54 protein-coding genes (2 of these 54 only partly in view) are annotated in these 56898 nt (G+C 50.5%); 18 read left to right on the top strand and 36 right to left on the bottom strand.

The window, feature by feature from the left end; translation table 11 throughout:
• From AC5FXQ_RS10585 to AC5FXQ_RS10505, 17 genes are all read right to left on the bottom strand, one after another.
• Positions 1-665, bottom strand: the 5' portion of a protein-coding gene (locus tag AC5FXQ_RS10585; protein ID WP_493602403.1) for a glycosyltransferase family 61 protein. 481 nt of this gene lie to the left of the window's left edge; only the first 665 of its 1146 coding nucleotides appear in the window; the start codon lies at positions 663-665; its stop codon lies beyond the left edge, outside the window.
• A gap of 7 nt (positions 666-672) precedes the next feature.
• Positions 673-1590 (bottom strand): O-fucosyltransferase family protein, encoded by a 918-nt coding sequence (locus AC5FXQ_RS10580; protein WP_493602402.1) that lies wholly within the window; start codon positions 1588-1590, stop codon positions 673-675.
• Between the two features lie 126 nt (positions 1591-1716).
• Entirely contained in the window at positions 1717-4314 is a 2598-nt protein-coding gene (ccsA, locus tag AC5FXQ_RS10575) for a cytochrome c biogenesis protein CcsA (protein WP_493602401.1), read from the bottom strand.
• A gap of 94 nt (positions 4315-4408) precedes the next feature.
• A complete protein-coding gene (locus AC5FXQ_RS10570) occupies positions 4409-4834 on the bottom strand; it encodes a cytochrome c maturation protein CcmE domain-containing protein (protein WP_493602400.1) in 426 nt (141 codons plus the stop codon).
• A 114-nt stretch (positions 4835-4948) separates the two neighbouring features.
• A complete protein-coding gene (locus AC5FXQ_RS10565) occupies positions 4949-5224 on the bottom strand; it encodes a CcmD family protein (protein ID WP_493602399.1) in 276 nt (91 codons plus the stop codon).
• A complete protein-coding gene (gene ccsA / locus AC5FXQ_RS10560; RefSeq protein ID WP_493602398.1) occupies positions 5211-5876 on the bottom strand; it encodes a cytochrome c biogenesis protein CcsA in 666 nt (221 codons plus the stop codon). Before ccsA (AC5FXQ_RS10560) ends, AC5FXQ_RS10565 begins: the two co-directional genes overlap by 14 nt.
• Before the next feature lie 184 nt (positions 5877-6060).
• On the bottom strand, positions 6061-6702 hold the full coding sequence (locus AC5FXQ_RS10555; protein ID WP_493602509.1) for a heme exporter protein CcmB: 642 nt from the start codon (positions 6700-6702) through the stop codon (positions 6061-6063).
• Positions 6703-6996: 294 nt separating this feature from the next.
• Positions 6997-7671, bottom strand: a complete 675-nt coding sequence (gene phoU, locus AC5FXQ_RS10550; protein WP_493602397.1) for a phosphate signaling complex protein PhoU — start codon at positions 7669-7671, stop codon at positions 6997-6999.
• A gap of 58 nt (positions 7672-7729) precedes the next feature.
• Positions 7730-8494 carry a phosphate ABC transporter ATP-binding protein PstB gene (pstB, locus tag AC5FXQ_RS10545; RefSeq protein WP_493602396.1) on the bottom strand — a complete coding sequence of 255 codons (765 nt, stop codon included), beginning with the start codon at positions 8492-8494 and terminating at the stop codon, positions 7730-7732.
• A gap of 10 nt (positions 8495-8504) precedes the next feature.
• Positions 8505-9362, bottom strand: coding sequence for a phosphate ABC transporter permease PstA (gene pstA, locus AC5FXQ_RS10540; protein ID WP_493602395.1), 858 nt, complete (start codon positions 9360-9362; stop codon positions 8505-8507).
• Positions 9355-10230, bottom strand: coding sequence for a phosphate ABC transporter permease subunit PstC (pstC, locus tag AC5FXQ_RS10535; RefSeq protein ID WP_076420999.1), 876 nt, complete (start codon positions 10228-10230; stop codon positions 9355-9357). The genes pstA and pstC overlap by 8 nt, the downstream gene beginning before the upstream one ends.
• A gap of 72 nt (positions 10231-10302) precedes the next feature.
• Complete coding sequence (locus tag AC5FXQ_RS10530) at positions 10303-11301, bottom strand: PstS family phosphate ABC transporter substrate-binding protein (protein WP_493602394.1); 999 nt, start codon at positions 11299-11301, stop codon at positions 10303-10305.
• A gap of 100 nt (positions 11302-11401) precedes the next feature.
• Positions 11402-12589 carry a porin gene (locus AC5FXQ_RS10525; RefSeq protein ID WP_493602393.1) on the bottom strand — a complete coding sequence of 396 codons (1188 nt, stop codon included), beginning with the start codon at positions 12587-12589 and terminating at the stop codon, positions 11402-11404.
• Positions 12590-12934: 345 nt separating this feature from the next.
• Positions 12935-14227 carry a porin gene (locus tag AC5FXQ_RS10520; RefSeq protein ID WP_493602392.1) on the bottom strand — a complete coding sequence of 431 codons (1293 nt, stop codon included), beginning with the start codon at positions 14225-14227 and terminating at the stop codon, positions 12935-12937.
• Between the two features lie 425 nt (positions 14228-14652).
• Entirely contained in the window at positions 14653-15789 is a 1137-nt protein-coding gene (locus AC5FXQ_RS10515; protein WP_493602391.1) for a beta-helix domain-containing protein, read from the bottom strand.
• Positions 15790-15858: 69 nt separating this feature from the next.
• Positions 15859-18588, bottom strand: coding sequence for a TonB-dependent receptor (locus AC5FXQ_RS10510; protein ID WP_493602390.1), 2730 nt, complete (start codon positions 18586-18588; stop codon positions 15859-15861).
• Between the two features lie 453 nt (positions 18589-19041).
• Positions 19042-19224, bottom strand: a complete 183-nt coding sequence (locus AC5FXQ_RS10505; protein WP_493602389.1) for a hypothetical protein — start codon at positions 19222-19224, stop codon at positions 19042-19044.
• A 78-nt stretch (positions 19225-19302) separates the two neighbouring features.
• Between AC5FXQ_RS10505 and AC5FXQ_RS10500 the strand changes: the two genes are divergently transcribed.
• On the top strand, positions 19303-19431 hold the full coding sequence (locus tag AC5FXQ_RS10500) for a hypothetical protein (protein ID WP_493602388.1): 129 nt from the start codon (positions 19303-19305) through the stop codon (positions 19429-19431).
• On the opposite strand, the gene AC5FXQ_RS10495 is transcribed toward AC5FXQ_RS10500, so the two are convergent.
• The 4 genes from AC5FXQ_RS10495 to AC5FXQ_RS10480 all read right to left on the bottom strand — a co-directional run bounded on the left by AC5FXQ_RS10495 (position 19424) and on the right by AC5FXQ_RS10480 (position 23190).
• Complete coding sequence (locus AC5FXQ_RS10495; protein WP_493602387.1) at positions 19424-20416, bottom strand: AAA family ATPase; 993 nt, start codon at positions 20414-20416, stop codon at positions 19424-19426. The two genes, AC5FXQ_RS10500 and AC5FXQ_RS10495, sit on opposite strands and share 8 nt — an antisense overlap.
• Positions 20417-20528: 112 nt before the next feature.
• Positions 20529-20993 carry a hypothetical protein gene (locus tag AC5FXQ_RS10490; RefSeq protein WP_493602386.1) on the bottom strand — a complete coding sequence of 155 codons (465 nt, stop codon included), beginning with the start codon at positions 20991-20993 and terminating at the stop codon, positions 20529-20531.
• Positions 20994-21364: 371 nt separating this feature from the next.
• The gene (locus tag AC5FXQ_RS10485) at positions 21365-21748 is read right to left on the bottom strand and encodes a hypothetical protein (protein WP_493602385.1); all 384 of its coding nucleotides are present in this window, start codon (positions 21746-21748) and stop codon (positions 21365-21367) included.
• Positions 21749-22053: 305 nt separating this feature from the next.
• The gene (locus tag AC5FXQ_RS10480; RefSeq protein ID WP_493602384.1) at positions 22054-23190 is read right to left on the bottom strand and encodes a DUF8457 domain-containing protein; all 1137 of its coding nucleotides are present in this window, start codon (positions 23188-23190) and stop codon (positions 22054-22056) included.
• Positions 23191-23225: 35 nt separating this feature from the next.
• On the opposite strand from AC5FXQ_RS10480, the gene AC5FXQ_RS10475 reads away from it, so the two are divergent.
• The 4 genes from AC5FXQ_RS10475 to recO all read left to right on the top strand — a co-directional run bounded on the left by AC5FXQ_RS10475 (position 23226) and on the right by recO (position 27531).
• A complete protein-coding gene (locus tag AC5FXQ_RS10475; protein WP_493602383.1) occupies positions 23226-23549 on the top strand; it encodes a 2Fe-2S iron-sulfur cluster-binding protein in 324 nt (107 codons plus the stop codon).
• Positions 23550-23827: 278 nt separating this feature from the next.
• The gene (locus AC5FXQ_RS10470; RefSeq protein ID WP_196120143.1) at positions 23828-24421 is read left to right on the top strand and encodes a thymidine kinase; all 594 of its coding nucleotides are present in this window, start codon (positions 23828-23830) and stop codon (positions 24419-24421) included.
• Between the two features lie 92 nt (positions 24422-24513).
• A complete protein-coding gene (gene porZ / locus AC5FXQ_RS10465) occupies positions 24514-26820 on the top strand; it encodes a type IX secretion system anionic LPS delivery protein PorZ (RefSeq protein WP_493602382.1) in 2307 nt (768 codons plus the stop codon).
• The gene (recO, locus tag AC5FXQ_RS10460) at positions 26821-27531 is read left to right on the top strand and encodes a DNA repair protein RecO (protein WP_493602381.1); all 711 of its coding nucleotides are present in this window, start codon (positions 26821-26823) and stop codon (positions 27529-27531) included.
• 55 nt (positions 27532-27586) lie between these two features.
• Here recO and AC5FXQ_RS10455 read toward each other — a convergent pair whose 3' ends face one another.
• Genes AC5FXQ_RS10455 through AC5FXQ_RS10445 form a run of 3 tightly spaced genes read right to left on the bottom strand, consistent with a single transcriptional unit; the run spans position 27587 to position 30166 of the window.
• Complete coding sequence (locus tag AC5FXQ_RS10455; protein WP_493602380.1) at positions 27587-28129, bottom strand: FKBP-type peptidyl-prolyl cis-trans isomerase; 543 nt, start codon at positions 28127-28129, stop codon at positions 27587-27589.
• A 28-nt stretch (positions 28130-28157) separates the two neighbouring features.
• Positions 28158-29120 carry an FKBP-type peptidyl-prolyl cis-trans isomerase gene (locus AC5FXQ_RS10450; protein ID WP_493602379.1) on the bottom strand — a complete coding sequence of 321 codons (963 nt, stop codon included), beginning with the start codon at positions 29118-29120 and terminating at the stop codon, positions 28158-28160.
• Positions 29121-29149: 29 nt separating this feature from the next.
• Positions 29150-30166 carry a DHH family phosphoesterase gene (locus tag AC5FXQ_RS10445; protein WP_493602378.1) on the bottom strand — a complete coding sequence of 339 codons (1017 nt, stop codon included), beginning with the start codon at positions 30164-30166 and terminating at the stop codon, positions 29150-29152.
• Between the two features lie 260 nt (positions 30167-30426).
• On the opposite strand from AC5FXQ_RS10445, the gene AC5FXQ_RS10440 reads away from it, so the two are divergent.
• From AC5FXQ_RS10440 to AC5FXQ_RS10430, 3 genes are all read left to right on the top strand, one after another.
• Positions 30427-30846 carry a nucleoside-diphosphate kinase gene (locus AC5FXQ_RS10440; RefSeq protein ID WP_007654671.1) on the top strand — a complete coding sequence of 140 codons (420 nt, stop codon included), beginning with the start codon at positions 30427-30429 and terminating at the stop codon, positions 30844-30846.
• Positions 30847-30943: 97 nt separating this feature from the next.
• On the top strand, positions 30944-31534 hold the full coding sequence (locus tag AC5FXQ_RS10435) for a toxin-antitoxin system YwqK family antitoxin (RefSeq protein WP_493602377.1): 591 nt from the start codon (positions 30944-30946) through the stop codon (positions 31532-31534).
• Positions 31479-32129 (top strand): hypothetical protein, encoded by a 651-nt coding sequence (locus AC5FXQ_RS10430; protein WP_493602376.1) that lies wholly within the window; start codon positions 31479-31481, stop codon positions 32127-32129. The genes AC5FXQ_RS10435 and AC5FXQ_RS10430 overlap by 56 nt, the downstream gene beginning before the upstream one ends.
• Positions 32130-32184: 55 nt before the next feature.
• Here AC5FXQ_RS10430 and AC5FXQ_RS10425 read toward each other — a convergent pair whose 3' ends face one another.
• Entirely contained in the window at positions 32185-32499 is a 315-nt protein-coding gene (locus tag AC5FXQ_RS10425) for a LysM peptidoglycan-binding domain-containing protein (RefSeq protein ID WP_493602375.1), read from the bottom strand.
• Positions 32500-32705: 206 nt separating this feature from the next.
• On the opposite strand from AC5FXQ_RS10425, the gene AC5FXQ_RS10420 reads away from it, so the two are divergent.
• Positions 32706-33137, top strand: coding sequence for a lipocalin family protein (locus tag AC5FXQ_RS10420; protein ID WP_493602374.1), 432 nt, complete (start codon positions 32706-32708; stop codon positions 33135-33137).
• A gap of 126 nt (positions 33138-33263) precedes the next feature.
• Here AC5FXQ_RS10420 and AC5FXQ_RS10415 read toward each other — a convergent pair whose 3' ends face one another.
• The 3 genes from AC5FXQ_RS10415 to dxs form a co-directional block, all read right to left on the bottom strand.
• Positions 33264-34439, bottom strand: coding sequence for an MFS transporter (locus tag AC5FXQ_RS10415; RefSeq protein WP_493602373.1), 1176 nt, complete (start codon positions 34437-34439; stop codon positions 33264-33266).
• A complete protein-coding gene (locus AC5FXQ_RS10410; protein ID WP_493602372.1) occupies positions 34432-35211 on the bottom strand; it encodes an alpha/beta fold hydrolase in 780 nt (259 codons plus the stop codon). Before AC5FXQ_RS10410 ends, AC5FXQ_RS10415 begins: the two co-directional genes overlap by 8 nt.
• Positions 35212-35623: 412 nt before the next feature.
• The gene (gene dxs, locus AC5FXQ_RS10405; RefSeq protein ID WP_493602371.1) at positions 35624-37540 is read right to left on the bottom strand and encodes a 1-deoxy-D-xylulose-5-phosphate synthase; all 1917 of its coding nucleotides are present in this window, start codon (positions 37538-37540) and stop codon (positions 35624-35626) included.
• A 387-nt stretch (positions 37541-37927) separates the two neighbouring features.
• Between dxs and AC5FXQ_RS10400 the strand changes: the two genes are divergently transcribed.
• The 4 genes from AC5FXQ_RS10400 to chrA all read left to right on the top strand — a co-directional run bounded on the left by AC5FXQ_RS10400 (position 37928) and on the right by chrA (position 42591).
• Positions 37928-38698 carry a segregation and condensation protein A gene (locus AC5FXQ_RS10400; RefSeq protein ID WP_493602370.1) on the top strand — a complete coding sequence of 257 codons (771 nt, stop codon included), beginning with the start codon at positions 37928-37930 and terminating at the stop codon, positions 38696-38698.
• A 118-nt stretch (positions 38699-38816) separates the two neighbouring features.
• The gene (locus tag AC5FXQ_RS10395) at positions 38817-39899 is read left to right on the top strand and encodes a lysylphosphatidylglycerol synthase transmembrane domain-containing protein (protein ID WP_493602369.1); all 1083 of its coding nucleotides are present in this window, start codon (positions 38817-38819) and stop codon (positions 39897-39899) included.
• 68 nt (positions 39900-39967) lie between these two features.
• Complete coding sequence (locus AC5FXQ_RS10390; protein ID WP_493602368.1) at positions 39968-41110, top strand: FAD-dependent monooxygenase; 1143 nt, start codon at positions 39968-39970, stop codon at positions 41108-41110.
• 107 nt (positions 41111-41217) lie between these two features.
• Positions 41218-42591, top strand: a complete 1374-nt coding sequence (gene chrA / locus AC5FXQ_RS10385) for a chromate efflux transporter (protein WP_493602367.1) — start codon at positions 41218-41220, stop codon at positions 42589-42591.
• Here chrA and AC5FXQ_RS10380 read toward each other — a convergent pair.
• Entirely contained in the window at positions 42588-43115 is a 528-nt protein-coding gene (locus AC5FXQ_RS10380) for a GNAT family N-acetyltransferase (RefSeq protein WP_493602366.1), read from the bottom strand. The two genes, chrA and AC5FXQ_RS10380, sit on opposite strands and share 4 nt — an antisense overlap.
• A gap of 227 nt (positions 43116-43342) precedes the next feature.
• The gene (locus AC5FXQ_RS10375) at positions 43343-44332 is read right to left on the bottom strand and encodes an aspartate-semialdehyde dehydrogenase (protein ID WP_493602365.1); all 990 of its coding nucleotides are present in this window, start codon (positions 44330-44332) and stop codon (positions 43343-43345) included.
• A 196-nt stretch (positions 44333-44528) separates the two neighbouring features.
• On the opposite strand from AC5FXQ_RS10375, the gene AC5FXQ_RS10370 reads away from it, so the two are divergent.
• Positions 44529-47321, top strand: a complete 2793-nt coding sequence (locus tag AC5FXQ_RS10370; RefSeq protein WP_493602364.1) for a lamin tail domain-containing protein — start codon at positions 44529-44531, stop codon at positions 47319-47321.
• Positions 47322-47688: 367 nt separating this feature from the next.
• Here the strand turns inward: AC5FXQ_RS10370 and AC5FXQ_RS10365 are convergent, their stop codons facing one another.
• From AC5FXQ_RS10365 to AC5FXQ_RS10350, 4 genes are read right to left on the bottom strand one after another with little or no spacing between them, the layout of a single operon-like run.
• Positions 47689-49125 carry a TolC family protein gene (locus AC5FXQ_RS10365; protein ID WP_493602363.1) on the bottom strand — a complete coding sequence of 479 codons (1437 nt, stop codon included), beginning with the start codon at positions 49123-49125 and terminating at the stop codon, positions 47689-47691.
• A gap of 4 nt (positions 49126-49129) precedes the next feature.
• Positions 49130-50485, bottom strand: a complete 1356-nt coding sequence (locus tag AC5FXQ_RS10360) for an HlyD family secretion protein (RefSeq protein WP_493602362.1) — start codon at positions 50483-50485, stop codon at positions 49130-49132.
• A gap of 2 nt (positions 50486-50487) precedes the next feature.
• Positions 50488-52227, bottom strand: a complete 1740-nt coding sequence (locus tag AC5FXQ_RS10355) for a peptidase domain-containing ABC transporter (protein WP_493602361.1) — start codon at positions 52225-52227, stop codon at positions 50488-50490.
• A gap of 9 nt (positions 52228-52236) precedes the next feature.
• The gene (locus tag AC5FXQ_RS10350) at positions 52237-52923 is read right to left on the bottom strand and encodes a TetR/AcrR family transcriptional regulator (protein ID WP_493602360.1); all 687 of its coding nucleotides are present in this window, start codon (positions 52921-52923) and stop codon (positions 52237-52239) included.
• Between the two features lie 260 nt (positions 52924-53183).
• On the opposite strand from AC5FXQ_RS10350, the gene AC5FXQ_RS10345 reads away from it, so the two are divergent.
• The 3 genes from AC5FXQ_RS10345 to AC5FXQ_RS10335 all read left to right on the top strand — a co-directional run bounded on the left by AC5FXQ_RS10345 (position 53184) and on the right by AC5FXQ_RS10335 (position 55689).
• On the top strand, positions 53184-53942 hold the full coding sequence (locus tag AC5FXQ_RS10345) for an oxygen-binding di-iron domain-containing protein (protein WP_493602359.1): 759 nt from the start codon (positions 53184-53186) through the stop codon (positions 53940-53942).
• 82 nt (positions 53943-54024) lie between these two features.
• On the top strand, positions 54025-55290 hold the full coding sequence (locus AC5FXQ_RS10340) for a DEAD/DEAH box helicase (protein WP_493602358.1): 1266 nt from the start codon (positions 54025-54027) through the stop codon (positions 55288-55290).
• Positions 55291-55467: 177 nt separating this feature from the next.
• On the top strand, positions 55468-55689 hold the full coding sequence (locus AC5FXQ_RS10335) for a hypothetical protein (protein ID WP_493602357.1): 222 nt from the start codon (positions 55468-55470) through the stop codon (positions 55687-55689).
• Positions 55690-55781: 92 nt separating this feature from the next.
• Here the strand turns inward: AC5FXQ_RS10335 and AC5FXQ_RS10330 are convergent, their stop codons facing one another.
• Complete coding sequence (locus AC5FXQ_RS10330; protein ID WP_493602356.1) at positions 55782-56315, bottom strand: dihydrofolate reductase family protein; 534 nt, start codon at positions 56313-56315, stop codon at positions 55782-55784.
• A 53-nt stretch (positions 56316-56368) separates the two neighbouring features.
• Positions 56369-56584, bottom strand: a complete 216-nt coding sequence (locus AC5FXQ_RS10325; RefSeq protein WP_196120093.1) for a YgaP family membrane protein — start codon at positions 56582-56584, stop codon at positions 56369-56371.
• 114 nt (positions 56585-56698) lie between these two features.
• On the opposite strand from AC5FXQ_RS10325, the gene AC5FXQ_RS10320 reads away from it, so the two are divergent.
• On the top strand, positions 56699-56898 hold the 5' portion of the coding sequence (locus tag AC5FXQ_RS10320; protein ID WP_493602355.1) for a DUF2752 domain-containing protein. 130 nt of this gene lie beyond the right edge of the window; the window shows 200 of its 330 coding nt (coding positions 1-200); it begins with the start codon at positions 56699-56701; its stop codon lies off the right edge, out of view.

The following is a 56898-nucleotide window of genomic DNA, read 5'->3' as shown; positions in this document are numbered from 1 at the left end:
GCAGCTACAAAAGATGGTAGGTAAAAGTTAGTTATTTTGATTTTGTGATGCTTATTGATATACCTGATTTTTATATGGGGGTAATCTTGCAACAAATATTTCAGCATTTGCTTCTGATAAGTTGGCGCTCCACTCCACATCAGAAGTGTGACCGGCTCTTTTACTAATTGTGATATTATATAAACACGCGGCAGACAATCTATCAGCCAGTGCGAAATATTATTGTCAGCCCAATGGCTGTGTTGGATAGTAGTATATACTCCGTCGCGATAAGCGTGTGGGTATAGTAAACTGAAGTCTCTGAAAGCTTTGGTTTCTGTGAGTCTGGTTACACTTGAGGCTGATTCCACAATCAGTTTGTTATTAAGTATAACGGTGCCGGTGTGGCTTAAAAAGGTAACATTTTTCAACTTGAAGATAGAAAGCTCTTTTTGCCTATGCCCTAAAGCAAAATCAGACTCAAAATAGTTGTAAGACGCAGCGCAAGCCTTTAAAAATGCCTTCTCGTTTTCGGTAAATTCAAGTTCATACTCCTCAGTCAGATTGATTTTTTCGCCACGGCCATGTAGGTAAGAAAAGAAGGGGTAATAGTTGAAAAGGCGTAATGCCACGTAGAAGGCACTGTTCATTTTACGCTTAAGTGTCTTAAAGAAAAAAGATGCCATATCTCTCCTAGTTGATTGTAACTTCTTCCACACCTGAAATCTCTGCAGCCACCTGTGAGAAAGAGCTGTAATAGGACCCCAATATTTTTCTAGTATTAGAAAGACAATATAAATCAACCAAGGCTTCCTGTATGCCTTGAACTGAATTTCTGTCATAGCTGCTTTTGGGGAAGGCAATTATTCTATTCGGATATCTCCTTAGCAACTCTTGTTCCGCTGCTGTACAATCTGTGGCTAAGAAAAAGTTTACGTTACTTTTTGCAACTTCATGATCCATCGCACTGATGAACTTCTGTAGAGAACTGTATTTGGTGGCTATTGTGTGGTCAGTGCGGCGTATGTGTACTCCTACCGTATTTGAAAAGTGGTTGCTCAGTTTCGCTATTTGTCTATCAAGTTTATCAATAGGGGGAAAGTTCTCTACATAATTTTGGCCCGCAGATAACTTCCAGGCAGAACATACAAAAGCACTTCCTTTTGTCTGTAGAACGTCTAATATAGGGCTAATATGTGTAAATGACTTTTCCTCATATACCCTCATACTTTGTATATTTTCAGGCTGTATAGCTGAATCGAGCTTAGCTAATGCTCCCTCTATGTTCTCATACCAGATTTCTGAATTAATATTAAGTACAATCTTAGTTAGTGCATACAGACTTTTTTTGCCTAAACTTGATGGTCTAGAACCTGGCAAATAAGGAAACAAAGCTTTCTTGCCTAACCACTGTCTTTCTTCTATAACATCGAAGTTTGACGATAACTTAAATAAGTCACTATAGGTGCAGTTCAGCCATCGGTCCCTACTCCAGAGTACGACGAGCCGTTTCCCAAGCCCTCCAGCCAAGGCAACGGCAGAGTCAATGGCCCGCATTCTGTTACAAAGTCCACCAACAGGTTTGAGGTATAGTTTATCTATGCTGGTCATTAGAGTGACTAAAAGGTAAGCATCTGATATAATTTATATCAAGTTTTGCATAGTTTGGCCATGTAAACAAAATAAGGCAGGCCTTTATACAAAGCCTGCCTTACAAATCTAACATAATTCAACAGCTTACGCCACCTGTGCCTTCCGCTCTTCCTTCACTTTCAGCGTTTTCCCCTCACCACCATTACCTTCTTTATTACGACGAACAATCGCCATCACAAAGCCGATAGACATGATGATAGTGCCGATCCAGAGAATGTTCACGAACGGTTTCTCCATTGCTTTCAGAATGATGTAGTCCTTTTGTGTTACGTTTACGCCGATCTTGAAGCGGTGATTCTCAGTGTCGATGTTCAGGAAGGTGATGCGTATACCCAGGTCTTCAATGACTTCCGGTACGCGGCCCATCATCTGGTCCTTGATCATCAGCACAGGGTGGGCATGGTAATTTTTGCGCTCGCCCATGATTTTCATGGCGGCTTGCACGGCTACGTCACCCTCGGCTAACTGTACGCCCGGCACCTGCTCGATCTGCTCAATGCCGTTGAATACTGCGATATAGTCGTTGATTACGATGGTGTCGCCAGCGGAAAGTTCATACTCCTGCAGTTCGCCCCAGTCCTTTTCTTCGTTCGGGTCTGGCACAGTAGATACGTGGGTGTACAAGTCCTTGCCAGCGAAGTGCTTGATGTCAGGCGAAGCGAGCAGACCCATATTTGGGTTTACCTGTGCTCTTGGGTATAGCACAAAGTTCTCTTTGTCGCTTTCGTAGCTCACTTCGTAGTAAGTGTTCTCCGGAGAAACAAGTTCCAATGTATCGCCTGTTTGGAAGTACACCTTGTCCTTCACCTGAATATTACCACGAGCGATAGCCGTATACATGTCGTCTGTCTGATACAGGAGCTCCTTGTTTACATAACCCGGCACTCCTTTTACTTCCTGAAACTGGCCATGGTAGCTCACCTTGAAGCGGTCCATCTGCACAGGAGTGTTGCGCCAAAGGAGCACATTGTCGCGGTTAATCTCATCCGGGAACTCACGCGAGTAGAGCATGCCAGAGTTGTTCTGTGAGATGATGTTTGAGTAGCCTGAAGAGAACAGAATACCAATCAACATCAGCGCTATGCCTATGTGCGCCACGGCACCACCAGAAAGTGTTACTTTCTTCTGCAACAAGCCAAGTATGATGCTAAAGTTGGCAAACACTGCGAAGAGCGAGACTACGAACAGTAGAATGTAAACCGGGTTATCAAGCTTGAAAGTAAAGACGTCAAACTTGTTAGACAGGATGATCACCAGGCTGGCAAATAATAAAGTCAGCATAATCGGCATGGTGATAGCATCTTTAAAGCTCTTCTTATTCGCTTTTTTCCACCACAGCAGCTGGCCTATACCTGTCAGGATTGCGATGGCTACACCGGCCCACAACTGGAACTTGGTGTAGTGTGCAATCTGATCGGCAGGAAGGGCGGCATTAGACTCTATGCCTATAAAGCCAAGGAAGGAATTATAAACAGGTATAGAAGTCGTTACGAGTACCTGGAAGGCGGCCAGACAAAGCACGGCAGCTCCAATGAATACCCAGAACTCCGCACTATAAGTAGAGAGCTCTTTCTCTGTTGTCGGTATTTTTTTCCAGTTGTATACCAGCAGTCCGATGGCCAATACTGTGAAAGCCATCATGTAGGTGAACAGCTGACCTGACAGACCCAAGTCGGTGAAGGAGTGTACGGAGGCATTGCCCAGAATACCGCTTCGTGTCAAGAAAGTTGCGTAGAGAATGAGGACAAAGGAGGTGATTACCAGGATGAACGTAGCGCGCAGACCTTGCTTGCTGCGGCGATAGGCAATCATCGTATGGATACCGCCTACCAGCACGAGCCACGGAATGTATACTGCGTTCTCCACCGGGTCCCAGTTCCAGTAACCGCCGAAGTTCAGTGTTTCGTAGGCCCAGTAAGCACCCATCATGATACCAATACCTAGCGTCACGGCCGCGAAGTGCGACCATGGCAATGCAGGACGAATCCACTCACTGAACTTGCCTTTCCAAAGACCGGCGATGGCAAAAGCAAAAGGTACAAGCGACGCGGCATAGCCTAAGAACAGGGTCGGAGGGTGAATCACCATCCAGTAGTTCTGCAGCAGCGGGTTCAGTCCAGTGCCGTCAGCTGGCTTAAAGTTCGGGTCCATGGCAAACACCGGAGCGTCGGCCATGAAATCGCGCATGAGAATGAAAGGGGAGGAGCCCAGCTTGAAATCACCGATCACCACACCCAGAATCATGGAAGAGATGAAGATCTGCACGAACGAGAAGATGGCCATCACAGGCGCTTCCCATTGTTTGTTTTTCTTGCCGGCGTTCATCAGCACCACGCCCAGGGCCACGTGCCAGAACATCCAGAGCAGGAATGAACCTTCCTGACCTTCCCAGAAACAGGAGATCATGTAGTGCACCGGCAGGTGATTAGACGAGTGGCTCCAAGCGTAATAGTACTCGTAGCGGTGCTCGTAAATGATGTTGAAAAGGCTGAAGATAATGGCCACGACCGCTATCGCGTGCACATAAAAGGCACCACGTGCCAGTTTGCGCCAAGTGGTATCGCCGCTATCTTCGGTTTTCTGGCGCGCGGCCATAAAATAAGCATAGGAGGCTACAATGGCCGCTACAAAAGCCACAATCACACTCGCGTGGCCAAAGTCTCCGATTAGCGTATTAATCATCTTGATGAGTTAGAAAGTTAAAAAGGTAGAAAGTTAGAAAGTTGAAGAGCTAGGTATGAGAAGTTATCACGCTTCGCTCTCAATTTTAACTTACTTATAGTCCTGCGGTGTTGGTTTGAATTTCGTTCTCCGTGTACTTAGATGGGCACTTAAGGAGAATCTTGTCGGCCACGAATACTTCGTTTTGCATGTTGCCCGTAATCACTACTTGCTCAGAACGCTCGAAATCCTGTGGTTTGGGGTTGAAGTAAACCACACGCTGTTCAAAGCGGTTGGTGTCCACAAGGGTAAATGCAAAATAATTCGGGTCGATCATCGGGTCGTACTGCATGCCCACGATGTGGCCTTGGTCATCTTTCTTAAGGCGGCCTACCACGTGCACTTTAGTGGAGTTACCGTCTTTAGCCAGCTCAATGGCATCGCCAAATGAAACATAGGTGCTCGCGTCGCCTGCCGTGGTCATGATAATGCCAATGGCCATGGCGATAACGATAATGCCGATGATGTGTGACTTTTTCATCTTTATCTGATTATAGATATTCTGTTTCTGTTAGCCTAACACACGATAAGATGTTTTAAATCCATCGCAAATAGGGATATTTATCATTTTTTGCTCTAGTCGGGAAAAAAGAAATTAGCGGTTCACGTACTCGTCTTTCAGCTGTTTTTCCAGGCGGCCTACTTTGCGGTCGAGGGCAATCAGGTAGAACAGCACGCCAGCCAACACAGTGAGCAACACGGCTACCACCACGTATATTTTCCCATCCTGACGCAGGGCGTCGGCCATCTCGATGTTTTGCTGTGGAGCCGAAGAGAACTCTACCATCTGGTCCTGAGCCATGGCCGGATCAAAGGCCAGCAGCATGCCCAGCATAAAAAGGCAAGTGGCCAGTATTCTAAACATTTTCATATAATCGTTGTCTCAGTAATTCAAATCTTGATTTCACGTTCACAATCCAGATGCCCAGCAGTGTCCAGCCCAGCACAGCAGGGTAAAACACTACGCGAAGACTGCTGTCCAGGTCGTAGGCATTAAAGCCGGGATTGCCGCCATTGCCCGGGTGAAGGGAGTCCGTAAGGCGGGGCAGGATGAACAGTAATGGGATAAGGGCTGCGAATGCGAAGATGTTGTATACAGCACTGATACGGGCACGTTGCTGCTGCTCGGCAAAAGAGCTGCGCAGCACGAGGTATGCAAAGTAAATGAGCAGTCCGATAGCCGCACCGTTCTGTTTTGGGTCGTTGCTCCAGTACTCACCCCACGTAAACTTCGCCCATTCCATACCTGTCACGATGCCTAGTACACCGAACAGTATACCTACTTTAGCGGCTTCGTGCGCGATGATGTCATTTTTGATGCTCGGCTTGCGCAGGTATTTAATAGAGTACCACACTGAAACCAGCAGGATCAGAATCATGCCGAACCACATCGGCACGTGGAAGTATAGATTGCGGATAGTTTCGTTGAGGATGGCCAGTCGGGGAACATCCGACAGCATACCCACCGCCACGGTAAACACCAGCAGCAGCACAGTCAGTATTTTCCACCAGTTCTTCTTCATGTTCCTTCTTCTCTTATTAATGATGGGCCTTAGCGTTTGCTTTGGTCCATTTTGCATTTTTATACTTAACAGTTCTGCCGCTCAATTTGTCGCAAACCTGCACCTGAACTGTGTTTAATTTTCGTTGTGTCTGTTAGTTACGCTTTTTTTTGTGTCAGCTATACCTGGGTATTCGGGCTATACCTTACGAACGCCAAAGGTACGGGAACAAAATATAAGAAACAGTGACAACGATCATGTTTATGGCAAGCAAAGTAAGTAGTTCGTCGAGGCTGGCAGCCCGCTCCAATCCATCCATAGCATTTTTGGACATTTTAATCAGCATCAGCAGCATGGGCACAATCACAGGGAAGCTTAGCACCGCCATGAGCGTGCTACTGTTGGCAGCCTTGGAGGCTATACCTGAGATCATGGTGAGCGAAGTTGAAAAGCCAATAGCTCCGAGCAGAATGCTGAGCAAAAACATCGGCATGTCCTCTACCGGATTGCCTAGCACAAAGGCGTAGAAAACGAAGCAAATCAGCGCCAGTACCAGCATAAGGCAGGCGTTGTAAAGAATCTTGGCCAGGATTATACCTTGCGGACTCACTATGGAGTAGAAGTAGAGCAGTCGCCCGCGGTTCTCCTGCATAAAGCTTTTGGCAATGGCATTGACTGAGGTGAACAGCAGGATGATCCAGAACAGGGCATTCCAGACGGGCACTTGCAGGGCATTCGAGCGGAGCCCGAAGCTGAGGTAGCAGACGAACACCGTGCTACTGACGTAGAGCAGCATGCCGTTGAAAGCATACTTCTGCCGCCACTCCAGCAGGAAATCCTTCTGCATTAAGTATATGACTTCTTTGAACAGCACCTTCGTAATTTTGCGCAAAGGTACGACACAAATTGTATAATTGCTAAAGTGGGGGTTGGGGGTATAGGTATAGCGGGCTGGAGCGGGGAAAAGCATTTATACTATGTCTTCTCGACCTACGGGAAAAATCTGGAGTATTAAGATTGCCAATCCAGATTTCTCCCGTAGGTCGAAATGACAGAAAGGGATTGAATTCAGGCTGTTCGTTTCAATAGATAATTTTTTCCACAAACCAACAATTAAGCAATCAACAATTTATCAATTCAACTACTCCTTCTTTTTTTTCTTCTTGCGGTGCTTCACCACCTTCGCTTCACGGTAGAAGATGATTTCCTCAGCCATGTTTGTTACCTGGTCGCCTACTCTTTCAAGCTTCTTAATAATGGAGAGGAGGGCTAAGCCTTCGGGAATCCGGTCGGGGTTGTTTTGTAGGTATTTGCCTATCACCACGTCGGATTTGCGGTATATTTTGTTCAGGGCCTTGTCGCGCTTGATGACTTGCTTGGCCAGTTTAGGGTCCTCGCTCTTGAAGGCGGTACGGCACTCGCTGAACATCACTAAGGCTTCGTCATACATCACCATCACATTAGTCAGCTCTACCAACTCAGGGTCAAAGGGGCGGTCGAGTTTGCAGGCGAAGCGGGCCATCCCTTCGGCGGTGTCGCCGATACGCTCCAGGTTAGTGTTAATTTTAAGAATGGCCAGCACAGTGCGCAGGTCCACCGCTACGGGTGTGAACAGGGCGAAAAAGTTCTCGCACATACGGTCTATCTTGAGGTCGAAGCTGTTGACTTTGCGCTCAAGCTTGATAATGCGCTGCGACAGTTCATGGTCGGCGTTCATCACGGCTTCGCGCCCGCTGGTTAGCTGGTGTTCCACCAAGTCCCACATCTCCAGCAATTTTTCCCGCAGGCGTTCGAGTTCTACATCTATATGAGGCATTCGTGTATCGTTTATTTTGAGTGAGACTTTTTTATACGTGAATCAGGTATAGGAATGCTTAACCGAATCGGCCCGTAATGTAGTTCTGCGTGCGGGTATCTTTCGGACTCGTGAACATGGTTTTGGTTTTGGCGTACTCCACCAACTCGCCCATGTAGAAGAAAGCGGTATGATCGCTCACACGGCCAGCCTGTTGCATGTTGTGCGTCACAATCACGATCGTGTAATCTTTCTTCAACTCATAGATCAGGTCTTCGATTTTAGCGGTAGAAATCGGGTCGAGGGCGGAGGCGGGCTCGTCCATCAGAATCACCGAAGGCTGTATGGCCAGGGCGCGGGCAATGCACAAGCGCTGTTGCTGACCACCTGAAAGCGCCAGTGCCGATTTGTCGAGCTTGTCTTTTACTTCGTTCCAAAGGGCGGCTTGCTGCAGGGATTTTTCGCAGGTTTCCTGCAATAAGGCTTTGTCTTTTATGCCTTGAATTCTGAGACCGTAGACCACATTTTCGTAAATGGTTTTTGGGAAAGGGTTAGGCTTCTGAAATACCATGCCGATTTCCTTGCGGAGCTCATCCACCCGAATGTCCTTGTCGTAAATGTCGCGGCCGTCGAGCAGAATCTGCCCTTCTATGCGGAAGCCGTCAATGTAGTCGTTCATGCGGTTGAAGGTGCGCAGGAACGTGGACTTGCCACAGCCTGACGGACCGATGAAGGCAGTCACGGCCTTTTCCTCCATGGCAATGTTGATGCCTTTGAGCGCATGAAAGTCGCCGTAGTAGGCATCTAGGTTAATGGCTTCTAACTTGCTGTATTTTTTGGTCATGGGTGAAAACTTACCATTTTATTTTCTTTTGCTGACGGTGGCGCAGGTATACCGCAATGCCGTTGAGCAAAAAGGTAATCAATAGGAGAATGATAATGGCCGCCGCCGCATTGGTCAGGAAGGCTGCCTGCGGACGGGAAGTCCAGTTAAATATCTGAATCGGCAGCACCGTGAACTCATCCATTGGCGAACTAGGCACGAACGGCACGTAGGCCAGTGCACCGATGACGATAAGCGGTGCCGCTTCGCCCACCGCCCGTGAGAGTGCCAGAATCACCCCGGTGAGGATGCCGCCAAACGAAGCCGGCAGCACCTGATACCAAACCGTCTGCCACTTTGAAGCACCCAGTGCAAACGAACCGTCACGGATCGTTCGCGGCACGGCTTTGATGGCTTCGCGGGTCGTCACGATGATGATAGGGAGAATCAGCAAGGAAAGGGTAAGAGCCCCTGCCAGCAAAATGCCGCCTAAGTTCATGATGCGCACAAAAAGCTCCAGACCCAGCAAACCATAGATGATGGACGGTACGCCTGCGAGGTTGGCAATGTTAATCTCAAGGAAATTCGAAAGCTTCGTCTTTTTGGCGTACTCCTCGAGGTACACGCCAGCGGCTATACCTAGCGGGAAGGCAATCAGAGCGGATAGCACCAGGATCCAGAGGGTACCTGCCCAGGCGGTAAGTATACCTGCGCGGGCAGCACGGCGGGATGGCAGGCTGGTCAGGAAGTCCCAGTCAATGCGGCCTATACCTTCTATCACAATGTCGATCAGGAAGATGGCCAGCACCACCAGCCCGATGAAGGTACAGAAGATGCCGAACACCTGAAAGGCCTTGTCTTTGAGGCGGTTTTTCTCGGAGTTAGTCATACTTTTCCTGATATTTCTTTTTGATCCAGAAGCTGAGGTTGTTCAGCAGAAACGTGAACACAAACAGCGTCATGCCTGCCGCGAAAATGGTGCGGTACTCCAGCGAACCGTGAGGTACGTCGCCCAAACTCACCTGCACAATGTAGGTGGTAATCGTCTCAATGGGCACCAGCGGATTGAGTGTGAGGCGTGGTTGCTGACCTGCCGCAATGGCCACGATCATAGTCTCGCCTACCGCTCTCGAAATGGCCAGAATCACCGACACCAGTATACCTGACGAAGCAGCTGGGACCATCACCCCAAAGGCGGTTTGCAGTCGGGTAGAGCCCATGCCATAGGCGGCTTCACGCAGAGAGCGGGGCACGGCACTGATGGCGTCTTCACTCAGCGAGGAAATCATCGGGATGATCATAATGCCCATGACTATACCTGCCGACAGGGCGTTGAAACCCGCCAGACCGGGTATAAAACTTTGCAGGAAAGGCGTGACTACGGTCAGGGCGAAGAAGCCATACACGACGGTAGGTATAGTAGCCAGTACTTCCAGCAAGGGCTTGATAAAGGTTTTGAAACGGGCATTGGCATACTCGTTCAGGTAAATGGCGATGGTGAGGCCGATGGGCAGCGCCACCGCGATGGCTATGACGGTAGTCAGGAAAGTACCCGCCACAAGGGGCATGATTCCGAACTTTTTCTCGGCAAACAGCGGCGTCCATTCTTTCTCTGTCAGGAAGCGTACAATGGACACTTCGCTGAAGAACAGCACCGACTCCGAGAGCAATACCCAGATAATGCTGACTGTGATCAGGATGGTGATGGCGGCCGACAGCCAGAGCAAGCCTTCGATAATTTTCTCCTGTACTCTCAAGGTGCGTTTGATTGAAGCGCAGGTATAGCTTTTGTTTTCGCGGGCTATACCTGCGCTGGTTGTTTCAGGAAATTATTGCTGGTTGGTGGCGGTGGCAGCACCCTTTACAAATTGCTCGAACTTCTGTTTTTGCTCGTTGTAGATGTCATCCGGCAGGGCGATATAACCCACTTCCTGCGCCAGTTCACCCGCGTTTTCGAGGTAGAAGTTGATGAAATCCACTACTTCCGGTTTGTCGATGGCTTTGGAGCTAACATACAAGAACAGCGGACGGGAAAGCGGGGCGTAAGAACCATCTTTCACAGTCTCCAGCGATGGCAGAATAGCGCCTGCGCCATTGCTGTCGTTTTCGTCGTTTACAGGTATAGCTTTCAGCTTGCTCTTATTCTCTTCGTAGTAAGCATAGCCAAAGAAGCCCAGCGCCAGCGGGTCGGTAGACACGCCCTGCACCAGCACGTTATCGTCTTCGCTGGCAGTATAGTCACCGCGGCTGGAGTGGCTCTTGCCCACAATGGCTTCAGTGAAGTAGTCGTAGGTGCCAGACTCTACGCCTGCTCCATAGAGGTGAATCTCCTGGTCAGGCCACTCCGGACGAATCTGGTTCCAGCGCTTGATTGTGCCCTGTGCTTCCGGCTCCCAAATTTTCTTCAGTTCAGCCACAGTGATGTCCTGTGCCCAATCATTAGTTGGGTGCACAACCACTGTGAGGCCGTCGTAGGCCACCGAAAGCTGCACATACGAAATGCCGTTTTCGCTTGCAGTCTGCGCTTCGGAAGCGTTCATGGCGCGGGAGGCGTTCACGATGTCAATCTCGCCGCGGGTGAATTTCTTCATGCCGCCGCCTGTGCCCGATACGCCCACGGTCACTTTCACGTCAGGAGCCTCGGCGCGGTACTCTTCGGCCACTGCTTCTGTCACAGGATATACTGTTGATGATCCGTCGATCTGGATAGAGCCTGCCAGGTCGCTGCCGCCTTCCTGGCTATTGCCACCGCAAGATGTTATGGCAAGCGAGGCACCCAGTAGCAGGGCTGTACTAAGTTTAAATCGGGAGAAGCTAAGTTGTAGCATACAATTCGAGTTTGGGGTTATGTGATGCGTCTAATTGGTTGGTTTATGTTGAATTGTACTGTGTAATGCAGGTATACTGATTTGGTAATCAGGTAGTTTTTTACAAGGCTAATTCCATTTGCAGCCTGAATTGGGTTCGGTCTTCGCGGCCAGCTTCCTGTATCAGCGTCAGATCACTCTGTACTTTAAGTGAGTGCCCGACAATATATTTAGACACGCCTAAGGTATACTGGTCCTGATTTCGTAATCCTGTTTCGGCTGTCGGTGTGAAGTCGGTGTAGCGGCCTGCCACTTCCCAGTTACTCGGGAATAGGTAGCCTGCCTGCAAATTCAGGGCGCTGCCTGTCACAAAAGTTTCCTGCACACTACCCAGCTCATCGCGAACCACTACAGGACCGCTAGGGGCCTTTCGGTTTGCGTATTCACCCATGGCCGAGAAACCGCGGTACTTGAACATGGCGTCTACAAACCAAGTGTGCAGGTCACGTGTGTCGCTCAGGAAGTCGCCGAGCTGCGCTTGCTCCCGCACGGCGTTGCTGTTGAAGTCATACGAAGCGGCTAGTGATAACTTGGGCGTTTGCTCCCGCTCTATGTCGCTACCCACATAATCGCCGTCACCTTCAAATGCACCGAATGGCAGTATCTCAAGCCTACCTGTATAGTCGTAACCGCCTGTATTATTCACGGTGATGTCCCGGCCTTCACCCATTGAGATCGATCCGATTTCACGGAATACCACCTGCCCCAGCTGGTGCTCATGGTGTAGCTGCAGACCAGCGTCGCGGTCGAGGTTGAAACGGGAGTTGAGCAAGCTTCGGTCCACGAACTGGAGTTTCTGTGATGAGACCACACGCTCACGGTTGCCAGGCAATTTGGTCTGGCCCACCCACAGTTGCAGGTTCGGGGTGAGGTGCCATTTGGCCACAGCGTCCAATATGATGTTGTCGGCATTGTTCGTCACATCGGGCACGTCGCTGCCGATGTCGCTGTTGCTCAGACCGAGCTCAATCTTGTATTCTAATCTTGGAGAATAAGCAAAGCCGTCGAACTTCAGGCGTGCCCTACGGACCAGGAAGCGGTCATCCCACTCGTTGGTGGCAGGGTTTAGTCCGCCCTGGTAAAGCAGCTGAAAGCGGGCGCCGAGCTTCAGGCTAAAGGAAGAATCAGCCGCGATGAAATGCAGGCCTTTGCCAAACTTACTGTTGTTAACGGTCTGGGCTTGAGTGCTGAAGGTATAGAGGCAGCTGAATAAGAGTACCAAAAGGGTCCCTTTGAGGTTGTGGTTCACGTGCTGTATTAGTTAAGGTGAGAATTAAGCTAATGCCATGCAATTGTTTGTAGTTAAGTCGCGGTAGTCTAAGCCGCTTTTTTCTTGTGTACTCCCGGAACTGTAATGGTTAGTCAGGCCATTGGTGCTGTTCCTAAATCACGCTACAAAATAACCGCTCTAGTATTACCTGAAGGTTATGGCCATATTACGAATTTGTTAAGAATTAAGGTATGGGAGAGTCAGGGTGATAGGTAGAGGTGATTCGCGAGAGCATAGTCGGGCAAGGTATAACAGAAAAAAACCGCCGGCTCCTGAGAACCAGCGGCGATATAAGTATAGCATCTAAGGTATAGCGCCCCGAGCTTAGAAGTTGAACTGCGCCTGTAGTCGTAGGCGGCTGCCGTGCTGGCTGTTGTTGAAGTTCTGGGCATTGCGGATGGTGCGGTCGCCGATGCTGTAGTCGGCCGTTAGCTCCACACTCTTGTGCACAAGCCATTCTACGCCGATCTCGGTTTCATACACGCTGTAGCTCGGTGCATCACGCTCGTGCTTTTTGCCACCTTCATAATGCTGCACCTTCACGAAAGGTATGATCACTTGCGAACCTACCTCTTTACGGTACATGGCCTGCGCATAACCACCATGCAGGCCTTTCACTTCAATGGCATTGGTCTCCGGGTTAAACTCAGGTCCACGGCCTACATTGTACTCTGCCTGAAAACCAAACGGCTGTGGGTATACCACCAGTGTTGCAGCGATGCGTTCGTCATCAAATCCATCTTTTAGATAATTCTCAGCCACTGTAACACCTGAGGAGAGCTGGTCTGGTGTGACCACATACTTGCCTTTGTAGGCCTGTAAGCCTGGCTCAATGATCTGTTTGCTGCCTACCAGCAATGGGTAGGAGAAACGGGTAACCACGTGCTGCGTGTTATTGGCCTCCGGTCGATTGGCGGTCTGCCCGTTATAGATACCAATGCCGAACACACCATAATTGCCAGAGCCTTTTAAGCCTGCGCTCGTCAGCATGTCGAAGCGCTCCTGAATAGCCTCAGGCGTCCAATAGAAGAAGATACCCAGATCACGCTCGTTGGCTATGGCACTGTTCAAACCGTCGTTTCGGTCAAGCGCCAGTCGGTTGCTGCTCGACTGCAGGTTCTCAAAACCGTACGGGATCTTACTTTGGCCCACACGGAAGCGGTATACCTTGTTCTTGTCGAGCGACACGTCAAAGTAGGCGTCGCGGAGCTGTAAGAAGTGCAGGGCGTTAGAGGATGGCGACGAAGCAAAGTCAGGCTGGATGTAAATCGAGAGACGGTCGCTCACGTCACCGCTGAAGATCAGACGGCCACGGCGCAGGAACAAGCCGCCACCTTCGCCGAGGGACTTGTCGCACTGGTCGCACTTGAGGTTAGGGTTGGTTTCGAGGAGGCGGTTGTAGCGTACCTGCGCGTAGCCACGCAGCGAGATTCTTTCATACCAGGCCTTCTTTTTTGGAGCATCCTGCGTCGCCGCAGGGGCTGGTTGCTGCACAACCACCGGCGTGTTTTGTACAGTGGTAGAATCTGTCGACTGGGCCTTTGTTTCTTTTGGGAACAATAAGCCTGTAGCTAGCCCTGCTGCGAGGATAGCACGCGTTACGGTTGTTACCTTCATTTTTGGGTGAGTATAATTTACTGAAGCCTTAGTCAGGCCCCGCCGCGGAGTCTACTCGCTTTGGGAAGGCTTTTGTTGAATCTAAGAGCGCTCTAATCGCTTGATTTAGAATGTTGTTTATTTTCAACGGCACAAAGGTCGGGTGCCAATGTTACTCGTCTGTTATGACTGTGTTAAGTTAATGTTAAGAAATGACGCTATGTGGCAGTCCTGAAGGTATACCAGGTACAAAAAAAGCCTATCCGGAAAGGGCAGGCGTCTTAACTAAGTTTAACTATAAGGCTGTGGTGCGCTTCTACTGGTGCTTTAATCACATTCCATACGCTTGTCTGGTTGCTCACTGAACCACTCAAACAGATAAGCCAGTAAAAGAAAAGGCTGTCACAAATCCAGATTTGCGACAGCCCTTAATTGTGTTTTAAAACTTATTTAAAATTATAGCCAGTCCAGCTGAAAACTGATGTATTAGCACCTGTAATAGCACCGTTGGTTCTGATGTTAGCATTGTCAGGGTTTTTAACTTCCTGACCTTTAACTGTCATACCTTCATTTTTATACTCAATGGAAGTAGCCGCATTTCCATTGCCTTTACCATCGGTCATATCGATAAGGTCTGTGCAAGTACCGCCTTTAACAAGGAGGTTGGTAATAGTAGCTTTAGCACCTCTGCGCACTTTTACGGCATCTTGCATCTCGAAAGTAGATTCGTTTACAATCGTGATGTTCTTTAAGATAAAATCAGATTGGTTAACATCAGCAGGAGTATTACCATCCAGGTTGCCGTCAAGCTCTGCACCACGCGGGTCAGCTTCCGTACTTGTATAACCACTCTTCCAAACACCATAAGCGTTATCTAATGTGCCAGTCCAACCCTGTGTCACGTCAAACATATCGTCATCAGAATCTACCACCAACAGGTTCTTAACGCTTACTGAACCACCAAACCACTCTACAGCGTCATCAGCTCCGTAAGGGATGTAAATGTTCTCGATTCTGGTGCCACTTCCTACGGCATTCAGCGTCAGGCCATTATGCTCAATGTCGGCTGAAGATTTTGCGCCGGTGTATTCTAAGATAAGATATTCCAGAACACCCGAGTTGTCATTGTTGTTGTCGCCGCCATAGGTGATAGCAGGGTTTACTTCCGTAGTGCTGGTAGAAACTACACCAGATGGGCCAGATATTCTCGCTCTACCGTTGATAATCAAACCACCCCAGTCGCCTTGATTAGGAGTAGCCGCTGCAGATGTAATTCTTACCGGTTTTTCGGCCGTTCCGTTCACGAAGATTTGGCCACCTTGCTTAACAAGGATGTACTTGTCGAAGCCCTTGTCAGCTTTGATAACTGTGCCAGCAGGTATCCGGAGTTTTCCACCTTCAGCTACAATCAAAGACCCTTTTAGCTTGTATTCGATTTTAGGGTCTAGCGTTAGATCTGTAGTAATATCACCGCTCAGCTCACTGTTTGCAACAGGGCCTGGTTCAGTGTTGTCATCATCTTTACATGATAACAACACCATCGGAATTAATAACATGTACAGGTAAAGGAGTGTCTTTTTCATTTTTTTTATTGTTTAATCAAAATTAGAAATGGAGTATCAACTGAATGTGAACGAGAGGTTAACTAATTGTTAAAACTGATAGGATATGCCCAGGTCGAATGAGGCGCCTCTTTTGTAACTGCGAATCACCACGCTTTCAGCATCTCTATCTGAGCCAGCACCTTCTCTGGTGAGCCTATATTCTGGGTTCAAGAGGTTTCTGGCTTTTAAAGAGAGTTTCAGGTGATCATTAAGCCCGACTGCGGTAATAAAGTCTAAAGTGGTTAGGCGTTCCTCAATCAGGTTGTTAAAACCTCTTGTACCAATGGTATGCACTTTGTCGCTCAAGTAGTTCAGTACCAGTGCAGACGTTACATTAACATTTTTCTCAGTTATCAGATTATAAGTCAAATCCGCATTAAGTATATAGGGCGCGGCGCCTTCGAGGGTAGATGTGGTGTTCTGCACAAAGAATGTCGGGTCCAGGTTTACGCTTGTATGGATGTAAGAGGCATTTAACCCGGCATTAAGACGGTGTTTCTCGGCAAGGTTCAGAAGTGACTTCCTTACTTCCACCTCAAGACCGGCAGCAGTTGCATGGTCCGATACGTTGTCATAGGTTCTCAAACCTGCTGAGTTACCCTGATCTACCCTTGCGATTGGATCCACAATGTGCTTGTAAAATGCGTTAACTGATAGTTGATCGCCTGATGCCAGATAATGATCCCACTTCAGGTCGAAGTTGTAATTGGTGGAGACTTCCAGGTTTGGGTTGCCATTTTCGTTTCCATCAATTCCAAGGTAAATGAATGGCGATATCTCTTTATCCTGCGGCAGGGTATAGGTGCGGCTGATACCTGTTCTGATATGGTTCTTCTCGTTAAGCTCGTATTTGGTGTTTAGGCTGGGAGATAAAAAGAATTCATCTATAGTGTTAGAGCCAACGTCAGCGCCACGGTTAACTCGATAGTTTATCTTAGTATAAACATCATCAGCTCTTAAACCTGCATTTAAAGTAAGTTTGTTGCCAATCTTGTGTACCATGTCAACGTATGCGCCATGGTTCATTCTTTGTACATCGTAAGTATCCGAGAATTGCTCAATACGGAAGGCGCCGTTAGCTAAATTCTGCTGATTGAAAACAGGATCAAGGCGTATGTCATTTAGTGGGAAAGTAGGGGCCGTACCTTGGCCTCCAGCCCAGATAAGGTTATAGATAGGGGCCGAGAAGTCCTTGGAGCTTATTCTGCTGTCGTAGCCGACTTCAATGTAAGACAGTCTTTCCGGATCTGTTGAAAGTGCGTATTGCAGGTTGGCTTTAGGGAGGAGAGCAGTTTCTGTTATGTTACTGTTGAACCGTTGGGCTCTTCCTTCTCCCACACCCAGTTGTACCATGCCGTTTCCGATCGAAGGAAACATCACTATTCTGCGGTCTGGTTCCTGGCCAATCACATGGTTTACCGCAGCTCCTACATTATATGTTATTCTGTCGGTTAAATTTCCGTTCCAAATAAGCTGATTTATGAAAACCGAATTGTCATTGATTTGCAAGCGTCTGATATGGCCTTCAGAATTATGATCCTCTGCTACCTGAAACAGTTCTGTTTCCTTGCCATAGAAATTCATGGAGGCAGCTGTGGCCGTGTGCAGGTATAGGGAGTTGAAATGCAGTTGGCTTTTGTTCAGGTTAAACTCCAGATTAGCCGCCAGCATATGTGAAGCGCTCCGGAAAGATTGTTGATAATCGAAATCGCGGAATGGATTCTTGGGGTTGGTTGCCGTAATCAAGCGGGTAACACCTTCCTGGTAATGATATTTGTTGTCCATGGCGCCGACAACAAAGAAGCGGTGCTTATTTAAGAATGTAGTACCACCAGAAACAGAGATGCCGGTGTTGAGTAAAGGGGTTTTCTGAATCGGGTCAAGCGAAGTGTTAAATCCATAATTGTTCACAAATTGCTCACCGCTTTGACTTCCGGGACCGTTCGATGCAAAGGCGTAACCGAATTTGTTCATTCCGTCAGGCAGTGAGAAGTCACTGCCTATAACCTGGCTGTTTATACCTGTTGTAATCCCTATTTGAAGTGCGTTGTCATTAACAAGTTCTTTCGAGTTAATATTGATTAACGCTCCCCCAACATCACCATTCATTGAGGCTGTAAACACTTTGTTCACGTTAACCGACTGAATCATATCGCTCGTGAAAAAATCGAGTGACATATTCTTGAATTCAGGGTCTTCAGAAGGGATGGCAAAGCCGTTCAGTGTGGTGGTGTTGTAGCGATCGCCCAATCCGCGGACGAACACGTTCTTTACGCCGTCGCGTTTGGACACGCCTGAAATCTTTGTGACCGCACCCTCGGCATTGCTAACACCTTTTCTGGAAATTTCCTGTGCTCCAATAGCCTGCGTTGCTATGACAGCTTTTTTCTGATCTAAAAATAGAATTTGCTCGGTTTCTCTGTTCCCTTTTGCTGTTATAGTTACCTCCGACAGTTGCGACATGCTCTGTTCCATGGCCACATCAACCGTAGTTGTTTTACCCGCCGTTACGGTAACATTGGCAATTGTCTTTGGCGTGTATGAAAGGCTGTTTATCTCTAAGGTATAAGTACCTTCTTTTACATTGTCAATGCGAAAGTTGCCGAATGCATCAGAAGGTGCACCTAGCCCCGTGCCCTGCACTTTCACGATTGCGCCGATAAGCTCTTCGCTGTTTTTAGCGTCTTTGATAGCCCCCTGTATACTGCCAGTCTGCGCATGCATTGCAGTGAAGCCGGATAACAGAAAAAATAGAACTGTGGTGAGAAACTGTCGCATAATTTTTATAGTCTTTTTGATGCGACAAAGGTAGACTGACTGTATTACCTCAATATTAATGAGAGGTTAAGTTTGCGTTAACGAGCAATCTTGTTGGTGTAAGTGCTTAGTTTGTAGGTGATTGTGCTAGTGCTGAGCGTGGAGGGACCTGTGCTGGGTGTCAAGAGGGTTGGCTTTGCTTTTGTAGAAGCAGAGAGAATATAGCGATTTTAACAAATTAGTAACTTTTCAGTAACCTGCAGCTAATATTACAGCTTTAGTTTTGTTCCATCAATCCTGCCTTCATAAAAAGAATGATTGCGCATAATGGGTGAGAACATTGCTGCAATCGCTAGTAGCGTGGATTAGTCTCCCACGCTGCGACAAGACCCGTCTCGTAAGAGCGGGTCTTTTTTTATGCCTATACACAGGTATTGGCTATACCTGTGACGTTTGCTTTCAGCAAGCTATACCTTAAAAGTCAGTCGTAGTGCCGCCATCACCACCCAGGTACTGAAACAGGAAATAAGCCAATACCGCCAGCACGATAATGCCCAGACAACCAATGCCACCGCAGCCGCCACGGCCCCTGCCTCCGCCTCCCCGGCCGCCAAACAGTTTACTTAACATCCAGAATTTGAATAAGCCTCTTAGCATAGTTTATACCTTAGGTGGAACACAAAAAACCCAACAGATTCATGTATGTCAGGAGTTTAGGCTTACGCGAAGGTAGGGTTGGGAGTTCGGGAGACAAGTATAGCCAAAGCAGCTATACCTGGTGCCAATGTGGCGCTGGCAAGCCTGAAGTTCCAGGGTATAACCCGCTCAGGTATAACTACCGCAGGTATAGACCGGTCTAGCTGATCGGCACTTTGCGCAGAATGGATTCAATGAAGTCCTTTGTACGTATACCGTCGGCCTCTGCTTCGTAGTTGAGGATGATGCGGTGATTCATCACGTCGTGAGCCACTTCTTTGATGTCCTCGGGAAGCACATAGTCGCGGTCGTCGAAGTAGGCAATGGCTTTGGCGGCACGGTTGAGAGCGATGCTGGCACGCGGCGATACACCAAACTGGATGTAATCGGCAAATTCGTTCAGGTCGTACTCGGCCGGGCGGCGTGTCGCAAACACCAGCTCGATAATATACTTCTCCAGCGTCTCGGATATCTGCACCTGGTTGATTTCGCTGCGGATGGCAAAGATGTCCTCTTTCGAAAGCACCTTGTTCACATTGTCATTAAAAGCCATGTTGGCCATGCGGCGCATAATCTCCAGTTCGTCCGCTTTCTTCGGGTAGTCGATGTATACTTTCATCATGAAGCGGTCGACCTGCGCTTCTGGCAGCGGGTAAGTGCCTTCGTGCTCCACCGGGTTCTGTGTGGCCAGTACCAGGAAAGGAAGATCCAGCTTGTAGGTTGTCTCGCCAATGGTCACCTGTTTCTCCTGCATGGCCTCCAGCAGCGCCGACTGCACCTTGGCAGGGGATCGGTTTACTTCATCGGCCAGAATCAGGTTGGCGAAGATCGGACCTTTCTTTACCTCAAACTGGGAGGCATTCTGGTTATAGATCATGGTACCGATCAGGTCGGCAGGCAGGAGGTCCGGGGTGAACTGAATACGCTGAAAGTCGAGGCGTAGGGCGCGGGCCAGTGAGTTAATGGTAAGGGTTTTGGCCAGGCCAGGTACGCCTTCCAGCAAGATATGGCCTCCAGTAAAAAGACCGATCAGCAGGCGGTTCACCATATAGGACTGTCCCACTACTACTTTCCCCACTTCCTGAAAAACCTGCTTTATCTTCTGCTGGTGGTCTTTCACCTGATCCGGATATACTAATTCGTCTGCTGGCATAGCTCAATGGCATTTAAAGGCCCTAAATATAGTGATTCTAAGGGAGGGGCGCAATTAATTGCGTCTGGCTATGCCGCCATGGTATAAGGAGGGCTAAAAAGAAAAGAGCGCCCTAAGCGCTCCTTTTATGTTCTGTCTCAAATATAATGGGGTTATTGGCCTGTTGCTTCAACGCTTCCATGCGCTCTCGCTTGGCTTGTCGTACCAGCTCTATCATGCTATTGAGCCTGTTTTCCTCTACATCTTCGATCGGCAAAATCATAGTGGTATGAGGTGACTCGATGTGAATGCGGTGCTGTCGCGTCATCAGGTACAGCATCAGGAAAAAGCCGCTCAGCAGGGCAAAGGAATCGTTGAAATAAACAAAAAAGGCCGATACGACGCTAAAAGCGAGATACAGAGGCTTGCCTGTGGCTTTGATCTGCCAGGAAGTAATATCTTCCAGCATAACGGACTGGTAGCTTCTGAAAAGCCAGTTGTTTTGCCGCAGAATAACGCGGTGTGTGGTAAGCGTCAGCTTCTTATCCACCGTTTGGATAAGGTGCCTTTCTCCACCAAGAAGTCGTGTTACTGCCATTCCCGATGGAGCATTAAGTTTGTTTATCTTCGTATTGAGTCGTAGCGAGTGTATCACAGCTAAAAATTGGTGTTGTCTATACCCAGGATTCCCGGAAGCACCAAAGGGTTGCATGCAAGTCCGGCACAAAGTTAAATAAATAATAATTCTTATACGAAGCCAATTAGCCCTGTATCGGTTTTATTACAATTTAGGGCAATTGGTACTATACCTACGGTAATAAGATTCACAGGATTGTAAATTAGTCAGCAAAAAGTTTGCCCATTTTAGATTACAGCAATAAAAATTAAAAATAAATTATATTAATATATAGGAAAAGCCACCCTGAACGTCCAGGGTGGCTTTTTTCGTATATGCTTTAGGGGTTATTTCTAAGCTGTTAGGTAAAATTCTCCCTCGTGGCCATGAGCGCGTTGGTTCTTAAAGCGACCAATGTCGGTCTGCATATTCTCGTAAATTTCCAAAATCTCTTCTGAGTCCTGTGTCAGCGGTTTTATGTGCTCAAGCAGCAATTTAGCCGCCAACGGATAGAACTTAGAGTCGTCCGTATTCTTGGCATTTACTTTAAAACTGCTTACATGCGTTTCCAGCTTTTTCAGGCTAGGGTGTTCGCCCTTGAACTCCTGTATGGTGTCGCGGAGCTTCTCCCGTATCATCAGGTACAAATCCTCTTCGAAGGTCATCCCGAAGTCATCCTCCTCTTCATCATCGAAGCTGTAATCTAAGTCGTCATCGTAATCGAAATCGTCTCTCATGGCTGATAATAAGGTTATTTTGAATTGTTAGTACGCACGGTTGTTCTTTGGGTGTTGCATAAAGTATACTCTTTTCTTTCCGAACAGATACATAAAAACAGGGTAACGTCTGTTTAGGCTCCCAAAGAAAATGCATAAATAATGTTTCGTATTCGTTTTTGCAATGCCTCAGGGCACACCTGTATTGAATTATTTTGCTGTTGAAAAAATGTGGCGGGATACTGACTTGAGACTAAAACGGATAGGCATAAAAAAAGACCTGCTCCCGAAGGAGAGGTCTTCTCTGCAATGCCTGCTGCCTGAGCTTAGGAGAACTTGCGTTCGATCAGGCGGAGCAGTTTGTTTACGCTGTCCTGCTTCTTGCTCCAGTCATACTTGCGGGCCAGGTCATGGGTAACAAAGTGCGTCGCCTCTTCCGGAGTCCTGAACTGGTCTAGCTGCTGGATGGTGTTGTAGTAGGTCATGTTGTCGCCGTCGAACAGCTCGTTGATGAAGCTGAAACGCTGGTTGATCGAGATAGAATTTTTAAGCGACTCAATCTTGCGATTGCTTAACGAATCGCCAATAGAGGCGGAGGCCGGTTTGCTAAACTTCTCGTTCATAGTAGGACGCTCTGCCCTAAAGCGCTCATTCAGGTTATTATCTGAGATGGCGGCAGGTCTGGGCGCAGCTGCTACCGGCGCAGGGGCAGGTGTAGCCACGGGTGCGGAGGCCTCACGCTGTGCCATATGGATTGGCGCTACCACATCTTTTTCCTCAACAGGAGCGGCTGGTGTAGGCTTGGACAGCGAAGCAGCATAAGCTGCCAAAGGCGAGATCTGCTCCTGTCTGATCTCTTCTTCTGTAATTGGCAGCAGACTGTTGAATGCTTCGAGCACCTCGGCCAATGGTGCTATGCCATCGCGGTTGGCGTTCAGGTATAGCCTGAAGCGGCTCAGTATATAATCGCGGTCGCGGTTAGACGGGGAGAGCGTGCCCACAAAGCCTGCAAACAGCTGCTTGTCCAGATCAATGTACTTGAGGTTCTCCTGCAGTTTGGGTAATGTGATGTCTTCCTGAATGCGCAGGAATTTCTCTTCGAAAGTGGCTACCGGCGCCAGCTTGAGCAGAAACGTGTCGTAGATAGCCTTCTGAAGGAGCGGCTCAAAAGCATCACGCTTGATCAGGATCTTGCGCGAGAGCACATTCATGAAGTTGAGCAGCGCTTCTTTTACCTCCTCATGCTCATAGTCGAAGTACGGGCTGCGCAGGTTGGCCATCTCGTGGTGCCACTTGAGCAGGAGCTCTTTTATCACAAACAAATTGACCTGTTTAATAGGCGTAAAGCCAATCAGTTGGGGTCCGTTAATCGTGTCGTGCGCAGCAAAGTGACGGTCGCAAAGTACATTTGCCAGTTCTTTGCTGTAACGTTCAAGCCTTAATTGATTATATTTGTCTTCCATTGGTATACCTTTCTTTCGTAAAGTTAATAAATAATATGCCAAACTTAACGGTGCAAAACCTGTTCGATCGGCAGGTAAAAGTGGCACCCGGCCAAACGCTGCTGCAGGCCATACAAGCCGACGGCATCGACTGGATGCACGCCTGCGGAGCCAAGGGGCGCTGCACCACCTGCCGCATTATTGTGCAGGAGGGGCTGGAGCACTTCGGACCGCTCACCGACAGCGAGCAGCGCTACCGTGACAGAGGCCGCCTACAAGCTAACGAAAGACTAACCTGCCAGTGTACATTAGTAAGCGGAGACGCCCAGGGCCGCGTGCCCCGGCAGACCATGCTGCCTCATATGAAGTATAGCAGTTAAAGAGTTTAAGCAGTTAGAAAGGTAAAAAGTTGAGAAGGTATAAAGTTTGATTGTAGCGATGATACACCGTAACGTCGTGGTGCTACGCAGCATTACCGTTTTCCAGTAGGAACAGGTCGTGAACTGTCCTAATCGTGCACCAGCACTTATGCAAGAGAATCCCTCTGGAGATAGAGGCCTCGACAAAAGGGAGGGGCAGGAGCGGGTTAATCGTGCACGAACAACAATCAACAATTTAACTATCAACAATTCAACATAGCATAGCACAGCAAGAGTAGATGTTTATAGAACCGCGCGTTGGTAATGAGAACCACGCAATCAGAAGAGGATGGATAGAGGTGATCTGTGGATCGATGTTTTCGGGGAAGACCGAGGAGCTGATCCGGCGGCTGAATAGGGCCAAGATCGCTAAGCAGAAGGTGGAGATATTCAAGCCGACCATCGACAAGCGCTATCACGAAGAGGATGTGGTGTCGCATAACGCCAATGCCATCCGCTCTACGCCAATTGATTTTGCACAGGACATGCTGCTGCTGGGCGGCAGCTGCGATGTGGTAGGTATAGACGAAGCGCAGTTCTTTGACGACGGCCTGGCCGAGGTATGCGTGAAGCTGGCCAATAGCGGGGTGCGTGTGATCGCCGCCGGCCTGGACATGGACTACCTGGGCAAACCTTTCGGGCCGATGCCGGCACTGATGGCGGTGGCCGAGTATGTGACCAAGGTTCACGCCATCTGCGTACAGTGCGGCGATATTGCGACGTACTCTTACCGCAATGCCTTATCGGAGCAGCAGGTGCTATTGGGTGAAACAGAATCCTATGAAGCCCGCTGCCGCCACTGCTTCCAGGAAGGCATTAAGCAAAAGAAATAAAAGCCGGTGCTATACCTGTGGCTGGCCTGCTACAGTATGTTTTGTGTGTGACCTGATGCAATAAGAGTGAATCATTCCTAACCTCTATACCTGTGCCAAAACTGCTTTTGTGTCTGCTATACCTTACGGTGCTCCTGCTCGGGTGGCCGGCACTGGTGCAGGCACAGAGTCCGGTAGGTATAGGACAATGGCAGCTTCATGTACCTTATACGCAGGGCAGGGCCGTGGCCGATGCCGGTGACCGCGTATATTTGGCAGCTGACCAGGGGCTTTTCTATTATGACAAGGAGTACCGGAATGTGCAGCCCATCACCCGCATCGACGGGCTGAGCGTGCAGCGCATCAGCACCATTGGCTACGATCCGGAAACAGCCACGCTTGTCATCGCTTACGCTAACGCCAACATCGACCTGCTGCAGGAGAACCTCATCATTAACCTGCCTTCCATCCTGCGCCTGTCCGTCGATGGTGAAAAAACCATAAACCACATTCATATCCATCACAAAACAGCCTATCTCTCCACAGCATTTGGAGTAGTGGCGGTTGACCTTGCCCGGCAGGAGATAAAAGACACGTATACCAACCTGGGACCGGGTGGCGAACGTCTGGCCATAAAAGCAAGCACTGTGCAAGGTGACTGGCTATACCTGATGACGGACCGACAGGTCTGGCGTGCCAATCGTCTGACAAGCAACCTCAAAGATTTCCGCAGCTGGCAACTTGTGAAAACTAATCTGCCTGATGCTACTTCCCTGACAGCCATAGCGTCCTTTCAGGATCAGCTATACCTGGCAGCTGCAGGCTACGGCCTGGGTGTGCTCCGGCAAGAAGGTTGGGAGCAAGTTCCTATACCTGATACTGGTACTATTCTTCATTTACAGGCTTCTGTCAATTACCTGCTGGGTGCCACGGAGCAGGGCATTTTGCTGCTCGACAACCGTGGGGTGGCCTCCATGTTGCAGCACCCAGGTGTACAGTCACCGCGTATGGCCGTGCAGGACGATAAAGGTACGACCTGGGTAGCTGACCGACGCAGCGGCCTGATTGCCTGGGGACTTGAAAGTGAGCCAAAGTCCTTTGCCCCGCCAGGGCCTGCATCCAGCAACAGCTTTCGGGTAGCTGCCGGCAATGGCGTGGTGTATGTGCTCAGCGGAGGCTACAACGAAAGCTACCAGCCGCTTAACCGCACCGATGGCTACTACGGCTACCAGGGCGGGCAATGGTATAACAACAGTCCTGCTTTGTCGCCGGCAGGTGGCAAGCCGCTCCGGGACTTTGTGGATGCTACTTACAATCCGGTGACGGGTCAGGTATACATGGCCTCTTACGGGCAGGGCTTGCTGGTCTGGAAAGGGGAGGAGCAGCCGCTGCTCTACAATGGAACCAACAGCACCCTGCTCAGCACGCAGCCGGCCACAGACCGCACCGAACAGGTACGCCTGACCGATTTGGCCGTCGATGCTGCCGGGCAGGTATGGGTCGTGAACCGCCACCGGGTAGCAGGTGCGCCGGGCTTGCACGTGCTGCGACCTGACGGGGAGTGGCAGGGATTCAATATTGCAGGTATAGCCGACAACAGTAACCTGGAGCGACTGGCGATAGATGACAATGGGTACAAGTGGTTGAGCATTAGTCGTGAAGGCAATGTGCGGAGCGGCCTGGTAGTGTACGACGAGGCCAGGCAGCAGGTACGGGAGCTCAGGGCGGGAGCTGGCAATGGGAATTTGCCGAGCGGTGCCGTGTACAGCATCACCAAAGACATGAACGGCGACATGTGGATCGGAACGGCGGCAGGAGTGAGCGTGTTTTACAGCACTGCCGCTGTGTTCTCTGGTCAGGTATACGATGCCCGGATCCCAATCATTGAGGGGCGGCCGCTGCTTGGTGGTCAGTTGGTTCGTGACATTGCCGTGGACGGTGCCAATCGTAAATGGATGGCCACAGACAATGGCCTCTGGCTTTTCAGCCCGGACGGAGACCGCCTGCTGCAGCACTTCACCACACAGAACAGTCCATTACCCTCTAACAAAGTATTATCAGTGGCCATTGAACACCGCTCCGGCGAAGTGTTTGTGGTAACAGATGAAGGAGTGGCTTCATACCGAGCCGGTGCCACGATCACAGAGGGAAAGCCTGAATGCGCTCAGGTATACCCGAACCCGGTGCGGCCTGATTATACTGGCCTGATTGGCGTATCCGGGCTGCCGAACAATGCTGATGTGCGCATCACCGACATCAACGGTACACTGGTGTACAAAGCCAGAGCCACCGGCGGCACACTTTCCTGGGATGCCCGCGGGTATAACGGCAAGCGCATGAAAGCCGGCGTATACCTGGTCTTCGCTGCCGACCGTGAGGCAAGCCAAACCTGTATCACTAAAATAGCCGTACTGGAGTAAATGTTAGTCAAGACAAGAGGCATCGTTCTCAACTATATCAAGTTTCGCGAGTCGTCAATCATCGCCAAGGTATACACCGAGCAACTGGGCGTGCAATCGTACATCGTGAACAGCGTGCGCAAAAAAGGCACAGGCTCCCGCATTGCCCTGTTCCAGCCGTTCACGCTGCTCGATATGGTGGTTTATACTTCACACAAAGGCGGCCTGACGCGCATTTCAGAATATAAAAGCGCTTACCCCTTCTCCACTATACCTTTCGACATCCGCAAGAGCAGCATCCTGTTGTTTCTATCAGAAATGGTGTCGCGCACAGTTAAAGAGGAGGAGGAGAACCCGGGACTGTTTCACTTTCTTTTTAATGCTATCATCGAGTTCGACGAGCTACAGGAGCATTTCGAGAACTTTCACCTGATCTTTCTGCTGCACCTGAGTCACCACCTGGGCTTTGGGCCGAGCAGCGGAACAGAAATTGTGGAGCAAGTGGCATTCTCGCCTAATGCACAGTCCCTCACAGATGCACCACCGGTACTGGCTTTGCAGGCTTACGAGCAGCTTTTTGACCAGCTGCTACGCACGCCTGCGCAGGCGGCTATACCGAACGGCAAGGTGCGCCGCGAAATGCTTTCTATCCTGATCCGCTATTACCAGCTCCACGTAGAGCGGCTGGGCGAGATCAAGTCGCTGGCAATCCTGTCGGAAGTACTGAGTTGATAAACAAAAAAGGCGATGCATTTGCACCGCCTTTTTCAGTTAAGAAGAATAGCTTTTAGCGTACATTCAGTACGTCTATTTCAAATATCAGCACGGAGTTTGGCGGAATACTGTTGCTACCATAGTAGCCATAGCCCAGGTAAGATGGAATATACAGGTTCGCCTCCTCGCCTTTGCGCAAGTGCTGTAGTCCTTCATCCCAACCCTTGATCACCTGGCCAGCGCCTACTAGTACCGAGAACGGCTTACCGCTTCTGAACGAGCTGTCAAACACATCGTTGCTGACATTGCGGCCAATGTAGTTTACCTCAGCATACTGTCCTGGCTTGATCACATCACCTTCACCTGCTTTTTTGGTCAGGATGTAAAGGCCACTGTTCAATCGAACAACTTTGGTCGTGTCCACATTGTTTGTCCTGAAGTATTTCCGGATCGTTTCCTCGTCTATCTTCTTCTGAGCCTCTATCTGCTCAGGCGTCACGTAGTAAGGATTTTTGTTTTCTTCCTTGCAAGACGCAAAAGAGACCAGTACAACGAACAAGAAGAGAGCCTTAGCAAGCCATATGCTCAGTTTCTGCTTTTTGTGTGTCAGGTTCATGGTAATCGGGTTAAAGGGTACTCAGAAATTAGTTTTTGATATCAACAAGCTCCACGTCGAAACGCAGGATGGAGTTGGCTGGCATCTGCTCGCCACGTGCCTGCTCGCCGTAAGCCAACGTAGAAGGTACAAGCAGAATCGCTTTGCTGCCTTCGTTCAGCTGCGCAATGCCATCGTCCCAGCCCTGAATCACCTGACCCTGGCCAAGTGGGAATGTGAATGGCTGACCGCCGCTCATCGGGTTGTCATAAGAAGATTCCAGTTCTTTGCCGTCCAGGAAAGATAGCTTATAGTGTACTGATACATTGTCACCGGCTTTGGCTTTCGGGCCTTTGCCAGGCTCTGTTACCACATAGTACACGCCAGCGTCCGTCTTCTGCACATTCTTCAGGCCTTTCTCTTTGATGTACTCCTGAATTTTGGCGTCATCAACTTTGATCTGCTCTTTGGCACGTTCCTGCTGAGCAAGCATCTGCTCCTCAAACATTTTCTGCTGGTCTGCAATCGCCTCTTCCTCAGACTGGATTTTGTCAGCTTTCAGGAAGAACGTGAAATGCGTGCCTGGCTTAATGAACGGAGGCATCGGCTGGTTGAAGGTATTGGCGAAAAGTGAGTCAACGCTGATCTTGAACACGCCACTGTCTCCAGCGCGCATCATGGTCAGGGCGTCTTCAAGGCTACCTTTGAAGGTTGGCTCCATTACCGGCAACATCACCGGCTGGCCCTGCTGGCGTGAGTCGAACAATACAGAGTCGTCAGCAGTGCGGTACGACATGTGCATCGTAATCACCTGACCAAGACGTGCGCCCGTTGTATCGTTCGGGTCGATCTCGCCACGGTTCACATACTCACCGTCTTTTTGCTCATATATCTTATAAGCCAGGCCGTCAGCCGTCGTGCGGAATTCGTCGCTTTTGTTTTTGTCGCCGCAAGATTGCAGCAACATCGCACCGGCTAGTACCGGCAATAAGAACTTTGATTTAAATAGCATGGGTTATAGGTTGGATAAAGTGTTTGTTACTAAACAGAAGCCTGCAGCTGCTCTTTGTATTGTGGCAGCAGGCTTTCAAACCTGGCCACGGTATTTTCGAGGCTGTCTATTGACATGCCGCCGGCTGCATTCTTGTGACCGCCGCCGTTAAAGTGGGCGCGGGCAAACTCGTTGACAGAAAAACTGCCTACCGATCGGAAAGAAATCTTCACAGCCTGCGAACGATCAATGATCACGGCTGCAAAAACGATGCCTTCTATAGAAAGAGCAAAGTTCACCAGGCCTTCCGTATCGCCGGTTTTGGAGTCATATGCTTTCAGCTCGTCGGCTGTAATGGCAATGTAAGCTGTTCTGTACTCAGGAAGCACGACCAGCTTGTCCTTGAGGGCATAACCCAGGAAGCGCAGGCGTAGTTCCGAAGAGCTGTCGTAGATAAGGCGGTGAATATTGGAGGTGTTCACCCCGATGTGTAGCAAATCGGCTATGATCAGGTGCACGTTTTTGGAAGTGCTCGGGTGGCGGAAAGAACCTGTGTCGGTCATGATGCCGGCATAGAGGCACTCGCCTATACCTGTGTCGATCTTGTCGCCGTCGCCCAGGGCCTTGATCAGGTCGTAAACCAGTTCGGCAGTAGCGGCGGCCTGTGGGTTGGAGAAATCCAGGTCAGCGAAATCTTCCGGCTGCAGGTGGTGGTCTATTAGCACCTTGGTGCCTTTCGCCTGACGGATGTACTCGCCCATTTCGTTGATGCGCGACAGGTTAGAAAAGTCAAGGCAGAAGATCATCTGCGACTCTTCGATGATGCGGCGTACCAGGGCGTCGTTTTTCTCAGAGTAAACGAGCACATCATCATTGCCCTCCATCCAATTCAGGAAGTTAGGATAGTCGGAAGGAGTGATCACGGTAACCCGGTGCCCCAGCTTTTTGAGGTAGCCGGCCAGACCCAGTGACGAACCCAACGCGTCGGCGTCCGGTTTGTGGTGTGTGGTGATCATCACCTCTTTAGGTTCTCTCAGGAGCTCTTTGAGAGCATTAATGTCGTGCATAAAGCTTGTTATAAATCCGCTGATTAATAGGGATATAAGGCGCAAATTTCTGTAAAAATAACTTCTAAAGCAATAAAATAGCGTTTTAAGACACCGTAGGCGGACCAGTGAGCAGGAGCAAGGTACTGCCTGCAGGTATAGCCGGGTGTGCATTAACATAAATATTTGCAGAAAGTGTAGCCAAAGTGCTGCTATAATTAAGCTAAATGCGCTAATTTTGCACCTTCAAAACGAAACATATACACATTAACTGAATAGACATGGCTGGAAACATCACATTTACCATGATTAAGCCGGATGCGGTTGCAGATAACAACATCGGTGGCATTACTAAAATGATCGAGGAAGGTGGCTTCCGCATCGTGGCGATGAAAAAGACAAGACTGACTGAGGAGCGTGCCGGTAAGTTTTACGAAGTACACAAGGAGCGTCCTTTCTATGGTGACCTGGTGAAGTACATGTCATCTGGCCCGATCGTAGCCATGATCCTGGAGAAAGACAATGCAGTAGAGGATTTCCGCAAGCTGATCGGCGCTACTAACCCGGCTCAGGCTGAGGAAGGCACGATCCGTAAGGTATACGCCAAGTCTATCGAGGCAAACGCTGTACACGGCTCTGACTCTGATGAGAACGCACAGATCGAAGGCGACTTCTTCTTCTCTGCTGACGAGCGTTTCTAAGCAAATAAAGACTACTTATTGATTTCTCAAAAGCCCGCAGGACTATATGATCTGGCGGGCTTTTTTGATTAAGCTTGCCGCCTGAATTTATTCTTTTATGAAACACGCTATACTTTCTGTTTTCTTTACGCTATGGTTGGGTACGGCCTTCGCGCAGCAAGAAAAGATGATATTCTATAATACGAACTGGCTGATCACTAAGCAGGAGCATGCAGCATTTGCCCGCTCAGTTATGATGCCGGATACAGTAGCCAAACTTCACACTTTGCGAGGTTTCAGCTTTGATGGTGACGTAATTGATTATTATTCAAACGGAAAGGTGCTGGCAAATGGCTTCTACGATAAGGGGGTAAAGAGAGGACACTGGCAGTTCTTCCATTTCGATGGAAAACCGGAGAGCAGTGGTGCTTACGAAAACAATCGTCGTGTAGGAGAGTGGAAGTTCTGGTGGCCAAACGGCCAGTTAATGAACGTGCTGCTGTACGATAGCCTGGGCGTAAAAGTGATGCAGCGTTGGAGCGAAGACGGGAAACAACAGGTCAAAAATGGTAATGGTAAGGTCAGCATTAAACTGGAAGCGGACGAGAAAAGCAAAGCCATGCTGGAGGGAAGTTACCGCAACGGCCTGAAAGATGGGCTTTGGCTCAGAACCAATAAAAAAGGGCAGTCAGAGATTCAGAACCAATAAAAAAGGGCAGTCAGAGATAGAGCAGTTATTCTCTAATGGAGAGCTGGTAAAAGACCAGAAATTCAAGCCAAGTTTAACTTATCTTAATCCGGGTATTGATCGATTTGAAGTAGGGAATGAGCCTTACTACTTGCAAAAAGTAGAGAGGTGGATGGTTGATCCGCAAATATATGCAGGGAATTATCCTGTAGTAGCCAGTGTGATGGGATGGGAAGTAGAAGCTGTGAAAGTTAAATCGAAGCCGGACTACTATAAGGTATATGCTCAACTCGAGGGCAAACCCTTTATATATGAAGAGCATCCAACAACAGCGCCTGAGTTTCCGGGTGGTGATAAGGCTTACCAGAGTTACATGAGCAAATACATCGTTAACCCTTTGAAACTATCAGGGGTTAAATTTGAGAAGGTAGTTTATGTAGACTTTGATATCACGGATGAAGGAAAGGTAGAAAATGTGGTCCTCCCTAAAAGCATTCAGGAAGAAATAGTAAAAGATATTATCACAAAAGGGTTTACGGCTATGCCTGTATGGAAACCGGCGACCCGTAACCTTGAGCCCATTTACACGCGGTATAGGTATCCGCTCAATCTTTAAACAAAACAGCCGGCTTCTGCAGAAACCGGCTGTTTTGTTTTATAGCAAATGTTGCTTAAGTTCTCGGAATTTTGAAGCGCTGTCCCGGACGAATCAGGTCTGGGTTCCCGCCAATAGTATCCTTGTTGGCATCATAAATTTTGTTCCAGGCGTTGGCGTCACCGTAGAGCTTCTTGGCGATCTTGGAGAGGGAGTCGCCGCTTTGTACAGTATACACATCCTGGTTAACGTTGGTATCCGTTACCTGCTGCTCATCTTTGTTTGTGAAAAACTTATGGTCCTCGGACTGGCCGGGCACTTTGTTAACCTGATCAGAGCTCTTCTTGGCAGGTTCCTGCTCTCCTTTTTTGAAAAAATCACGCAATCCCATATTTCTGTTTTTTTGATTTCAGTATTTGTTTTTCAGTCAACTGCGAATGCACAGCTGCTTAATTAGATACGCCAATAGGGGGGCATGGTTGTGGTGCCTGCGTGCTTGGCTTTATCCAAATGGCTTTCATTAACTTTCATATACTTTAGCCGTAATCAATGCACGTCTCCTGCATGAGCAGGCGCAGGTATGTACAACTATAAACTATGAATAAGATGAATGCGACATTGAACAGAGTAAAAACCTACTGGACTTTTATGATGGCCTTTGTGCTGATGGCCTTCATGGCTGGCTGCGGAGGCAACGGCGATAATGCGGGCAATGCCAACATGATATCGGGTGGCAGCAGCAAGACCTGGAAAGCTGACAAAGAGCTCACCGCCTCCGGCGACAAAGACAAACTGACCAGTGAAGAGAAGCAGGAAACGATGCAGTTTTACTCGGACGGGCGCTTTGCCATGGGTGGCGGCGGCTCACTCGAAACCGGCACCTGGACCTACGACCAGGCAGGCAGACGATTGTCGCTAACTTTCGAAGGATCCGACGTGTCGCAGAACTTCACAGTAGAGAAACTGACAGACAAAGAAATGCACCTGGTAGGTGGCGATGGCTCTAAAATGGAGCTGAAAGCTGATTAAGAAATAGAGTAGCAGTATATTTTTGAGCAGGAAAGCCGGTCCAGTATGGGTCGGCCTTTTTGTTAGGCAGGTAAATACAAGGTATAAGCTGCCAAATCAGGTATAGCGGTGGAGTAGCACTGCCTGCTATACCAAGCGTCGCAGCGCAAGCAAGCCTAGTGCAGGTCCGATAGCCAGCAGCGCCAGGGTATGGTGCAGCTGCAACTGCGTGAACAAAAAGTCCGTGAGCTGGATGCTGATCACTGTTATGGCAAAACCGATGGCAACTACAATGGTAAGTGCTGTGCCGACCAGTTGCGGTGGGGCGGTTTGTGCAGTAAGGGCCGAGAACTGCGGCGAATCCCCCGCTACCACGATGCCCCAGAAGAGCAGGAAAGGTATAAGCAGTTGCGGCGCATCCAGCTGCAGCACCACCAGCGACAGCAGACAGCACAGGCCGGAGAGCAGTAGTTGCACAAAAGCCACCCGAGCGCTTCCCCATACCTGCGAAAGGTAGCCACCCCCAATACAGCCTACTGCCCCGGCCGCAATCACGGCGAAGCTGTAAGCCGACACCTCGCCAGGACTAAGTTGAGGAATTGCCAACGCCAGAATCAACGGCGTGAAAGCCCACAAGGTATAGAGCTCCCACATATGGCCGAAGTAGCCAAAAGCGGCCGACCGGAAAGCCCGGTCACGGAAAGCCTGCAGCATGTTGCCGAGCTTGAAGGTGATACCTTTCTTCAGGTATGGCCCGTCAGGTACAAACAGGTATAGGAGCAAGCCGCCTGTAGCTGCCATAGCGCTTACCGCTAACATCACCTGCTGCCAGGGCAGTTCAGCACCCAGTGCCCGGATCAAGTGCGGGAATGCAGTCCCCAGCACCAGCGCCCCAACCAAATATCCAATCGCCTTGCCCAAGCCCGCGTTATACCAGCTGGCTGCTATTTTCATCCCTACCGGATAGATGCCTGCCAATAGGAAGCCGGTGAGCGCCCGAAGCAACAGGACGGCGTAAAGATCTTTCGCGGCAAACACCACCAATGCATTAGCAGCAGCTCCCAGCAAAGCGCACAGCATAAACAGCAGTCGCGGCGATACCCGATCGGCCAGCGAAAGAAAAGCAAATACCAGCGTGCCCGCTATAAAGCCCAACTGCACCGCCGAGGTCAGGAGCGCCAAGGCACCGTCCTGCAACTGCAACGTAGCCTGCAACTCCGGCAGCACCGCATTGCCGGCAAACCAAAGCGAAGTACCCGCAAACTGCGAAAGCACAATAGTAGGAAGAATGCGGGCTGGAGGCGCTGTTAAAACCTCACCCATAAATCGTCTCCGCAAATTTCTCCAGTGCCTTGCGGGTCTCGTAGGTGCGCTCGAACATGCCCATGTGGCCTGTTTTGCCGAGGAAGTAGACCATGCTGTTGTCGGGCAGGTGACATTGTTCTAAGGCTTTGTCCAGCGGCACGGCACCGTCATCTTTGCCGAAGATGAACAGCACTGGGAACTTAGCAGCAGCTAGCACATCGGTTCGGTCCTGGCGGTCGCGCATGGCAGCAAGGCCTTTCGTTACACTCTCCTGGGGCGTCGCAGTGCCAATTTCTTTCATCAGCGCGATTTCCTTCCTGAGCCGGTCGCGGTTTTCGCTGTAGAAGAGCGGTTCTATGAAGGACTGCATGAATTTCTCTACGCCGTGCTTCTCCACAAACTCGATGGTCTTGTTGCGGTTTTCCTTTTTCTCGTCGGTGTCGGGTAGGGCGGAGGAGTGGAAGAGGCAGAGGCCGCTGAGCATGTGGCTATACTTCTCCGCAAAAGCCAGGCTCACGTAGCCGCCCATAGAGTGCCCCACCAGAATACACTTCTTTACACCAAGCTGCTCGAGCTGCTGCTTCACATAGTCAGCCATACCTTCCATGCTGTAGTCGGCTATACTTTGTGTGTTATCGCCGAAGCCGGGCAGGTCCAGTGCGATGGTTCTGAACTTCTGCTGCAGTGGTTTTGCAAAGTCGGTCCAAACGTCCTTGCTTTCGCAGAAGCCGTGCAGGAAAACGAGTGTATCGCCCGAGCCGGTGGAGGTATAGGTGGTGTGTTTTGTCATAGTTTGTGGGGTTCATTTGTACGGAGAGGTCGCGCGACCTGCCCGAATCGTGCATGAATGTATACCTGATTATAAAAGTATATGTTGGAATGCGTATCGCAAAGGATAATTTCTTGTTTCATCGCATAAGCCATATCACGGACAGGTCGTAACCCAATGTTGTCAACTTAAGCCGTATTTGTCATTTCGAACAGCGTGAGAAATCTGAAACATTGCAATAATGCTTAATTAATCCAGATCTCTCCATTCTGTCGAGATGACAGATTGGATACAATGTTATTTAAGTTAACCACATTGGGTCGCGACCTGTTTCTACAGAGGTTTTACCCAAAGCCAAAAACAAAAACCCCGCAGCTCCTGAGGAACTGCGGGGTTTATCTTATCTCTTTGTCAAAAAGTCCTTTGTCAGAGGTTATACCTTCACCGCCACACCGATGATTTCTCTCACAGTATTCTCAATGGCAGTCGGGTCGAAACCGGCGTCGCGGTGCAGCTCCAGCTGTGAACCGTGCTCGAAGATGGTATCAGGTATGCCGAGGCGCTTCACCTGCGAGGTATAGCCGTTGTCGACCATGAACTCCAGCACTGCGCTTCCGAAACCACCCTGCAGGCAGCCGTCTTCCACGGTGATCACTTTGCTATACTTGCTGAAGATGTGGTGCAGCAACTCTTCGTCCAGCGGCTTGCAGTAGCGCATGTCGTAGTGGCCTGGGTTGATGCCTTCGTAGCTCAGTTTCTGGCATACATCCACGGCATAGTTACCGATATGGCCGAAAGTCAGGATCGCAACGTCTTCGCCTTCCTGCACCGTACGGCCTTTACCGATCTGCTGCAGCTCCAGCGGGGTGCGCCAGTTAGGCATAACACCTTCGCCGCGTGGGTAGCGGATTGTGAACGGACCCGCGCCCTCCTGCGAGGCAGTGTACATCATGTTGCGTAGTTCCTGTTCGTTCATAGGGGCAGCTACTACCATGTTCGGGATACAGCGCATGTAGGCGATATCATAGGCGCCGTGGTGTGTCGGGCCGTCAGCACCGGCAAAGCCGGCACGGTCGAGGCAGAACACTACGTGCAGGTTCTGGAGACACACATCGTGCACCACCTGGTCGTAACCGCGCTGCATAAACGTGCTGTAGATGTTGCAGAACGGCACCAAGCCCTGCGTGGCCAGGCCAGCAGAGAACGTCACCGCATGCTGCTCGGCTATACCTACGTCAAACGCGCGGTCCGGCATGGCCTTCATCATGATGTTGAGCGAGCAGCCAGACGGCATCGCAGGCGTTACGCCCATGATCTTGTCGTTCTTTTCAGCCAGCTCCACAATGGTATGGCCAAACACATCCTGGTACTTCGGAGGCTGTGGCGTCTCGTGGTGCTTCTTGTAAATCTCGCCTGTTATCTTGTCGAACAGACCCGGCGCGTGCCATTTAGTCTGGTCTTTTTCGGCCAGGGCAAAGCCTTTGCCTTTGGTAGTGAGTACGTGCAGGATCTTCGGACCAGGTATGCGCTTCAGGTCTTCCATCACCGACACCAAATGGTTGATGTCATGCCCGTCAATCGGGCCGAAGTAGCGGAAGTTCAGGCCTTCGAACAGGTTGCTCTGCTTCGATAGTGTGGCTTTGATGCCGCTCTCGATCTTAGAGGCAATGTGCTGTGCGTTCGGACCGAACTTGCTGATCTTGCCAAGTACATTCCACAGCTCATCACGCAGCTTGTTATAGGTGCGGGAGGTGGTAATGTCAGTTAAATATTCTTTCAGAGCACCTACGTTCGGGTCAATGCTCATGCAGTTGTCGTTGAGGACTACCAACAGATTGGCGTTGGTCGCGCCGCCGTGGTTCAGGGCCTCAAAAGCCATACCGCCCGTCATGGCGCCATCACCGATTACGGCGATGTGGTGACGGTCTTCTTCCTGCTTGTATTGTGAGGCAACAGCCATACCCAGCGCCGCCGAAATGGAGGTGCTCGAGTGGCCTACGCCAAATGTATCGTATTCGCTTTCTTTACGCTTGGGGAAACCGGAGAGTCCACCGTACTTGCGGTTGGTATGGAAGTTGTCACGGCGACCAGTCAGGATCTTGTGCCCGTAGGCCTGGTGGCCCACATCCCATACCAGCTGATCGTAAGGGGTCTGGAATACATAGTGCAGTGCCGTGGTCAGTTCCACCACCCCAAGGCTGGCCCCAAAATGACCGCCGTGGATCGATACCACATCGATGATATATTGCCTTAGCTCCTGACATACCTGTAGCAGCTGCTCTGGCTTGAGGGCGCGGAGGTCGGCAGGCGAGTCAATGGAGGCAAGGAGCTCTCCGGGTTTGATGATCATAGAAATGTCTTTATTATAGACTTCCAACAAATTTTTCCGGCAAAAGTTTTCAAAGCGAAAAATACAATCGGCCGGACAAAACGTAAAGTTAGCAAAATTCAGAACACAAGCTGCTATTTCTCCTCCCTGTCCTGTCAGGGCAGCCAACGGTGGCGTATGGTATAAGAGTGGTAAGTTGCTGTTTATCAATAAGTATTAAAAGATGAGGAACTTAACAGCAATTACGCCGCTTGATAATGCTAAACTTATACAGTTGTAAGTTTATTTTGTTCGGAAATCATGTAGGCGCGGCCTCTATAACGCTGCTGTGGAGCTGCTATTTCATCCGAATAAATTAGTATTTTTGTCCAGCTGCTGCGATCAGCGCATTAACCAAAGGCCAGAGAAGTGAGTTTCGAAATTAAATTACCGTTGTTTGAGGGGCCGTTTGACCTCCTGCTCTTCTTTATTGAGCGTGACGAGCTGGATATCCACGATATTCCTATCTTTCAGATCACCAACGAGTTCATGGGCTACCTCCGGCAGCTGGAGAGCCTGAACATCGAGGTGGCCAGCGACTTTATTTTGACTGCGGCGACGCTCATGCGCATCAAGGCCAAAATGCTGCTGCCCCGTACCGAGAAAGACGAGGAAGGTAACGAGATAGACCCGCGTCAGGAGCTCGTACAGCACCTGTTGGAATACAAGAAATACAAGGCGGTGCTCGGCGACCTTGGCCAAATGGAAGACTTCCGCCTGGCCCAAGAGAACCGCGGCAACATACATGAGGAGCTGCAGCAGATCGCCAACGCCAATCACTTTGAGTACGAACTGCAGGACCTGAGTCTCTACAAACTCATGCGTGTGTTCGATAAAGTGATGCACCGCTTCGAAGAGGAGCAGAACCGTCCGAAGCACACCGTACTGACCTACCCGTATACCATAGAGGAGCAGCGGGATTATATTACCCGTGTGATCGAAGAGAAGAACCAGATAGCTTTTTCAGAGATCATTTCGGCCTTCCCTGACAAGATCGGTATGATTTTCAACTTCCTGGCCATACTCGATATGCTGCAGCTCAACCTGATCGGTATTGAGGTGGGCGATGGATTCAACGACTTCATTATTATCAAAGCCGAGGGACAGGCCGCTCAGGTGACGCAGCTTATCCTTGAGTAGCATTTCCCGGAAATCCTGAAAAAGCCGAACTGTTTCCCCCGAGTTGCCGAATAGTTAAGTAGTTTTGTACGTCAGCCGCTAAGAGCAAGCGCCAAAGAGCTGGGTTACGATAGCCTGCATGGACCAGAACAAAAAGACCATACTTAAGAACTTTAGTCCGATCAAGATCCTGATCCCGGTGCTGCTGGGTTTGGGCGCTACGGCATGGCTGTTCATCAAAGACGACAAGCTCGACGACCTGAAAGGTATAGCCGAAGCCAATTGGTGGTGGCTGGCCGCTGCACTGCTCGTGCTTGTAATCCGTGACCTGGGCTATATGTACCGCATTCGCAGCCTCACCGACAAGTTCCTGACCTGGCGGAACAGTCTCGATGTGATCATGCTCTGGGAGTTTGCCTCTGCCATCACGCCTTCGGTAGTAGGTGGTACCACCATTGCCACTATCGTGCTCAACAAAGAAGGTATACCGCTGGGCAAGTCGCTGGCATACGTGATGCTCACGGCCGTGCTCGACAACATGTTCTTCATCATCGCGGCCCCCATTGCGCTGCTGGCCACGCAGGGTGACGTGTTCCCGGATTTTGGCCTGTCTGCCTCCGATGTAAATGCGCTGAAGACGGCTTTTTACATCAGCTATTCACTTATTGCGGTCTATACCTTCATCATGATCTATGCACTGTTTGTGCGCCCGCGTGCTTTCAAGTGGATTCTGCTGAAGCTGACTGGCTGGAAGCTGTTGCGCAAGTGGCGTATCAATGCTTTCCACCACGGCAACGAGATTGTATGGGCCTCGCAACAGCTACGTGGCAAAGACTTTAACTACTGGGCCCGCGCCGTTATTTCAACCATCTTTGTGTGGAGTGCCCGCTATTTCCTGCTTAACTGCCTGATCGCAGCCTTTACCGATGTGACCTTTGCCGAGCACATGCTGATCATTTCCCGCAACCTGATCTTCTGGATCGTGATGTTGGTTGCCATTACGCCGGGCGGTGCAGGTATCGTCGAGATGGCCTTCCCAAGCTTCTTCGGCTTGTTCCTGGGCCGTTTCAGCAACATTGTGGTGGTGCTTTACCGTCTTATTACCTACTACCCATACCTGGTGCTCGGCTCTATCTTCCTGCCGAAATGGGTGGCCAAGGTGTTCGGGCGCTCTTCGGTAGAAGAGGAAGAGGTAAGCTATCACGACGCCTCTGCCAAGTAGGTCTTGCCGGATCAAACAAGCCACTTTTCCTGTTCTGTCAGTATAAGGTATAGAAAGACATCACCATTATGAAAGCCATTGTAGTTGGAGGCGGAATAGGAGGATTGTGTGCGGCTCTTGCGCTGCAGCAAGCAGGTATAGATACGACCGTATACGAAGCGGCTCCCAGGTTCAGAGGGCTGGGTGCCGGCGTAGGACTGGCCGCCAACGCGATGCAGGGCCTGCAAAGGCTGGGGGTAATGGACGATGTGGTCGCAAGGGGCAAGCAGCTAGATGCGCTGGTAATCTTTGACGAGCACGGTCGTGAGATCAGCAACATGGACACCCGCCGCCTTAGTAACAAGTATGGCATCAACAACTTTGTAATACACCGCGCCGACCTGCACGAGGTGCTGCTGAGTCACCTCCAACCAGATTCTGTGATACTGGGCAAGCGCTGCGAGACTGTGGAGCAGAACGCTGACCAGGTGCAGGTCATGTTCGCCGACGGAAGCCACGCCACAGCCGATCTGCTGATCGCTGCAGACGGTATCAGCTCGGTTGTTCGGCAGCAACTTATACCTGACAGCATTCCGCGCTACGCCGGCTATACCTGCTGGCGTGCCGTTGTCGACAATCCGGGGGTGGAAATCAACAAAATGATATCGGCAGAGACCTGGGCACCGCAGGGGCGGGTAGGTATAGCTCCGCTTCAGGATGACAAGATCTACTGGTACGCCTGCATCAACGCGCCTCAGCGCGACGAGAAGATGCGCCGCATGACACCCGAAAAACTGGCCCGTCACTTCGAAGCGGTGCACTCTCCCGTAGAAGCCGTGCTGGCTTCCACTTCGCAAGAGCAACTCATCTGGAACGACATAGCGGACCTTAAACCGCTGAAGCATTTTGTGTATGGCCGCATCGTGCTGTTAGGCGATGCCGCCCATGCTACGACCCCTAATATGGGGCAGGGCGCCTGTCAGGCCATAGAAGATGCCGTGGTGCTGGCCCAATGCCTGAAGCAGGAGCCTGTATTGGCCAATGCCCTCAAGAAGTACGAAAAACGCCGCAAAGCCCGCACTGCCAAGGTGATCGAGCTGTCACGCAGACTGGGTGAAGTTGCCCACTGGCGTCATCCGTTGTTAGGCAAGCTCCGCAACACCCTCTTCCGCGCCATGCCACGGTTTATCACCCAGCGACAGATGGAGGATCTGTATCGGGTTGATTTTTAAGTTAGGGTAACAGGCAACCGTGTAGACATTGGCCCAGTTACATACTACATGAAATACGGTTAAGAAAAGCGTTTACTTTTCTTACATAATGCATCATATCAACCAGCATGCAAGTCGATCCAAACGCTTCAATTGCTCAGGCCATCGATAAGCCCAGCTTCAGAGAAGCGTTTCTGTTTTGGCTGAAGCTGGGGTTCATTAGTTTTGGAGGGCCGGCAGGTCAGATCGGAATTATGCACGAGTTTGTGGTGGAACAGAAAAAGTGGGTCTCAGACTCCAGGTTTTTGCACTCGCTCAATTATTGTATGCTACTCCCCGGGCCCGAAGCGCAACAGCTGGCCACCTATATTGGCTGGCTGCTGCATGGCGTGCGGGGTGGACTGGCAGCCGGGATTTTATTTGTGCTGCCTTCTGTGTTCATACTGCTGGGGCTGAGCATCGCGTATGTGACCTACGGGAGTATACCTTGGGTCGCGGCTCTGTTTTATGGTTTGAAGCCTGCTGTGGTAGCCATTGTCGCGCTGGCTTTGCTTAAGATTGGCAAGAAGGCGCTTGTTAGCTGGCTGCACTATGTGCTGGCACTGCTCAGTTTTGTGCTCATCTACTTTATCAATGTGCCGTTTCCGTTCATCATCCTGGGAGCCATAGTTGTCGCGGTGCTGGTATTGCGCTACTATCCAGCCGTGCTCCGGCAGCGTGGTTCTGAAGAAAAAAGAGCCGCAGATGAATCCGGCTATTATATCAATGCCACTACTTTACAGCAGGGCAATGCGTTTAACTGGCGCCATACGCTGCTTCAGGTGCTAGGTGCCTTGCTACTCTGGGCAGCACCGTTCGCCGTGTTTAAGCTTGGTTTCCCTGATGCTGCTTTCTGGAATAAGCTCTCCTTGTTTTTCACGCAGGCCGCACTGGTTACCTTTGGAGGTGCCTATGCTGTGCTGCCTTACGTGGCGCAGGTGGCGGTAGAAAAGTTTAACTGGCTCAGCAGCCTGGAGATGATAGACGGGCTGGCACTCGGCGAGACCACGCCGGGCCCACTGATCATGGTGTTGGCATTCGTAGGCTTTATGGCAGGGTATAACCACTTTTCCAGTTCTCTGCTCATGGGTTCGTTGGGGCTCTTTGCGACGACCTACTATACCTTTCTGCCTTGTTTTCTTTTCATACTGGTAGGTGCTCCTATCGTGGAAAGGACCCACAGCAATGCCCATGTAAAGGCGGTGCTGAGTATTGTGACGGCTGCTGTGGTAGGGGTTATTCTCAACCTGACGGTTTATTTCGGCAAGGCTGTGGTTATGACAGATGCAAATGATGCGTGGGGTGTTGATTATTTTAGCCTTGGCTGGATTGTAGTTTCCATTGTAGCGATGTACCGATTTAAAATAGGTATGATTCCCTGGATAGGAGTGAGTGCCTTGGCGGGTTTAGCGATGTACCTGTTTGGTTATTATATGCCAGCCATTTCGGGCCAGTTACCTTAGTCTATTGTTATGTGGCTCTTTGTCAGTTTCCAGTAAATTACTTCATCGTCCCGTACCAGTTCTTCCATACCCAGCTTCTCGAGTATCCGGATAGATGCGGCATTCTCCAGAAGGCAGCTTGCCGTCACGGCTTTTACTGTGGGCTGCCGGAGTGCCCAGTCAACCAGGGCGCTCGCCGTTTCCAGGCCATAGCCCTTCTGGTGCTCCTGCTCAATGATAGAGTAGCCGATGTCAACTATACCTTCCGTATTAGGCGGTCCTTTAAAGCCAGCATCACCTATCACAGTGCTGTTGTGTTTGAGTACAATCATCCAGGATTCAAATCCGGTTGGCTCCGGCACTTTCTCCAGGTGCTTGATGATTTTGGGCAGCGTATCCATGCTTTCCTGATCCGGCCAATAGGGTGTTGCCTGCAACCCGAGATAGGCCAGCACTGCCTTGTCACCAGCATAAAGCGTACGGGCTGCCTCAAGGGTGAAAGGGATAAGGGCGAGCCTAGCGGTGTGGATGGGTTGGATACGCATAAATTGGAAGTATTACTGATAATAAATCAGCTGTATGAATAAAATCTCTGCTGTGGTGGTGGCAAGATGTATTATGCTAAATCAACAATACCGAGCTACTGAATACATGCATTAAAAAGCTAACGCTATGCAATGATATCGATCCTGCTAAATGCAGAAAATAAAAATAGGGACTTCAAAAGTCCCTATTTTTATTTTCTCAGTATATACTACAGGCTCTCTGTTAATTACACCAAGCCCTGCTTCACCAGGTACTCCGCAATCTGCACGGCATTGGTCGCAGCGCCTTTGCGCAGGTTATCGGCCACGATCCACATGTTCAGCGTGCGCGGCTGCGTTTCGTCTAAACGAACACGGCCTACCAGTACTTCGTCTTTGCCGTGGGCATCCTTTGGCATCGGGTACTGCAGGTTTTTCACGTCGTCTACTACTTTCACACCTTCTGTCTCGTTCAGGATGCGGTATACCTCGTCGAGTGTAAAGTCCTTCTCAAACTCCACATTCACCGACTCGGAGTGACCACCCATCACAGGTATACGCACCGCTGTGGCCGTTACGCGGATGGAGTCGTCGCCCATAATCTTCTTCGTTTCGAGGATCATTTTCATCTCCTCTTTGGTATAGCCGTTGTCCTGGAACACGTCGATGTGCGGGAGCACGTTCAGGTCGATGGTATACGGGTAGGCTTTCTCACCTTCTTTGCCTTCACGCTCGTTCATGAGCTGCTCCACCGCCTTCACGCCAGTACCTGTCACTGACTGGTAGGTGCTCACGACAATGCGCTTCGCCTTCAGCTCTTCATGCAGTTTGTTCAGGGCTACCACCATCTGGATGGTAGAGCAATTCGGGTTGGCAATAATCTTATCTTCTTTCGTTAGTTCTTTGGCATTGATCTCGGGCACTACCAGCTTCTTGCCAGGGTCCATGCGCCAGGCCGAAGAGTTGTCCACTACCACCGTGCCTGCTTCGGAAAATTTCGGGGCCCACTCGGTAGAGGTGCTGCCGCCGGCTGAGAAAATCGCAATTTGCGGGGCAGCCGCGATCGCGTCCTGCATCCCGATCACCTTTATCTGTTTACCCTTAAACGCCATCTGTTTACCAACAGATCTTTCAGAAGCAACCAACAATAATTCTGTTACCGGGAAGTCGCGCTCCGCCAGTACTTTCAAAATCTCGCCGCCTACCAATCCGGTGGCGCCTACTACTGCTACTTTCATTGTTTAGGGTATATGTTTAATGTGTTAAGTTCCTCTAACTAACTTATCTGAGTCGCGTAAAAGTTCTAAATCTTTCAAAAGTGGCCGGTTTCCTGACCTCACTGCGTCTTCGAAGACCTGTGAGTGTCTCTGTGTTTGCCTTTGCTGTTCCTTTTGCGGCTGCGAAGTTCGTAAGTTTTCACCACAATATCTGCACATGAAACAAACTTTACGCCAAGCATTTGTAAATACAGAATCCAGGTTTTCACTCTTGAATGAAGAGCTGGTGGTGGACCAGATAACCGAAAGTTGCATCGTTTGCCAGACTATTAACCAAGCTTCCCTCAGCAGGGCAAAATGGATGCTGATGCTGGTTGTAGGTATAAGCCACTTCATTTTCCGTGCGATCAGGTCAGTGATTGCTCAAAATGTGCTAGCTGGAGGCCTTTTCCTTCTGCTCCCAAACCTTAGCGCTGCCCAGCTTCAGGATGACTTCTCGGATGGCAACTTCACCCATAATCCCACCTGGACAGGTGATGTAGGCGGCTTTGTCGTGAACCCCCAGAACCAATTGCAAAGCAGCGGGCCGGCGGTGACGGGCACTATGCTATACCTGGCTACTCCATCTCAGGCGGCAGTAGGTACGACTTGGGAGTTTTGGGCCAACCTGCGCCTGGCCACTTCTGCCAGCAATTATGCCGACATCTTCCTGGTCTCAGACAAAGAAGAGCTGAAGGCCGCTGATGTAAACGGCTATTTCGTGCGCATTGGGGGCACGCCCGACGAAGTGAGCCTCTTCCGGAAGGATGCCGGTAAACCACCAGTCATCATCATTAATGGCGAAGATAAAACTGTGGCAACTTCTAATAATATCGTGCGGGTGCGGGTGACGCGGAGTCTCGACTATACCTGGCAGTTGGAAATAGACGTGACCGGAACAGGCCAAAGCTATAGAAACCAAGGCTCGGTAACAGATGCTACACACAGGCGTTCCGCCTACTTTGGGGTGCTGGTCAGGTATAGCTCAGCCAACAGTCAGCGCTTTTATTTTGATGATTTTCGAATCACCGATACAAACCCGCCCGTGTTGGAAAGCGCTCAGCCACTGAGCACGCAGTCGCTGGAGTTGCGTTTCAATGAGCCGCTCAATCCTGCCGCTGCCCAAAACACAGCAAACTATACCTTGAATGGTAGCGCCAAACCGACTTCAGCTGAACTTACCGAAAGTGGTACCGTGCTGCTCACATTTGCGCAATCGCTACGGAATGGGGCGAACACGATAGCTGTGGCAGGTATAGCCGACCTGTATGGGAATACCTTGTCGAGCCCGGTAGAGCTGACTTTCCAGTATGCGCTGCCGCCTGTGCTGCCCGGGTATAATGAGTTGTTGATTACCGAAATCATGGCCCGCGAAACACCAGCCATCGGCTTGCCTGCCGTGGAGTACATCGAGCTGCACAACCCCACCGATAAGGTGCTCACCCTGCAAGGTATACGCTACTCCGATGCCACTTCTACTACCACACTGCCCAACGTGCTCCTGCAGCCCGGAGAGTATGCGGTAGTGGTGCCGAATGTGCAGGTGGCCAATTTTACTCAGTTTGGTCGAGTGATCGGTATCAGCAATTTTCCGAGCCTGAACAACACCGGCGAGCTGCTGCAACTGCGCCAGCCCAATGGTCGTCTGATCTATGCTGTGAACTACAGCGACACCTGGTACCGCGACAATGCCAAGCGCAACGGCGGCTGGAGTCTGGAGATGATCGATGTGACCAATCCCTGCGCCGGCGCCGATAACTGGATTGCCTCCAACGACTCTCGTGGCGGCACACCTGCCCAGCCCAACTCTGTGGCGGCTTCTATACCTGACAATACACCGCCAACACTATTAAATGTAACCGCACTCGCACCGGACCGCCTATTGCTTCGCTTCAGTGAGCGCCTCGATAGTGCACAGGTCGCAGATAAGAACCGCTATACCTTGAGTCCGGCAGGTATAGGTATAGCCGCCGTTCAGGTTGCTTCGCCGCTGTTTGAGGAGGTGGTGCTGCAGCTGGCTAGCCCATTGCAGGAGCGGCAACTGTATACCTTGACCGCCACAGGTATACGCGACTGTGCCGGTAACCTGAATTCACAGCCGCTCACGGCTACCTTTGCTTTGCCCTCCGCACCTGAGCCCGGCGATGTGGTGATCAACGAGGTGCTGTTCAACCCCAGACCCGGTGGTGTCGACTTCGTAGAGCTCGTCAATCGCAGCGATAAATTCATCAACCTGCAAAACTGGCAGCTGGCTAATGTTAGCAACGACAGTATAGCCAATAGGCGGGTGATCACGACAGCCAATTATGTGCTGGAGCCGAGTGCTTACGTAGTGTTCACCACCAATCCGGAGAACATTAAAAATAACTATCCCGCTGCCCGCGAAGAGACTTTTTTAAGAATAGCCTCTCTGCCATCATACCCCGATGCGGCTGGTGCAGTGGCTGTGCTGCAGCCCGACAACCGCATTGCCGACCGCTTCGACTACAGCGAGCGCATGCACTTTGGCCTGATCGACGACCGCAACGGCATCTCACTGGAACGCATCCGGCTGGATGGCCCGACCTCGGCAGACAACTTTCATTCAGCTGCCACTTCGCTAGGCGCTACGCCCGGCTACCTCAATTCGCAGTCACAGGCAGGTATAGCGGCACAGCGCATGTTCACGATTGAGCCGAAGGTCTTCTCCCCGGATGGCGACGGTTATGAAGATTTCACCACCATCAACTACAGCACTGATCAAACCGGCTTTGTGGCCAACATCACCGTCTTTGACGCACAGGGTCGGGAGATACGCAAGCTGGTACGCAACGAGCTGCTCGCAGTCAATGGTTTCTTCCGCTGGGACGGCACCCGGCAGGATGGCACCAAAGCCGCCATTGGTTACTACCTGCTCTACATTGAACTGTTTGATCTGGACGGGCAGAAAAGCGTACACAAGGAACAGGTTGCAATAGCAGGAAGGCTGTGAGAGTTTAGGAAGTAGGGCATGATGCAACTCTGTCTTCCAATGATGAATATGGTTGTCGCTATGTGTACATGTTATGCCAAAATATAGCGATAATTTCTAGTATTTAACGGCGCTGCCTCTTTGGGCAGGGGTGGGTTAATCGTGCACCCAACAATCAGCAGCTAACAATTAACAATTTAACCTTCAACCATCAGCAATTCAACAATCACCATTAAGCCATTTGCAGGAATAGCCCCGCTGCCTCCCCTTTAACTCCATAACAAACTTCTTAAACTAACTTTTTTAGAAGGTGACTAAATATGTTAGCAACTTTGTTGATAACTCACACTTATCCACAGGTGCTTGCTATAATTTTTAGAATTGTGGCTTATTCCTGCTGCATGTTACCAGCTGACCAGTAGAGTTGGGCTTTGATTTTGGCATATTTGCTGCGCAGGTCGTAAAGCTTGATCTGCGACTCCAGTAGCTTCTGCTCACGGGCGTTTATCAGGAAAAGAGAGCTTTCGCCGCTTCTGAATTTGATGATCTCGCCTTCCTGCAGGATGCGGGCATTCGTCACCATCTGCTCCTGCAGCGCAATCTGCTCTTCCAGTGCGAGCCATTCATTGTACACCATCTGCACCGCGTTCTCGATGGCGCGCAAGGTAAATGACTGCTGAAAGCCTACTTCCTGCTGCTTGATTTTGGTGAGCTGCAGTTTGCCCCGTTCCTGCCGCAAAAACAGCGGTTGGCTGAAGCTGATGCCCACTTTGTAGTTGTTGCGCATATAAGGAGCCTGAAAAGCTTCGCCGTTCATGAAAAAATCGCTCTGCAACAGGTTGTACTCTACATCCAGCTTTGGCTTGAGCTTATCGGCGGCGAAGCGGCGCTCTACTTCCAGCTGCTGTCCCTTCAGGTCGAGTTTAACAATATCGGGGTGATTGACCTTGGCCAGTGCTACCAGCTCCTGCAGGTCTTCAGGACTGAGGGGATCAAGCTCGGTGCCAGCAGCAGACGGTACGGCATTGGCGGCAAGCTCCAGCGGCTGATTGCCTTCGTCCCACAGGTGCATCTCCACCCGCAGCTTGCTGTTGTTGTACTGCTGCAGGGCGGCGCTCAATAGTACCCGGCGGTTGAGCGCCTCGGTGCGTGCCTCTACGGTGTCGATTGCGGCCAGGTCACCCTGGCGGGCACGTTCGTTCACGGCCCGGGTGCGGACTTCGGCTAGCTCCAGGGCCTCCCGGTATACCTGTACCTCATTATAATAATAGAGCCAGTCCCAGTAATCCTTCGCCACATCGAGCAGCAGTTTGTTTACCAGCTTGAGGCGGTCGGCTTCGGCCATCTGGGGCAGCAGTTGCGCCTGCCGCACAATGGAGCGGCGCTCGTCCATGAACAAGCCCTGGCCCAGTGGTATGGCTATGCCTGCGTAGCTAAGCCCGTTCGAAGGGGTATATTTTTCAGGATTCAGGTAGGGGCCGCTGTTGCGCTCGTAGCCCGCCAGCAATTGCGGACCAAACCAGAGCGGCACCCGCAGGCTGTTGTTCCAGTAGGTATAGTACTCCTTGTCCGAAAACTGCTTTTCGCCATACTTGCTGCTCAACACAGGGTCGAAGCCGCCACGGGCCATGCGCAACTCCTGGTCCGCCTGGCGGGCAAGCAGCGCTGCCTGAGCCGTCAGCGGGTGATGCGCCAGCACCTGCTCGTAGAGCGCATGCATGGTCAGTACCCGCACCGAGTCAGCCGACTGGGCTATGCCCGGTCGGGCTATACCTGCCAGGCAAAGCAGCAACAGCGAAAAGACTAAAAGGTGATATCTCCTCATGTACTTATTTCTCTTCTTTGGTCTGGGTATTGGCACCGTCTACAGGCAGTGTGCCCGTATAGTCTGGCGGGAAGCCGTTGAGCTGGCGCCACAGTTCGTACCAGATCGGTACTGTGTTCAGCATGGCCCAGCCCTGCACGCCTGAGCCAATGCGAATTGCTTCGGGCCATTCTTCCTGCTCCGGGTCCTGCACCACCAGCATACGGTACAGACCATTGGTAGCGGTATTGTCGATCACGGCCACTTTGCCGCCAAACGTACCGAAGCCCAGGTTTGGCCAACCCGAGAATACGAGTGCCGGCCAGCCATCGAACTGCAGGCGTACCGGAGCACCGCGGTAGAGCAGGGGCAGGTCCATGGGTTGTACGTATAGCTCCACGGCCAGGCGTGGGTCCTCGGGCATAATAGTGGCAATGGCTTCTCCTTCTTTGATGGTTTCGCCTATACCTGCGCGAAGTGTCCGCACCAGGTAACCCGTTTGGGGCGCTACCACCTGGTAAAAGGTGCTGCGCACCAGCGTACTGCTATACTCGCTCCGCAACTTCGACACATCGCCGATCGTGCTGTAGAGGTAGGCCTGGTTTGAATTAAGCTCCGATTCGGCTTTGGCGAGTTTATCGGCATACTCCGCCTGCAGCGAGTTGAGCTCGGTATAGGCGTTCTGCAGTTCGGCACGGGAGCTGCCCAGTTTATTTTCGTTGGCGATGAGCTTAGCTTCCGCTTCCTGTAGTTTCAGGCGGCGGGCCTCCAGTTCGGTCAGCGACTTCAGGCCTTGCCTGTACAGCTCTTCCTGTCGCTCGTACTGGTTGCGGGCTATTTCTACTTCTACACGCTGCGCTACCAGGTCTGCACTGTCACTCTGCACCTTCAGGCGTGTCTGGGCTATTTTGTTGCGACCTTTGGCCAGGCTGAACTGCAAGCCCTCGCGCAACGCCTGTATCTGGTCCTGCAGCGCCTCGGACTTGGCTCTTGTAGCTGTGGCAGCTCCTTCCTTAGCCTGCACCTGTTCATCCAGACGGTCGAGCAGCTGCGGGTCGAAGAACTTTTCTTTCACCTCCGACAAACTAACGATCGTGTCGCCTTTCTGCACCAGCTGGCCCTCCTGCACATGCCAGCGCTCAATGCGACCAGCTATGGTGCTTTGCACGGTCTGTGGCCGGTCTTCCGGGTTCAGGGCAGTGAGTGTGCCGCGTGACGAAATATTCTGTGTCCACGGCAAAAACAGGATCAGGATCAGGGAAAGCACAATACCAATGATCCAGTAAGCCAGCGTACGCCCGAGCTTCGGTGTGCGCACCATGTCCATTGCCTGCATGGCCCTGTGCTCCCGCGATGGGGTATAAGGATCTTTCTCTTTCATGGTTATACAGTCAGGTTGGCCAGTTGCTGATAGGGTGTGCTGTGGCGGATCTCTTCAAAATTGCCGTTTGCCACGAGTTGTCCACCTTTCAGGAGCAGCGTGCGGTCACAAATGGCCATCACTTCCGGATCGTTGGAGATGATAAGAAGCGTCCAGCTGAACTCCTGCGACGAGAGCATCTGGATCAGGCGTAGCTTCTCGTGCTTTTCCATACCTCCCCAGAAGTCATCCAGAAGAAGCATTTTAGGGCGCAGCACCAGGCAGCGGGCCATAATGATCTTGCGCGACACACTGGCCGGCAGACGAATGCTGCCACCGGTCAGTTCGGTTTGCAGGCCGTCAGGCAGTTCATGTATAAATTCGGTGAGGCCTACATTGTCAGTCGCCCAGATCACATCTTCGATCGGTACGTTCGGTATACCGAGCGTGATGTTCTCCAGAATGGTGCCGTCAAACACCTGCTCCTTGGAGGTGTTGTCACCGATCAGGCGGCGCATGCTATTCTTGTCTAGGTCGCGCATTGAGAGGTTGTTGTAGGCGATGCTGCCTTCATAGTTCTCGTACAGTCCGAGCAGCAGCTGGCTGAGCGTCGACTTGCCCGACCGGTTAAAGCCCGCAATGCATATCCGCTCTGAGGCCAGTACATCGAAGGAAATGCCGTTGATCGCATACTCTTCCACGTTCGGGTACTGGTAGCGCAGGTTCTTTACCTGTATTGACAGTCCATGCCCCTTGCTTGGCATAGGCACGCCGCGTTCTTCTTCCAGCGGCATATCAGTAACCTGCCCCAATTTGTCAAGGCTGGTAAGCATGTCATAGATCGTATCGAGTTTGATGATGATCTTCTCCACCGCCGACATGATAAGGATGATGACGATCTCGGAAGCCACAAACTGCCCGATGTTGATTTCCCGCTGAATCACGAGGATAGCACCCAGCACCAACAGGCCTCCTGTAATCACGGTTTTGAAGCCTACAAAGCTGAAATACTGCGTCATCAGTACCCGAAAGTGTTGTTTGCGCGCTTTCAGGTAGCTGGTGACAAATCCATTGGTTTTCTCGGTGGGCAGATCAGACTGACCGGCCAGCTTAAAAGTATTCATAGAACGGGCCATCTCCTGCAGCCAGGCGACCAGCTTGTATTTGTACTTCGACTCGGTGATGCTGGTGTCGATGCCGCGGGGACTCGTGAAATACAGGATGCCAATCAGCACGATGACCAGGATCATGCCGAATACGATGAAGTAGGGGTGGTAGAACGATAGCAGAATCAGGCCGAAGACGATCTGTATGGCAGACGTGGTAAAGTCAGTCAGCAGCTTGGCCATCGATTTCTGCAACGAAATAGTGTCGAAGAAGCGGTTCATCAGCTCAGGCGGATAGTAGCGGTGCAGCGCCTCCGACTGCAGGCGCGGTACCCGAAAGGCAAAGTCGAAAGCTGTGCGTGCAAAAATGCGCTGCTGTATGTACTCCACCAGCCACAGCTGCATAATTTGCATACCACCCACAATAAGCAGGCCCAGCACGATAAGGGTGATCAGTACCACCACCGAAACCGTGATCTGCCCACTCGAGATAAAAGCGATGATGCTCTGAATACCCAGCGGCAGCGAAAGGCTGATAAGACCCGCCACGATCGCGTAGATGTACAGGTACACGATCTCACGTTTCTCAGCGGCAAGGAGCTGCCAGAAACGCTGCATCGGCGTGTAAAGAGGTTTGTGTTTATATGCTTTACTCATGTGTCTGCTTTATCTTTTCTGGTCAACTGCCGCAAATACCAGATGTTTTAAAAAAGTGGCCGTTTCTTCGGGGGAGCGCTTTGTGCCTTTGATCTCGGTGAGCGAAGGCAGGTGCTCGGCAAAGAACACCTGCTGGTGGGCTGCCTCCATGATCGTGCTGATGAGGGCATGCGGGTAAGGGTAGCCGGGGTTTATGTCGAGCACCATCTCGGCTATGTGGTGGCACAGGCGCTTGTACTCCAGGAAATAACCGTCCTTGTTATCATCGTCTACTTCCTTGGTCAGGTATACCTTGGAGGCCTCCACTATCACAATCCTGTACAGGGCGCTTTCGTTGATGTGCTGCGTAGCAGGATTGTCAATGCCGGAGGATGTGATCACGTCTATGGCCCGGTTCAGGCGTTCCCGCGGGTCAGTTATGTTGTTGGTGTGGAACAGTACAAAGTGGTCGAGCCAGGCCCAGTGCCACGACACCAGGTATACCAGCAGTTTGTGCTTGTTCTCAAAATAGCGGTATATGGAAGCCTCCGTAGACCCAATTACATTTGCCAGCTTCCGGAATGTGAACTGCTCAAAGCCCAGTTCATCAATCAGGCGTATGCTCTCTTTGATGATGCGGCGCCCCAATTCGGTGTTCTCCGGATCACGCATGAAAGCCTTGTGGTTCAGGTTTATTTTAATGCTGGTCGTGTTCATGTGCTATTGACTGTTTAAGACTACGCCTGTATAAGGTGTCCGTTCCCGTTTTTTGATGCTGTTGTTCCTGTTGCAGCTGCTCATTATTCGAGATTGGTATACGCAAAGTTATAACAACTTTCTTTAATAATAGTAATACTATCATAAAAGTTTATTTTACTTAGAATTTTGATGTGGCTTGTAGGCGGTAAATGCTGTGGTATCGTATAAGTACAGGTATAGCCTTCTTTTGATTTATGTAATCTCAAATTGCAGACGCCATGGTCTCTATTCACGAAATTGCCCCTGATGTATACCGTATTGGGGTGTATGTGGCAGAATATAATATGCAATTCAATCATTTTCTTATTAAAGACGATGAGCCAATGCTTTATCATGCAGGGATGCGTATGATGTTTCCGATGCTGAAAGAGGCCGTTTCCAGTTTGATCGAGCTGGACAAGCTGCGTTGGGTGGGCTTTAGCCATTTTGAAGTGGACGAATGTGGTTCGCTTAACGATTGGCTGGAAGTGGCGCCGCATGCACAGGCTGTCTGCAGCGAGATTGGAGCGATGGTGAACATGGGGGACTTTGCCATACGCCCGGCCAGAGGGTTGAGCAGAGCCGATGCGCTGGAGACAGGCAAGTATAGCTATCGGTTTATACCGACGCCACACCTGCCGCATGGCTGGGATGCCGGCGTGCTGTTCGAGGAAAAGAGCAAGACGCTTTTCTGTTCCGATCTTTTTCATCAGGATGGCAACGGCACCGCCCTCACTGACCGTGATATATTAGCTGAAGTGCGTGCCTCGCTTCGGGCAGGCCAGTCGTCGCCGCTGCCTGACTACATGCCCTACACTCACAAAACCAAAGGTATGCTGCAAGAGCTGGCCGACCTGAAGCCTGCAACGCTGGCCATAATGCATGGCTCTTCCTACCGGGGCGACTGTGCCAAGGCCCTGCAGGAGCTGAATGGCATTATGAAGGAAGAACTGGGGCCGGAGCAGCAAGTAGGGGTGCTGGGTGGTGTTATACCTTAGGCGAATCAGAAAAAGAAGCTGTACCTTTGCAATTCGCTGCGGCCTTACGTAAAGACCAGTAGCCAATCAGCAAAGTATTATCATGAAGTTCGAAGACTACCGCATATCCGACGAGATCAAAAAAAGCCTGAGTAAGCTAGGTTTCCGGAAGCCAACCGATATCCAGTTCAAAGCAATCCCTCCGATCATGAAAGGGGAGGATGTGCTGGCGATTGCCCAGACAGGTACCGGAAAGACGGCTGCCTTTGCTATACCTGTGTTGGATAAACTGCAGTATCAGATCAACCGCCGCCGCTCCGACGGCATCAAGTGTGTGGTGATGGTGCCTACCCGTGAACTGGCTTTGCAGATCACTGAGGTGTTTGAAGAGCTCGGTCGCCATACCCGCGTCAAGACCTTCTGTGTTTTCGGTGGTGTGGAGCAGGGACCGCAGATCGCCAAACTGGAGGCAGGTATAGACATCCTGGTAGCAACACCAGGTCGCCTGTTCGACCTCGTGAGCCAGGGTTACATCCGGCTGGAGCGTGTGGAGACACTCGTGCTGGACGAAGCTGACCACATGCTCGACCTCGGTTTCATCCACGACATCCGCCAGCTTATCGCCAAGCTGCCACGCAAGCGGCAGACCCTGTTCTTCTCGGCCACTATCAACGAAAAGATCAAAGAGTTGGCCTATTCGCTTGTGAACAAGCCAGTGCGCATTCAGATTTCTCCGAAAGATCCGGTTGCAAAGAACGTGGACCACTCCGTGATGTACGTGGAGATGGATGAGAAGCGGTTCTTCCTGGAGCGGGTTGTGAAAGAGAACCCTGATAAGAAGATACTCGCCTTTGTGCGCACACAGGTGCGGGCCGAGCGTGTAGTGGCTGCCATGGAGCGCGTAGACATCGCTGCGATGAGCATTCACGGCGGCAAAGAGCAGAAAGATCGCCTGGAAGCCCTGAAGAAGTTTAAGAAAGGGGAGGTGAAGCTGTTAATCGCCACGGATGTGAGCGCACGCGGCATCGACATCCCGAGCGTAGACTATGTGGTGAACTATGACCTGCCGGAGCAGCCCGAAAACTACGTGCACCGTGTGGGGCGCACAGGCCGGGGTATGGCCAAAGGTATAGCTGTGTCCTTCTGCAGTGCCGAAGAAAAGCCGATGCTCGACGAAATACAAACCTATCTGACCAAAGACATTAAAGTACTGCAGCTCGACCCTGAAGACCGCGACGCAACCATCGACTTCAGCGCCGAGGCCAAGTTTGACTGGAAGGCCCTCATGAAGGAGGCAGAGGAGACGGAGTCAAAAATAAAAGCCGCCAAATCGAAAAAAGCGAAAAGCAAGGCTAAAAAGAAAAAATAGTTTAGCAGTATATCCTGCTTGCGAAGCCTGCCTGATATTTCTGTCTGGCAGGCTTCTTTTATGCGGAGGATTTAGGTATAAATCCAGTCTATTATTGCACGATATACGTATAACATAGTATAAACTATTTATTAATACATAGCGGAGCAGCCGTTATTTAACAGAAAGGAGTGTGAGATGAGACGCCATAGAAGAAGCTACCTTTCAGGATTATTTTTTAATACTGGAAATTATGATGTGACAACTGTTGATGAGAGCTTCGGCTTTTCCAGACAGTTTACTGACACTGTTAGCCAGGGGCTAATGGACGATGAAAGAATTGAGCGTGAGCACCAGAAGGAGGAAGATTTAAAAGAGCAGGCTCAAATAAAGCCTGATCAGGAGACTCCTGAAAAGTAATCGCAAGCAATTAAAGCCCTAGATATTAGCACCTAAAGACAACAAGCCTCCTGTTGCCAAATGCAGCATGAGGCTTATTGTTTTCAGCTGCCTCAGCAGCTATACCTCACCTGCAGAAAGCCGTTTCGGTAAAGTTTGTTCTCCGTGGGAATCAGCTTCAGCTTGTGCTCTGCAGTCTCTTCTGAAAACAGCGGAATCCCTTTACCCAGGACAATCGGAATGTATGTCAGGATGATTTCGTCCAGTAGGCCTGCATTAAGCACGGTGGCGTTCAGCTGTCCGCCGCCAATGAGCCAGATGTCTTTACCGGGCTGCTCCTTTAGCTTTTCTATAAAGTCTACCACCTCGTCTTTCACAAAGGAAACATGCTCCGTGTCCTGCTGTTCGGAGCGGCTGAAGACATAGTTTTTCAGGTCAGGGTAGGGGAAAGGCATGTCGAAGCCCATGACCTGCTGGTAAGTCTTACGCCCCATCAGGGTGGTATCAATTGTTTGCAGGAAGGCCGTGTAGCCGAAGTCTTCGTCAGGTATGTTGTACTTCTTATCGTGTAGCCAGTCGATGTTTCCGTCGGGCCGGGCAATAAACCCGTCGGTGCTGGCAGCGATGTACAGGATGATCTTTCTCATAGCGCTATAGGTACGCAAAATCCAAGCTTCTGTATAGCCGCTTTCACATATAATTAAAGTACAGCGCTTTTAACACGGTGTTGCTCCCCGGTGCAGCCATTGTAGCCGATTGCCTGGTTGACGGGGCAATAGCGCAGCATGCCCGTAACAATAGGTATAACCCCGATAGCTGACAATGCCTTTATATTATAGTATGCACCCACTCCGATAATGGCAAGTCCTGCCAATACGCGCACTTTCTGTTCAGTCAATCCTACGTTGCATTCCATACTGTTCTCTATTTAGATTCTTCCTAGTCATACGACAGACATATGGGCAGATGTTATCATTTGGATGTATTATAACTTGCACAATCATGATATTAAATATAACTTATGGTGGCAATGCAAGAAATTAACAGAAATGGAGTCTTCTATGCAGCCTGGCGTGTGCTCCCGGAAGCGGGTGCCTGGATGCTTGGCTTGCTGCTGCTGGCTGGGATGGAGCCTGCGGGCAATCATCTGTTCAGCATGTGTCCCATCAGTTGGGTGTGGCAGGGCGGCTGCCCGGGCTGTGGTCTGGGGCATAGTGTGGCTTATTTGTT

The organism is Pontibacter sp. LHS1, from assembly GCF_058932855.1.
The sequence above is the reverse complement of the archived record's forward strand: the minus strand, read 5'-3'. Positions and strand labels throughout refer to the sequence as shown.

Bases quoted from the DNA above. Each gene is read 5' to 3' on its own strand.
- AC5FXQ_RS10580 (WP_493602402.1), bottom strand. From the start codon at position 1,590: ATGACCAGCATAGATAAACTATACCTCAAACCTGTTGGTGGACTTTGT.
- ccsA (WP_493602401.1), bottom strand. From the start codon at position 4,314: ATGATTAATACGCTAATCGGAGACTTTGGCCACGCGAGTGTGATTGTG.
- AC5FXQ_RS10570 (WP_493602400.1), bottom strand. From the start codon at position 4,834: ATGAAAAAGTCACACATCATCGGCATTATCGTTATCGCCATGGCCATT.
- AC5FXQ_RS10565 (WP_493602399.1), bottom strand. From the start codon at position 5,224: ATGAAAATGTTTAGAATACTGGCCACTTGCCTTTTTATGCTGGGCATG.
- ccsA (WP_493602398.1), bottom strand. From the start codon at position 5,876: ATGAAGAAGAACTGGTGGAAAATACTGACTGTGCTGCTGCTGGTGTTT.
- AC5FXQ_RS10555 (WP_493602509.1), bottom strand. From the start codon at position 6,702: ATGCAGAAGGATTTCCTGCTGGAGTGGCGGCAGAAGTATGCTTTCAAC.
- phoU (WP_493602397.1), bottom strand. From the start codon at position 7,671: ATGCCTCATATAGATGTAGAACTCGAACGCCTGCGGGAAAAATTGCTG.
- pstB (WP_493602396.1), bottom strand. From the start codon at position 8,494: ATGACCAAAAAATACAGCAAGTTAGAAGCCATTAACCTAGATGCCTAC.
- pstA (WP_493602395.1), bottom strand. From the start codon at position 9,362: ATGACTAACTCCGAGAAAAACCGCCTCAAAGACAAGGCCTTTCAGGTG.
- AC5FXQ_RS10530 (WP_493602394.1), bottom strand. From the start codon at position 11,301: ATGCTACAACTTAGCTTCTCCCGATTTAAACTTAGTACAGCCCTGCTA.
- AC5FXQ_RS10520 (WP_493602392.1), bottom strand. From the start codon at position 14,227: ATGAAGGTAACAACCGTAACGCGTGCTATCCTCGCAGCAGGGCTAGCT.
- AC5FXQ_RS10515 (WP_493602391.1), bottom strand. From the start codon at position 15,789: ATGAAAAAGACACTCCTTTACCTGTACATGTTATTAATTCCGATGGTG.
- AC5FXQ_RS10510 (WP_493602390.1), bottom strand. From the start codon at position 18,588: ATGCGACAGTTTCTCACCACAGTTCTATTTTTTCTGTTATCCGGCTTC.
- AC5FXQ_RS10505 (WP_493602389.1), bottom strand. From the start codon at position 19,224: ATGCTAAGAGGCTTATTCAAATTCTGGATGTTAAGTAAACTGTTTGGC.
- AC5FXQ_RS10495 (WP_493602387.1), bottom strand. From the start codon at position 20,416: ATGCCAGCAGACGAATTAGTATATCCGGATCAGGTGAAAGACCACCAG.
- AC5FXQ_RS10490 (WP_493602386.1), bottom strand. From the start codon at position 20,993: ATGGCAGTAACACGACTTCTTGGTGGAGAAAGGCACCTTATCCAAACG.
- AC5FXQ_RS10485 (WP_493602385.1), bottom strand. From the start codon at position 21,748: ATGAGAGACGATTTCGATTACGATGACGACTTAGATTACAGCTTCGAT.
- AC5FXQ_RS10480 (WP_493602384.1), bottom strand. From the start codon at position 23,190: ATGGAAGACAAATATAATCAATTAAGGCTTGAACGTTACAGCAAAGAA.
- AC5FXQ_RS10475 (WP_493602383.1), top strand. From the start codon at position 23,226: ATGCCAAACTTAACGGTGCAAAACCTGTTCGATCGGCAGGTAAAAGTG.
- AC5FXQ_RS10470 (WP_196120143.1), top strand. From the start codon at position 23,828: ATGTTTATAGAACCGCGCGTTGGTAATGAGAACCACGCAATCAGAAGA.
- recO (WP_493602381.1), top strand. From the start codon at position 26,821: ATGTTAGTCAAGACAAGAGGCATCGTTCTCAACTATATCAAGTTTCGC.
- AC5FXQ_RS10455 (WP_493602380.1), bottom strand. From the start codon at position 28,129: ATGAACCTGACACACAAAAAGCAGAAACTGAGCATATGGCTTGCTAAG.
- AC5FXQ_RS10450 (WP_493602379.1), bottom strand. From the start codon at position 29,120: ATGCTATTTAAATCAAAGTTCTTATTGCCGGTACTAGCCGGTGCGATG.
- AC5FXQ_RS10445 (WP_493602378.1), bottom strand. From the start codon at position 30,166: ATGCACGACATTAATGCTCTCAAAGAGCTCCTGAGAGAACCTAAAGAG.
- AC5FXQ_RS10440 (WP_007654671.1), top strand. From the start codon at position 30,427: ATGGCTGGAAACATCACATTTACCATGATTAAGCCGGATGCGGTTGCA.
- AC5FXQ_RS10435 (WP_493602377.1), top strand. From the start codon at position 30,944: ATGAAACACGCTATACTTTCTGTTTTCTTTACGCTATGGTTGGGTACG.
- AC5FXQ_RS10430 (WP_493602376.1), top strand. From the start codon at position 31,479: ATGGGCTTTGGCTCAGAACCAATAAAAAAGGGCAGTCAGAGATTCAGA.
- AC5FXQ_RS10425 (WP_493602375.1), bottom strand. From the start codon at position 32,499: ATGGGATTGCGTGATTTTTTCAAAAAAGGAGAGCAGGAACCTGCCAAG.
- AC5FXQ_RS10420 (WP_493602374.1), top strand. From the start codon at position 32,706: ATGAATAAGATGAATGCGACATTGAACAGAGTAAAAACCTACTGGACT.
- AC5FXQ_RS10415 (WP_493602373.1), bottom strand. From the start codon at position 34,439: ATGGGTGAGGTTTTAACAGCGCCTCCAGCCCGCATTCTTCCTACTATT.
- AC5FXQ_RS10410 (WP_493602372.1), bottom strand. From the start codon at position 35,211: ATGACAAAACACACCACCTATACCTCCACCGGCTCGGGCGATACACTC.
- dxs (WP_493602371.1), bottom strand. From the start codon at position 37,540: ATGATCATCAAACCCGGAGAGCTCCTTGCCTCCATTGACTCGCCTGCC.
- AC5FXQ_RS10395 (WP_493602369.1), top strand. From the start codon at position 38,817: ATGGACCAGAACAAAAAGACCATACTTAAGAACTTTAGTCCGATCAAG.
- AC5FXQ_RS10390 (WP_493602368.1), top strand. From the start codon at position 39,968: ATGAAAGCCATTGTAGTTGGAGGCGGAATAGGAGGATTGTGTGCGGCT.
- chrA (WP_493602367.1), top strand. From the start codon at position 41,218: ATGCAAGTCGATCCAAACGCTTCAATTGCTCAGGCCATCGATAAGCCC.
- AC5FXQ_RS10380 (WP_493602366.1), bottom strand. From the start codon at position 43,115: ATGCGTATCCAACCCATCCACACCGCTAGGCTCGCCCTTATCCCTTTC.
- AC5FXQ_RS10375 (WP_493602365.1), bottom strand. From the start codon at position 44,332: ATGAAAGTAGCAGTAGTAGGCGCCACCGGATTGGTAGGCGGCGAGATT.
- AC5FXQ_RS10370 (WP_493602364.1), top strand. From the start codon at position 44,529: ATGAAACAAACTTTACGCCAAGCATTTGTAAATACAGAATCCAGGTTT.
- AC5FXQ_RS10365 (WP_493602363.1), bottom strand. From the start codon at position 49,125: ATGAGGAGATATCACCTTTTAGTCTTTTCGCTGTTGCTGCTTTGCCTG.
- AC5FXQ_RS10360 (WP_493602362.1), bottom strand. From the start codon at position 50,485: ATGAAAGAGAAAGATCCTTATACCCCATCGCGGGAGCACAGGGCCATG.
- AC5FXQ_RS10355 (WP_493602361.1), bottom strand. From the start codon at position 52,227: ATGAGTAAAGCATATAAACACAAACCTCTTTACACGCCGATGCAGCGT.
- AC5FXQ_RS10350 (WP_493602360.1), bottom strand. From the start codon at position 52,923: ATGAACACGACCAGCATTAAAATAAACCTGAACCACAAGGCTTTCATG.
- AC5FXQ_RS10345 (WP_493602359.1), top strand. From the start codon at position 53,184: ATGGTCTCTATTCACGAAATTGCCCCTGATGTATACCGTATTGGGGTG.
- AC5FXQ_RS10340 (WP_493602358.1), top strand. From the start codon at position 54,025: ATGAAGTTCGAAGACTACCGCATATCCGACGAGATCAAAAAAAGCCTG.
- AC5FXQ_RS10335 (WP_493602357.1), top strand. From the start codon at position 55,468: ATGAGACGCCATAGAAGAAGCTACCTTTCAGGATTATTTTTTAATACT.
- AC5FXQ_RS10330 (WP_493602356.1), bottom strand. From the start codon at position 56,315: ATGAGAAAGATCATCCTGTACATCGCTGCCAGCACCGACGGGTTTATT.
- AC5FXQ_RS10325 (WP_196120093.1), bottom strand. From the start codon at position 56,584: ATGGAATGCAACGTAGGATTGACTGAACAGAAAGTGCGCGTATTGGCA.